The organism is Polaribacter sp., from assembly GCF_036480315.1.
Classification (GTDB): domain Bacteria; phylum Bacteroidota; class Bacteroidia; order Flavobacteriales; family Flavobacteriaceae; genus Polaribacter.
The window spans coordinates 1-57671 of sequence record NZ_JAZGGG010000033.1; the positions used below are offsets into that span (position 1 = coordinate 1).

Sequence of the window (57671 nt, forward strand, 5' to 3'; positions counted from 1 at the left end):
GTTGGCACAAATATGAAAAAACGAATTCTAACATCATTATTTTTAGCATTTTGTATTTTGGGATGTTCTCAAAATAACAAATCAATTTATCCGAATTTTATCGGACAAAATTTAGACGCAATTGAGAATAATTCAAATTGGAAAGTTTTACAAAAATCATCAGGAGACTTAAACAAAGACGGAATTAATGATTTCGCTCTAATCCTTGAATCAAAAGACAGTATTCTTGAAAAAAAATGTTCTGACTGTAAAGTGTTGAAAAACAAACCGAGAATTATAGTTGTTCTTCTAAATCAGAATAGTGGAGAAAAAGTAATTATACAAAACAATAAATTTATTGCACGTGGAGACGAAGGTGGAATGTTACCATATTTAGAACCTGAATTATCGATTAAAGATGGATTGTTGACAATTTATTATCAATATACTCGCTCTAATCAATCTTACACTTTTGGATACAAAAATGACAGAATGGAAATTAAAAGTGCTGAAAACAACGGAGTTCATTCTGCAAGCGGAAATTTTGAAAATGACAAATACGACTTTAAAAAAGGAATAATAACTTCCGAAAAAGGAAATATCTCTCAAGAAAAAGTAGAAACTGAAATTATAAAAATTGACATTAAACCAAAATCCCTTTCTGAATTTGGAGAAATGAGCGAATGGGAAATAGCGGAAAATAAATATTTATAAAAATACTTGTGCCAACAACGTATAAAAATAATGCGTAGTTTAGTGCTTAATCAAAGGCTAGTGCATTTTTGTTACATCTGATTTTCCTTCGAAAATCCTCGCACACAAAACCGCACTATTCTTATACAAACCGGTTGCTGTTGGGCAAATTCTGTTTGCTCCTAGTAGGTCATCTTCTGTTACATAAATAGTTGAAGATTGTGAGTTACCTTGTATTTCTTTAGTTAGCCAAGCTACATTTTCTGTGGTTAAAAAAATGTGTTCTTCATTTTGTTTAGGCGCAAAATAACTATCAAAAGGAGTTTCTCCTGTACAGATTCTATTTTTATTACCAATTACTTCATCTAAAACGTTATTTCCAGAATATGCTAACGCGCTTTTTGTTGGTATAAAACTGTGTGTTGGGTCTAATACATTTGTATTTAAATTATGCAATATAATTGTAAAGGGAAGAAGTTCTAAACCATCATCTGGTTCTTCAGATTGCTTGGCTAATAAACCTTGAGCATTAAAATAACTGCCTGACGCAATATCATAACTACCTTTTGAATTTGAGATTGATTTAAAACTAGTTCTAGTTGTGTACCAATCCCACCACAAAAAACCTCCTTTTATGCCTCCATCAAAAGTAAAATGTTCTTCATTACCGTTTTTTTCATTGTTACTATGATAAAAATCAGCCATTAACTCATCAAAAAATATATTTGTAACAAGAGTATGAACTGCCCCAATAACAGGGTTAGGATAGAATAATGGGCTTATATGAGTTAAATCATCATTTATATTCAAATATTTTCCTTTAGAAACATCATTTTAAGACTCCCATAATACTTCCATTTAGTAATGCTATTTTACGTAAGTTTTGTGGCATACCTAATGCATTTAACTCGTTTTGAAAACGGTTTCTAAAATTTGGTGCACCAACAGGTAAGTTTGTATCATTGGTATAATGGTTTACCAACATTTGTTTTGTTGCAGGTTTATTTAATTTTTTGTCTAAAAACTCTTTTGCAGATTCTACATCTTGTTCTTCCGCAAAATACTGTATCCCTTTTTGTACTCCAATAGGTATATTTGCTCCTTGATGTGGACTATCAAAACTAACCCATAATCTGGTTTCGTGATTCCATTTTGCATTGTTACCTGTTTCTGCCAACTTCTTCTCCATAAATGCCAAAGCATATCTAGAAATTAAACCTCCCATACTTGGGCCAATAACCACATTTTGCTCATTTCCTTGTTTGGTCTCATTTATATAACGTATTAAACTATTAAACTAATAAACGTAAATGCATTACGTTGTATATAATCGCTACCACCATCTATACCATTACTATCATTTACAGGATGGTTTACAATAATAACATCATAACCTTTTGTATTCAAAGAATCTATCAAACTAATATTATCATTATTATTATTATCATGGTCATAACTCATCAATTCTAAAATGCTTTTCTCTTTCTTATTATGACCAGGGTCGTTTGCCTCTATTTTTCTTGTGTCTTCGGGGTCAAATCCATCAATAATAATTATAGGTTTATCCAGTATATTGTTAGCATCATTATAATAAATGCGGTATTCATTTTTTCCTAAAATGGGTTGGTCTCCTGCTTCATATCCTGTAAAACCTAGATCACTATCTGCAAATATTGGTGTTATTGGAGATACCCCACTTCTTGCTTGGTAATTGGTAGGTACTTCTACATAAACTTTTGCGTGCGTAGTTTTTGTAGTATTGTCATTATAGGTAATAGTAAAGTGTAAATTTTTTGTACCAGAAGTAGTGTAACTAGTTGCAAAGTTACTTGTACTTATATTATAATTTTAGATAAGCGTAAAATTACTACCGTTTGTACTTAATTGTAATGTTTTAATTTGCTTACCAACCTTATATAATTGAAATAAATTGTCTGTCTTAAATACGATGCTATTACCAGTTACTTTTGATGCTAGTGGAGAAATAATTGTAGTTTGCTTTTTAAGAAATGGATTTTTGTTGGGTTTATTAGCAAATAAACCTGTATTAGGATTAAAATCTACAGTTGCATTTTGGGCAGTTGTTCCATAATTACCTTGATGAAATTCTGTATTAATAATACCAATGGATACTTCATTTTTTTGATAATTTTTATTTTGTATTTGTGTTTTTAATAGTTGGAGGGTTGCAAAGTTTTTAGTGTAAGATGCTCTGTACAATTCGCTCCAAGCTTGTTTAAAATGGGCATAAGAAGAGGTATCTATTCTGTTATCTTGATTAAAAACCTGTATACCTGCAACAGGCACAACTCTGTCTATTAAAATATTGGAAGTTATAGGTGTTTTGCTAATGTTTTGTAGTCTAAAATCTACTTCATCTGTAAAGTTTCCGTTGGTTAATTGTGCTTGTACTTTTAATGAAAGTATCATTAAAAGGATGCAGAAAGTAGTTTTTTTCATATTTTTGAAATGTTAAGTATTAATAAATTGATGTTTGTGATATTTAATGTTTTTTAGACGGTTATTTACTGTATTCAGATTAATATCAAATCTTCCCTCCGTAATTTCAATTATATCGTTTTGATCATCTTTGTTCTTTAATTTTACACTAAAAGTTCCTGAATAAATACCATTAGTAATATCTATACGAGAAAAAATTAAAGAACCTGAATTGTTAAAAGATCTATACTGACGATTACCTAAATCGATAAGAGAATATATATATGAGCATTCGATAAATTAGAGGTTTCGCTTCCATCACTTACACCAATAATATGATTTGTTTTATTATTTTTTAAAGTTGGTATATATATCTGGAGAATCTTTGTAGTTATTTGCCTTAATAAGCCACTTATCATCTCCATCATTATTAAAGAAATTATGACCTACTAAAACTTCCAATTCATTTCTATCTCCACCTGGAGTAAAAGTGGTAGAATTTTTAGGTACAAATATTCTACCATCTACAATCGCACCAAAAGTATTAGTACCAGTTTGTGTAATTGGTGGTAATTGCTCTTGTGGATCGTTGTTTTCGCAATTAAAAAAGGTTATTGCAAATAGTAATACTGTTGTTTTTAAAAATAAGTTTTTCATGATAAAAGGGTTTTTAAATTTGTGTTGTAAAAATATTTAATTTAATAGTTTTAACTGTCCAGAATTTCTTGGTTTCAGGAAATTCTGGACTCATTTTTTGCTTGTTTTTTAAAACGTCATTAAATTTTAATGACGTTTTTCTGAAGTTTACTTCTCTTTTTTTAAGATGTTATTTACTTATTGTAAAAGTTAAGATGGTTGACATAGCAATGTCTGTAGTTATTAAAGTAGTTGCTATAAAACCTCCAGTTTTTAATAAAGAAAACTTTCCCTGTTTTATTTTAATGATTTTTAAAAAAGGTATTTCAATTCTATCATTTAAATAATCAATAATAAGCCTGTCACTTTTAAATTCTATAACTTCTCCTTTAATTTTTCTAGAATCTTTTAATTCAATTTTTACTTTTTTAGGGGTTATAGTTTCATATTCTTTTATATCAAAAACTTTATAAGAATAACAACCTTGAAATAATATTAGAATTGATAAAATGTAGATTGTGTTTTTCATTTTTTAAATTTTTATTCTCCATTCGTTTCCATTTAAATCATCAAAACCTATAATTCCGTATTTTTCATCATAATAAATTATATGAACATCTTTATTATAATTATTACCAATAATAATTTGGTTGTTATCTGATTTTAAGATGATAACATTGTTGTAAATCTTACCCTTAATATTTAAGTTTGTTTTAATTCGAAGATCTATAATATCTATATATGAATCCTCTCCATTCCAGTAAGGAAAGTATTTTAAATAACCATTTAATTTTGAAGGAAACTCTTTGTAATAATCATCCTTTGCTTGGTCTGTATCTATTGGCCATCTGCTAAAACGGATATCAAAACAAAGGTGAATAGAATCTAAAGATTCAATTTCTATTTCTTTTTCATCATAATAGAAATAACTTGCTGCACCGCCGCCAAAGAAACCCATACCAACCGAATATCTTCTTTTTGCTTTTTTTGAATTTAAAATTAAAAATTTTCTCTTCTCATTCAATTGATTTACAAATACTAATGAGTCATTAATTTTGTAATCCAAAAGCTTATTTAAATCTGAGTCTTTAAAGTTGTAATATGCTATAGAGTTATTGTCGTCTCCAAAGAGATCTCCAAAATTATTACAACTAGACATAAAAATAATTATTGCTGTTAAGTAGATTGCTTTTTTCATAATTAAAACCTTTTACCAATTGTTATTCCTGCTCTTGGATATAATTGACGAACTTTATCAGTATTAATAAAACTCCTTGCTACACCAGTGTAAATTTCACCAATCCAGCCGCTTTTTGTCAGAAATTTTCCACCAATAGATAATCCAAGCCCAAAACCTAAACCACCTTCACTTTGGTTGTTAAAGAAACTGCCATCAATATATTTTTGCGAGAAAAGAGGTGTATTCGCTTCAATAAAAAAACCTGCTGCTGGTTTTTTACCAAAGAAAAATCGATAATAAGGAACAATGCTAAAGTTGTAATTAGTTGTTTGGTCTTTTGTAGTATTCTCAATTGAGAAACCAACGGATAATCCAATTGAAGTTTCATCATTTAATAATCTTTCATAAGAGAATTCTGGGTATTTGTCTATTGTAGAAGCAATATTTAGTTTAAATTCATTTTGTTTTAAACTTACTTTTTCTTCCTCTTGAGAGTTCATTAAAAAAGCACTCATTAACAGTAGTAGTAAAATACATTTTTTCATAATTAGGATGTTTTTTAATTTTCAACCAAATTAGAAATCAAGAATAAAACAAGAGTCCAGAATTTCCCGCAATAAGAAATTCTGGACACATTTGCAAAATTCTGGACACATTTCTAAACTCCAAGTTTAGATATTATAGTAAGTTCTGTGTTGCTTTAATGAAGTATTTTGATACTGTGTTGGTGTTAAACCTGTATGCTTCTTAAAAGTTGCATAAAAACTAGATTTAGAATTAAAACCAGATTCTAAACCAATAGAAGTTATTGTGTAATTTTTATATTCTTTGTGAATTAATAGTTCTTTAGAGAGTTCAATTCTAAATTCATTTATAAAATCGTTAAAATTTTTTCCTGAAAACAATTTAATAAGATTAGATAATTTGTTGGTACTAATATCCACTTCGTTTGCCAAAAGCTCTGCATTTAATTTTGGTTTTATAAAGAGCTTTTTCTCTTGAATTATCGATTTAATATTTTTAAAAAGTATTTTTTTATCGGCATCTTTTTCTTCTTCAGTATACTCTTTAACTTCAGCGATTTCTACAAAATTTAACTGCTCTCTTAAAGATTTTCGTTCTTTTAATAAACGCAATTGTAGAATTGCTTGGTAACCTAACCAATAAATTATTATAGTTGTTAGAATTCTTAATGGAAAATATGAATATATAATTTCTTTAAAATCTAATGCAATTGTAATTGCCAAAGCTGTTATCCAAAAAGCATAAGTAAAAAAACCGAATTTAAAGAAGGTGTAAATCCATTTTAAATTATCAAAAGATAATATTTTCCTGAATAATTTTTCTTTTTTTGATAGAATATGAAATGAATAACTAAAAATTAATATGGAAATTACCAAACTAAAAATCTCTTCGATTGAATTATACTTAGTGAATAAATGAGTTACATCTGTATTGTTATCAAAAGAATAAACAAAACTTATTCTAATTAGTATCATTAAAATAAACACTGGAAGTGCAATTTGTAGAATGTTTTTACTTTTTTCTTTAATGTCTAAATAATAAATTAAGAAAGTATAAAAGAAAGGTGTTATTAAAAAATGCCATGGAAAATGAACGTAATCTGTAAATAAATTAGAAGTAAAGAAGTCTTTAGAAAAAATCCAAGATTGAAAGTTATTCAAAGACATTACTAGTACTAATAAATTAATAAAAAAGATACTTTTATCCTTCTTTCCTTTTGAAAAAAGAATCACAAAGCAAAATAAGAAACCATGTAAGGAACTTATTAATAAGAAAAGGTTGAAGATTTCTTTAGCGTTCAATTTTTAGCTTTTAGGCTAATATACATTTTTTTTACAATTTTAATTTAAAGAAAAAGGTTCTTGTTTTTTTAAAGTTACTGTTTCAAAAAGAAAAGATTAAGTTTGGATTCCTGCCTTCGCAGGAATGACAATTAAATTATTGATTGATAAACGAAACAATATTTACAGCAACTAAAGCCGCAGTTTCTGTTCTTAATCTACTTTTACCTAAAGAAATTGGAGTAAATTTATTGGCTAATGCTTTTTTAATTTCTTCAACAGAAAAATCGCCTTCTGGACCAATTAAAAGGGTCGTTTTTTCAGAAGGATTTGCAACTTGCTGTAGTAAATTTTTCTCTTGCTCTTCGCAATGTGCAATACATATTGTACCTTCAAAATCTTGATTGATAAAATCATTAAATTTTACAGGAGCATTTAGTTTAGGAAGCGTAAACTTTAAAGACTGCTTCATTGCAGACAAAATAATTTTCTCAAAACGTTCTAACTTAACAACTCTACGTTCAGAGTTAGAGCAAATGATTGGCGTAATTTCATCGATACCAATTTCTGTTGCTTTTTCTAAAAACCATTCTATTCTGTCGTTGTTTTTTGTAGGTGCAATGGCAACGTGTAAATAATAATTCCAAGGTTTTTGTTTTTCTTGGCAATTAATAATTTTTGCGATGCATTTCTTGTCACTTGCAAAACTAATTTCAGCATCAAAAAGAAAACCTTTACCGTTAGTAATTTTTAAAATGTCATTTTCTTTCTTACGTAAAACACGCACAATATGTTTGCTCTCAATTTTGTCGAAAGTAATTTCTGTGGTTTCTGTAGAAATTTCTGAATTGTAAAATAGTTGCATTTTCTTAAATTAGTTTCAAAGTTTCAAAGTTTCAAAGTTTCAATTTTTTCTCGCAAAGTAGCAAAGACTCAAAGTTTTTCATTTTTGCTAACTGCTAAAGACTCTTTCTATACGTTCTTCTTTTTTTATGGGTTTCTGGATTAAAATTTTCCCACAATTTTTTAATTGCTTCATTGTCTTCTAATTCTGGAGTTCTAATACAGTTTTCAATACCTAATGGAGCAAAAGTTTTAGTGTATTGATCAAAAATAATAGCATGTACACCTTTATTTTGATAATCTGGATGTACGCCAATCAAGTAGAAAGTAACATCTTTAGAATGTTTTCTAGCTTTTAATAAATGAAACAATCCAAAAGGAAATAATTTTCCTTTTGACTTTTGTAAAGCTTCCGAAAAAGATGGCATTACAATTGCAAAAGCAACTACTTTGTTATGTTCATCAACCACAAATTTAATATACTCTGGGTTTATAAACGATATGTATTTTTTCTTAAAAAATGCAATTTGTGCATCAGAAATTGGAACGAAAGTAGAGAGTTTAGAATAGGCTGCGCTAAAAACTTCAAACATTTCATCTACGTAAGGCATAATGTCTTTTGTCTTTGTGAAATCTAATGCTTTTAACTTAAATCGTCTTTTTAAAATGTTGCTAATTCTATCAAAATAGACTCCATCAACATTTTTAAATTTGAATTTATTTTCTAAATATTCTTTCTCTTTTATAAAACCTAATTCTTCTAAATGCACTTTATAATACGGATGATTGTACCAAGTAATCATAGTACCAATATGATCGAAACCTTCAACTAAAACACCCGTTTTATCCAAATTATTGAAACCAACAGGACCTTCTATATATTCTAGGTTATTTTTTAGACCAATTTCTTTAATCTTATTTAATAAAATTTTAGAGACCTCAATATCATCAATAACATCAAACCAACCAAAACGCATTTTCTTAATTTGTTGTTTTTCAACTTCAAACCAATTGATAATTGCTGCAACTCTACCTACAATTTTTCCATTCCTAATTGCTACAAAAAATTGCGCATCTGCATTTTCAAAAACAGGGTTTTTCTTTGGATCGAAATTATCAACTTCATCCTTAATTATTGGTGGAACCCAATATTTGTTGTTTTTATATAATGAAAAAGGAAATGTAACAAATTGTTTCATTCCTTTTTTGGAAGTTATTTCTTGGAGCGTTATCATAAAACAAAAATAAGGATTCTAATTGTTATCCTTTTTTTTCTTTGAAGATTTTTCTTCTTTTTTTAGTTCTTCGTCAAGTTCTTTAATTTCTCGTTCTAATTTTTCTATTTCAGTTTCTTTCTTTTTTTCTTTTGCCTTTTTCTTTCTAAACAAACCCAAAAAGCCACCTTTTTTCTTTTTAGTTTTCGATTTTCTACTTCTTTTCGGTCTCGTTTTAGTTCCTTTATCTTTTTTCTTAAAGATGCTAAACAACCTATTAAAAAAGCTGCCTTGTTTTTTATTGTATCTAGTTATTGGTGTGTTTTTTAGTTCTTTACCACTCTCATTTAAATCTATATAAGAATCTTCATGTTTATTAATTCTGTAAGAAACACCTAAACCTGCATAGAAACCTTGTGCTTTTCCTTCAAAAAGCATTCTACCAGAAGTATTTATTTGTAAGTCTTTGCTAAACAAATATGCCAATCCTAAACCTAAATTACTATTGTTTTGGTATTTTTGAAAAACACCTTGGTTTTCAAAAAAAGCAGACCATCTGTCTCCAAAGTTCTGTGTCGCAGTAATTATAAACGAAAATTCTGAAAAATCTGTCCCAATTTTATCGTAATAGAAATTAGTAATTACGTTTAAATCGTTGGTTAAATTATTTTGAAGTAAAACACCAACTTTAGGTGAAATGTTACCTGTTTTATGAATATCATTTACAAAATCAGTATTCATTCCAACATAAACAGCTACAGAAGGAATGAATCTTTTTTTATCAAAAGCATTTCTTCTTTTCCAGCTTCTAACTTCTTTAGTTTTATCTGTATATTCTTGCTGAAAAATTAAATATTTAGCGCCAATTGTTAATTGACTTAAACCAGATGTAAAATAGTGTGAGGTAAATATGTTTTTAAAGGCAACTTTATCCCTTTGGTAAGTTAGTTGTGCATTAAATTCTAACTTTTCAAGAAAAAAACTTGTTCTAAAAGAAATATCTGCACCAAAAGATTGTGGTATCGTAAAAGTAGGTTCTATGCTGGTATTTCTATAGAAAAAATTACTTTCAAATTGATAAACCCCTGAACCAACACTATAAGGACTTTCAGAAAAACCAGGTTTATTAGAATTTATAACCTCTGTGTATTGACTATAAATAGAAGAAAAACCAAAGATAAATAAGAATGTAAAAAATTTTAATTGTTGGTTTTTCATTTATGATACTACTTTTTTATTTTTAATTCAACTTATAACACAAACATAGTGTAAAAATGCTATTTTTTTAAAAGCATTTCATACTTTTTTAAGTTTGTAAAAGTTTTGTAGTTTGTTAACGTTACAATTGTCTTCAAATTGTTATTTTTGATTGATTTTTTTAAAGATAGATTATAAATGGGTTTATTAAAAACGATATTTTTTTTATTATTATTTTATTACGGATTTAAGTTTCTTGCAAGATTGTTTGCTCCTTTTTTAATTAAAAAAGCAGCAGAAACTATGCAGAAAAAAGCAGAACAACAGTTTGGTGGAAGGCAAAATAAGCAACAGGCACCTAATGTTAAAGAAGGGGAAACTATTATTGATAAAACTCCAAAAAAGGATCAACAAGGCAAGAACTCTGTTGGCGAATATGTAGATTTTGAAGAAGTAGATTAATTATGAAGTTGAAAAAATATTTGCCTTATCTAGTTGCTGTTCTAATTTTTGCATTAGCTTCTATTATATATTTTCATCCTGTATTAAATGGAGAAAAATTAAATCAGTCAGACATCACTCAATTTAAAGGAATGGTGAAAGATATTAATGACTTTAGAGCAGATAATAATACAGAACCGTATTGGACTGGTGCTTCTTTTAGCGGAATGCCGTCGTATCAAATAAGTGCTTATTATCCGAATGACTTTGTAAGAACTATAGATAGAACACTGCGGTTTTTACCAAGACCAGCGGATTATACATTCTTATACTTTTTAAGTTTTTTCGTGTTAATGATGGCTTTAAAGGTGGATTGGAGATTGGCTATTTTAGGCTCATTAGCCTTTGGTTTTTCAACCTATTTAATCATAATTTTTGGAGCAGGACACAATGCAAAAGCGCATGCAATTGCATATATGCCTCTAGTTTTGGCTGGTGTTTTATGGGTTTTTCAAAAAAGATATGTACTAGGTTTTATTGTTACAGGTTTTGCCATGGCTTTAGAATTATATACAAATCACCCACAAATGACTTATTATTTAGGTTTCTGTTTGTTGATTTTAGGAATTGTAGAATTTGTAAATGCATTTAAAGAAAAAAGTTTGCCAATTTTTATAAAGCAATCTTCTATAATAATCGTAGCTGTCTTATTGGGTATTGGTGCAAATGCGCCACGTTTAATGGCAATGAAAGAATACGCAGACGCAAGTACAAGAGGTCAGTCTGAATTAACAATAAACCCAAATGGAAGTAAAAAAGAAGCTACAAAAGGGTTAGATAAAAGTTACATAACACAATATAGTTATGCAAAATTAGAAACTTTTAATTTGTTCATTCCACGTTTTATGGGCGGAGGAACTGTAGAGAAATTAGATAAAAATTCTAATTTCTATCAATTAATTGAAGACAGAGCAGGAAAAAAAGTTGCAGATGATTATTCTAGTCAAGTGTTAACGTATTGGGGAGATCAACCGATTGTAGAAGCACCAGCTTATATTGGCGCCGTAATTTTCTTTCTCTTTTTCTTGGGAATGTTTTTGGTAAAAGGAAGATTAAAACTATGGTTAGTTGCAGCAACTGTTTTTTCAATTTTAATGAGTTGGGGAAGAAATTTTGATGTTTTAACTAACTTTTTTATTGATTATGTTCCGCTATATAACAAATTTAGAGCCGTTTCATCTATACAAGTAATTGCTGAATTGTGTGTGCCTTTATTAAGTGTTTTGGCTTTAAAAGAATTCTTTTCTTCAAAAATAACTATTGAAGAAAAACAAAATGCTTTAAAAAAAGCGGTGTATGTTTTTGGTGGATTAATAATAGCTGGTTTTTTATTAGCACACGGGTTTTCAACTTTTGAAGGTTTAAGAGATCAACAACAATACAAGCAATTACCAGGATTAATAGATGCTGTAATCGCTGATAGAAAAGGAATGTTATTAACAGACTCTTTACGCTCTATAGTTTTGCTAACACTTTCTGCAGGTTTGTTGTGGTTTTTATTAAAGGAAAAAGTGAAACAAGTTCCAGTAATTTTAGGATTGACTGTTTTAATACTTTTTGACTTAATTTCTGTGGATAAAAAGTATGTAAATGAAGATGATTTTAAAGCTGCAAGAAAAATTGAAAATCCATTTGTTAAATCTGAAGCAGATAAACTAATCTTACAAGATAAAAATCATTTTAGAGTTGGTAACTTTACTGTAGACCTTATGAATGATGGAAGTACTTCTTATTTTCATAATTCAATTGGTGGGTATCATGCAGCAAAAATGATGCGTTATAATGAGCTTTTTGAGTATCAAATAGCAAAGAATAACATGCAAGTTTTAAACATGTTAAATACTAAATACTTTATTGTACCAGATGATAAAGGAAATCTGCAAGCACAACAAAATAAAGATGCAAATGGTAATGCTTGGTTTGTAGATAAAGTAAAAGAAGTAGCAACCGTTAATCAAGAAATGCAAGCTTTAGATTCTTTAAACACTAAAAAAGAAGTTGTTATAAATTATAAGGAGTTATATGAAGTTTTTAATTCTGATTATTCAGTAAATTATGAAAAAGATTCAACAGCAACTATAGAATTATTAAACTACGATGTTACTTCGTTAACATATCAATCAAAAACAGTTAAAGAACAATTTGCAGTATTTTCTGAAATCTACTACAAAAACGGTTGGAATGCATATGTTGATGGAAAGTTAACACCACATTATAGAGTAAATTACGTCTTACGCGGAATGGTTATTCCTGCAGGAAAACACACTATAGAATTTAAATTTGAACCAAAAGTAATTCAGCAAGGAAAAATAATTTCTTTAACTTCTTACGGATTACTAATTTTTATTACTCTTGGATGGTGTTTCTATGAAGAGAAAAAGAAGAAAAAAAACAACTAAAAATGTATACAATTATTCCTACTAAAAGATACCAGCATACATTAGCTTTTCTTCAAAAAGTGTTACCAAGTCCTGCAACCATTTTAGATTTAGGTATTAGAAATCCGTTTACTGAAATTATGGAACAAAATGGGTATACAGTTATAAATACAGAAGGCGAAGATTTAGATTTGCTGCCAGAAATTGTAAAAAAATACAAAGTTGATGCCGTTACAGCATTTGAAATTTTTGAGCATTTATTAGCTCCGTTGAATGTTTTAAGAGAAATTGAAACCACTAAATTGATAGCAACAATTCCTTTAGATTTATGGTTTGCAAAAGCGTATAGGAGTAAAACAGATAAATGGGATAGACATTATCACGAGTTTGAAGATTGGCAATTTGATTGGCTGTTAGAGAAGTCTGGTTGGAATATCCAAGAAAAAGAAAAATGGACAAGCCCAATTAAAAAAATAGGCTTTAGACCAATTTTAAGAAATTTTACTCCAAGATATTACGCAGTTTATGCAACAAGATAAACCAATTAAACAAAATATTTTAATGATATTGGATGGGTTTTATCCTGCCGATATTCGAGTAAGAAAAGAAGCCGAATCTTTAGCAGAAAAACATACTGTATTTATTTTGTGTTGTAGAAAAAATAAAGAAATTGAAGAAGAAACAATTAATAAGGTTTCCGTTTTAAGGAGGATACAATACAAGAGTTTTACTGAAAAAGGATTGATAGACATAAGAATTGCTATTAATTTTATACATCCAAAATTTCATAAAATTCTTCCTAAAATAATAGAAAGGAACAACATTTCTGTTATTCATGTACATGATTTACCATTAGCAAAAACTGGGTATTTAGCTGCAAAAAGATATAACTTAAAAGCTGTTTTAGATTTACATGAAAACTATGCTGCGGCTTTGTTAACTTGGTTTTCTTGGCGTAAAAACCTCATTGTTCGATTGAAAAATAAAATATTTTTCAATTATAATAGATGGCAAAATTATGAAAATAAAATCATAAAAAAATATGATAAAATCATTGCGGTTGTAGATGAGATGAAAGAAAGAATTATTTTTGATAATGAGATTGATGATAAAAAAATAATAGTTGTAACAAATACCGAAAAGAAAGAATTTGCAGCTAATTTTAGTCTTGAACAGGATGGGGTTTTCAAAGAATACAAAGATAAATTTATAATTTCTTACGTTGGTGGTTTTGGTCCTCACAGAGGTTTACAAACTGCAATTGAAGCAATGGTTCTCATTTCAAAAGAAATTTCAAATGCACTTTTAGCATTAATTGGTCCAGCAAATAAAGATGTAAAAGACTATTTAGAAAACTTAATTGACAAATTTAATGTTAGAGAAAATGTTGTTGTTTATGGAAGTCAACCTTTTGAAAACGTAGTTAGAATTATGCAAAGTTCTTCTGTAAATATTATTCCACATATTTCTAATTTACATACAGAAAGTACTATTCCTCATAAATTGTTTCAAATATTACTGGCTAATAAACCACTGTTAGTTTCAGATTGTGCGCCTTTAAAACGAGTTGTAGAAACAAATGATATTGGGTTTGTTTTTAAAGCTGGAGATGCAAATAGTTTTGCTGAAGAAGTTTTTAGAATACATTCTAATTATTCTGTTGCAGTAACTAAAGCTGATAACGGTTACAAATTAGCTTATAATGAAAACTTAAATTGGGAGTTTACAGCAAAAAAACTCTTACATTTATATGATAACTTATCATCTTGAAAATTTTAATAATTACATATTATTGGCCGCCTGCTGGTGGATCTGGCGTACAACGTTGGTTGAAGTTTGTAAAATATTTACAAAATTTTGATATTGAACCTATTGTTTTTACTGTTGATAACGCAAATTATCCGAAGGAAGACAAAACGTTGTTAAAAGAAATTCCTGAAAACATTACTGTTTTAAAACAACCAATTTGGGAACCTACAGATTTACTTTTCTGGAAAAAGAAAAATCAAAGAAATAAAGGAGTATCTAATGTTACCAATAGTGGTTTGTTGTCTTTTATCCGAGGAAATCTTTTTATTCCTGACCCTAAGATATTTTGGGTAAAACCTTCTGTAAAATTTCTTCAAAAATATATTTCAGAAAATAATATTGAAGTTATTATTTCTTCTGGACCACCACACAGCATGCATTTAATTGCTGAAAAACTAAAACAAAAGAATAACATAAAATGGATTGCAGATTTTAGAGATCCTTGGAGTAACTTATACTATAATGAAGACTTTAAACTACAAGACTTTGCGAAGAATAAAAACAAAAAACTAGAAACTACTGTCTTAAAAAATGCAGATTGTGTTTTAACAGTCAGTAATTCTCTAAAAGAGGAGTTTTCTAAAATATCTAAAAATGTAAAAGTAATTACAAACGGTTTTGATGATGAAGTTCTAAAATTATCATTTATAGATTTAAATACTAAATTTACAATTTCTTATATTGGTTTGTTGCCAAAACAGAGTAATCCTAAAATTTTATTTAAAGTTTTAGATAAATTGTGTGATGAGAATTCAGTATTTAAAAATGATTTACAATTGAATTTTATTGGTGATATTTCTAATGAAGTAAAACAAGAGATTAAATCAAATAATCTTACGGAAAACACTAATTTTGTAGGATATGTTTCTCATGAAAAGGCAATTGAATATCAGCAAAAAGCACAAGTTTTATTGTTGTTAATTCCTGATGTGAAAAATAATAAAGGCATTTTAACAGGGAAATTGTTTGAGTATCTAACATCAAAACGCCCTATTTTAGCAATTGGACCAGAAGATGGAGATTTATCAGAAATTTTAGAAAACACAAATGCGGGTGTAGTTGTTGAATTTGATAATGAAGAAAAAACATTGTTAGAAATATTAAAATTATACAATCAATATAAAAAGGGAAACCTTAAAGTAAGTTCTAAAAATATTGAACAATATCATAGAAAAGAATTAACGAAACAATTAGCGTTAATCATAAAAAATTTATAACTAAATGGGAATTGTTTTAAAACAATCTTTTAGAAATACAATTATTATTTATTCCGCATTTTTAGTTGGCGGTATAAATACAATTGTTTTTTATCCAAGAATATTAGAATCAGAATTTTATGGAATGGTTACATTTCTGTTATCGGCTTCTAATTTAGTGATGCCTTTAACCGCTTTTGGGATTCAATATACAATTGTTAAGTTTTTTTCTTCCTATGAAACAAAAGAAGAAAAAGATAAATTTTTATCATCTGTAATATTTTTGCCACTCCTTATTGCCATACCATTAGGTTTTATGTGGAATTATGCGCATGATTGGATTATGAGTAAGGTAACAGTAGAGAATCAAATCATTGAAGATTATACTTTTTCAATTTATTTAATTGCAATTGCATGTGCGTATTTTGAACTTTTTTATTCTTGGACAAAGGTTCAATTTCAAACAGTTTTTGGAAATATTTTAAAAGAATTATGGAATAGAGTCGTAGTTTTTTTACTTTTAATAGCAGTTTCTTTAGATTTTATAACGAAATCAGATTTTATCTTATACTTAACAATAGCTTATATAATTAGAGCTTTTGTAATGATGTTTTATGCATTTTACATGTATTTACCAAAATTTCATTTTAAACTGCCAGAAAATTATAAAGAAATTCTGCAATACTCTTTGTACATTATTTTAGCAGGTTCTGCAGGTGCAATTTTGTTAGATATAGATAAAATTATGATTCCTGGAAAAGATACTATAGAGAAAGCAGCTTATTATTCCGTTGCAGTTTTTATTGGCTCATTTATTGAAGCTCCTAGTAGAGCAATGACACAGATTTTACAACCACTTACATCAAAATCTTTAAACGAATTTAACACTAAAGAAGTAGAAAATCTATATAAGAAAAGTTCTATAAATCTACTTTTAGTTGGAGGTTTGTTTTTCTTACTTGTAAATTGTGGAGTTAGTGAATTGTTTAAATTGATGCCAGAAAAAGGATATGCTGGTGGTGAGTGGGTTGTTTTAATGATTTCTTTTGCTAAATTATATACTATGTTTTTAGGAAGTAATGGAGCCATTATTAATAACTCTACATTTTATAAAGTTACTTTACCGATTGCACTAGGGATGTCTGTCTTTGTGTATTTATTAAATAAATTATTTTATTTTAATTTAGAATTCGGTACTGATGGATTAGCTTTAGCAACCTTATTAACAATTTTAATTTTTAATACATTTAAATTGTGGTTTGTGTACAAGAAATTTTCAATCACTCCATTTACCCCAAAATCTTTTAAAATGGGAATGATAATACTTTTTATGTTTGTAGCTTTTTATTTTTGGGATTTTAATCTACCAGAATTAGAGATAATGGAGTTTTCAATAACACCTATTATTAATATTCTATTAAAAAGTATTATTATAACATTGGTATATGTTTTTGTAGTATTAAAGCTGAAGGTTTCTAACGAAATTGATTCTCTCTTAAAAAGGTTTTACAAATAACAATCAATATAATCTGCAACCATATGCAGTAATAGAGCTATTGAAAGAACTCTAGTTTTCTTAATAAACAAACCTAAAAAATAGAAACTAATTGCTATATATGAATGAAGTGGGTGAAAGTTAATACTACACCTAGTTTTATCGAAGATTGGATTTGCCAAAAGGTGATCTAAATCCACCAACATTGAGCAAATAAAAATGAAATAGACGAGTTTCCATTTTTCTCTAAAAAACAAGATTGCTAAAACTAACGGAACAAGAAAGTGCAATCCATAATGTGTGAAAAACTTAACGCTCATAAAAAAAATAAAAGGCTTATTTAAAAAATAAATAAGCCTTTGTGTAAATTGTTATTATAACAATAAATTGGGGGAAATATTGACTGCAAATTTACCTCTTTATTGCCTACTTTATCTAAACATATGTTAATTTATTTTTTTATCTTGAATATAGTTTTTTTCGAATTCTACTTAATTGAACTGGTGTAATATTTAAATAAGATGCTATATGATATTGCGGAATTAAGTTTTCTATATCTGGTATTTTTTTTTTAATTTTCAAATATCTTTCTGTAGCATTTAAAGTAGTTAAATCAGTTACTCTATCCAGTAGTTTTCCATAAGAAACTTCCATTATTTCAATATAAAATAAAGAAATGTCTTGCCGTTCTTTTACAGCATCTAAAAATGCATTATAATTTGTTTTTAAAAAAAAACAATCAGTTAAACAATGATATTTTATATTTACAATTTGTTGATTTACAAATGTTGGTAATGAAACTATTGGCTCTGGTGGGGTAAATAATGTTCTTATATAGTTTTTTCCTTTTTTGTCAGTTAAAAAGGAACATGAAATCCCTTTGTTTAGGAAAAAAAAATTACTTTCATTCTGATTATTCCCAGCAATATTATCTCCTTTAGAATATTTTTGTACTTTAAAAATATTTTCAAGTTTTTCAATAGAAGGTACAGATAACTGATTAAATTGAGAGAAAAACTGTTTTGTACTCAACATATTGATTTGAAATATTTCTTTAAATTTAGTGAAAATTTATTTATAAATAACTTATTGCATTTGGTCCTTCCATAAAAAGTAAGTCTAGAATGGATAAATTAGGTATAAAACCATGCTCAATATCAAACATTTGAATATATTTTTCAACTAATTCTTTTGGTTGATTTTTTACATCTGGTAAGTGTCTAAAGTCATTACACTCTGTACTTACATTATATTCAGTGGTTTTTTTAAAATCTGAATTTATTTGTAATGCATCTGTAATAAAAAGAAAAGTATCAATATTTACATCTTGAAGATATTTGTATTTTTTCTCAAAGATACGAGCAATGTCATGCTCGAAAAATTCATAAAAAGGAGAGGTTCTGTAAGCTGTTTTTAAGGATTTAAAATGATGATCTTGCCAATGAGAATTATTATCTACTAGTGAATCTTTTGTTTTTTTTCTACTTTCCTTAAGCAGATGTTTAACAGGTATATTTAATAACTGTTTTCCATTTGAATTATAAATATAACATCTATTTCTATAACTTTGTTTTTGAAAATTGTCTTCCATTTCAAAAATAACTTCGTCAGATTTTACAATCTCTGAATATTGAGAAATAGGAGAGAAGTAAGTGGGAATAAATAATGACATTTAGCTTATTTTTTTTCAACTTTTTTCTTCTTTCCTTTGTAAAAACTATAACCAAAATAAAGAGCAATTATTACTAAAACAATATATCTGTAAGAAACTGGCTCTCCATCTCCATGCACCGTTGTAAACATTCTGTCCCAACGAATTGATTTTATTTTTTCGCCAAAACTAGCAGCATTAGCATCCCAACTAAACCAAACCATAACAGGTTTTCCTAAAACATGGTCAAAAGGTACATATCCCCAATAACGGGCGTCTAAAGAGTTGTGTCTGTTGTCTCCCATTAACCAATAATAATCTTGCTTAAAAGTATAAGAATCTGTCTTTTCTCCATTGATAAATATGTTATCTCCAACAACTTGCAAATCATTATTTTCATAATTCTTGATTATTTGCTTGTAATATGGCAAAGATTCAGCATCAATTTTAACGGTAATTCCTGCTTTTGGAATATAAATAGGACCAAAATTATCTTGACTCCATTGGTTACTATCTATATGAGGAAAAATAGTATTGTCTGCTCCGTGATTTACTTTTTTAACAGAAACCGTAAGCGGGCTTTTCTTTAATCTAGTAACCTCTTCTTCTGTTAAGTTTATATTTATTTTATTAGCAACCTTAGTCATATTCAAACGATTTGCTAAACTTTGTGACACACCACCTGCAAGTTCTGTATATAAAGAGTCTGAACCTATTTTAGATAAGTTGGCACTTTCTTTAAATGCTTTTTGAACCCTTTCATCATTCCAAAATTCGTTTGATATTTTATAAACTCCTGTTCTTTCATTTTTCAATAAAAATTTAGGGTATGTATTCTGATTGATATCAGATTTAGCTTCATACGTATAATAAAACTGTAATTTTGCTCTGTACGGTAATTCATTCTTTTTACCGTTTATATATACATAACCATTTTTTAATTCTAAAGAATCACCAGCAATAGCAACACAACGTTTTACATAATTTGTTTTTTTATCTACAGGTTTGTATGTGAATTTCCCTGAAGTATCACCCCACATAGTTGCCAAAGAATCTGTTGGCCAATTGAAACAAACAATATCGTTATTTTTTATTTTCTGAAGACCAGGAAGTCTTGTGTATGGTAATTGCGGTTTCTTTAAATAAGATGCTGTTCCTGTAAATGGTAAAGAATCGTGCACCATTGGTGCAGCAATTACTGTTGAAGGAACTCTTGCTCCATAATGAAATTTACTTACAAATAAATAATCTCCAACTAATAAAGATTTTTCTAAAGATGAAGTTGGTATGGTAAATGGCTGCATAAAGTACGTGTGTACTAAAGTAGCTGCAATAATTGCAAATGTAATTGAGCTTACCCATTCGCCTAATTCAGATTGAGGTTTTAACTTTCTATCACTATTATATTTTGCATCGGTTGCGTAGTTGATGTAAAAAATATAAAAACCTAAAGTTACAAGCACCAAAAATGAATCTACTTTTTTTCTAAATCCAAAACTTCTAATTGTTTCAATCCAAATTACAGGAAACATTAAAAGGTTTACAATAGGTATGAATAATAAAATTGCCCACCATTTAGGACGTTTTATAATACCCATTAATACGTTTGCGTTATAGATAGGAATTGCAGCTTCCCAAGCTTTTCTACCTGCTTTTACGTATAATTTCCAAGTTCCTAAAAAGTGAATTAATTGAATTACAAGAAAAAAGATAAACCATTCAGTAAATGTCATAATTTTATAATTTTATGTTTAGTTGATACTTTCTAAACTTATGTTTTAATTAGTGATTTTTATCGGTATTTGTTACAGTTTTTAACGGATGTTTAACACATTCTTCATGTTAAAAACTCCTGTTTTACCAAGAATCCATTCAGCAGCAACAACGGCACCTAATGCAAATCCTTTTCTACTATGTGCTGTATGTTTAATTTCTATAGAATCTACTTCAGAATCATACCAAACAGTATGTGTACCAGGAACATCAGGAATTCTTTTTGCTACAATTGGTATATTTTCTTCGGATGAGTTTTCATTTAAAGTCCAATTTTCTTTAGAAGTATTATTAATAATTCCTTCTGCTAAAGTAATTGCTGTACCGCTTGGTGCATCTAATTTTTTTATGTGATGTATTTCTTCCATAGAAATATTATAATCATCTAAAGTATGCATCATTTTAGCGAGTTGATTATTCAGCTCAAAAAAGATGTTTACGCCCAAACTGTAATTTGAAGCATAAATAAATGCTCCTTTTTTCTCTTCGCAAAGCGCAACTGCATCTTTATATTTATCTAACCAACCAGTAGTTCCAGAAATAACAGGAACATTGTTATTAATACAGTTAGAAATATTATTAAAAGCAGAATTAGGAACGCTAAAATCGATAGCCACATCTGCTAATGTAATGTCAATAGTATCATTAACATCTTTTTTAATTACAATTTCATGACCTCTAGAAATTGCAATTTTTTCAATTTCCTGTCCCATTCTTCCGTAACCAAGTAGTGCAATTTTCATTTTAAAAAGTATAATTTATTGTTAATCCAACAGATGGTGTTTCTATTCTTATTGGATTCATTATTAAAGCAGGTTTAAACGATAAGTTATCATCTGTATTAAACTGAAGTAAATGTGCGTTAACGCTAGCTTCTACAATTTGTAAAACATATAAAATTACTCCAGATAAAAGAGACATGTCTCTATTGCTTTTTAATTGTTTTTGTGCACTTTCTAATGTTTCTAAAGAAACTATTTCTACGCCATCAACAGTAAACTCATCAACGAAACCATTCTTTCTTAATTTATAAGCGGTTCTGTAACGCTTATAACTACTATTATTTATTTGATAGTAATAAGTTGGTACAGCTAATGCAGCCCAAACGATTGGAGCTTTCCAATATTTTTTATTGTAAACTTGGCCCATTCCCGGGAAAACTGCGGAATAAAAAGCAGCTTTAGATGGTGCTAAAGCATCATAAATACCGCCTTTTTCAATTTTAATTTTTCCTTTTATTTTTATACCTTTTACGTTTACAGAGTCTTTTTGTGCAAATAGATTTGTTGCAATAAATGCAAGTAATAAAACGAATATGTATTTTTTTAAAAACACTTATTTTAACAAGTTTTTTATGCGGTTAAAGTCTTCTTCAGAATGAAAAGGAATCGATATTTTCCCTTTTCCGTTGCTACTGACAGAAACATCTATTTTGTGACCAAAGTATTCGCTAATGTCTTTTACACTGTTTTTAATGTAACTTGGTACTGCTTTCTTTTTAGGTTTAGCAATTACACCAGATTTTAAACTTTTTACTAAATCTTCTGTTTGTCTTACAGATAGTTTTTCACGTAAAATTTTCTCGTAAATAGCCAATTGATCTTCTGTGTTTTCAACATTAATCATAGCACGTCCATGTCCCATAGAAATAAAACCATCTCTCATACCTGTTTGTAAAATTGGGTCTAACTTTAACAAACGTAAATAGTTTGTTACCGTAGATCTTTTTTTACCAACTCTTGTACTTAACTCCTCTTGTGTTAATTGAATTTCGTCAATTAAACGTTGGTATGAAAGTGCAACTTCAATAGGATCTAAATTTTTACGTTGTATGTTTTCAACCAAAGCCATTTCTAGCATTTCTTGATCGTTGGCAAGTCTTATGTATGCAGGAACTGTTGTGTTTCCTATTAATTTTGATGCTCTAAAACGACGCTCACCAGAAACCAATTGAAACTTATCTCCTTCTAGTTTTCTTACTGTAATAGGTTGAATTACACCTAATTCTCTAATAGAACTTGCTAATTCTCTTAATGCTTCCTCATCAAAATAAGTTCTTGGTTGATATGGGTTTACATCAATCAAGTTTAAATCTAATTCTATAATACTACCAACAACTTTGTCTGCGTTTTTATCTGTTGCAGAATTAATATTGGGTGTGTCTTTTAACAAAGCAGATAATCCTCTTCCCAAAGCTTGTTTCTTGGTTGCTTTTGCCATTTTACGAATTCTTTTTTAATAATTCTTGCGCTAAATTTAAATAATTTATAGCGCCTTTACTGGTTGCATCATATGCAATAATACTTTCACCATAACTAGGTGCTTCACCTAAACGTGTATTTCTCCTTATAATTGTATCAAAAACCATACTAGAGAAATGCTTTCTAACTTCATCTACAACTTGGTTAGACAACCTTAAACGAGAATCAAACATAGTCAATAATAAACCTTCAATTTCTAGTTCTGCATTATGTATGTTTTGTACGCTTTTAATGGTATTTAATAATTTACCTAAACCTTCTAATGCAAAATATTCACATTGAATGGGGATGATTACAGAGTCTGCAGCAACCAAAGAGTTTAATGTGATTAAACCCAACGATGGTGCACAATCTATAATGATATAATCATAGTCATCTTTTATGTCAACTAATGATTTTTTTAACATATACTCTCTATCCTCCTTGTCTACCAATTCAATTTCAATTGCAACTAAATCTATATGAGCAGGGATAATATCTACATTTGGTGAATCTGTTTTAACAATCGCATCGTTTGCAGAAAGTGTGTGTTCTAAAACATGATATGTTCCACCTTCAACAGTATCAACATCTATTCCTAAACCAGAAGAAGAATTTGCTTGTGGATCTGCATCAATCAATAAAACTTTCTTTTCTAAAACGCCTAAAGAAGCGGCTAAATTTATGCTGGTAGTTGTTTTACCAACGCCACCTTTTTGATTTGCGATTGCAATTATTTTTCCCATTAAAAAAATTATTTTTCTAAATGTAAAATTACATTTTTTTATGATTTTAAGAAGTGAAAGATGTTAACAAAAGAATAAAGTTTTAAAACAATGATATTTAGTGTTTTAGGATTGGTTTTTGATTATTTTTTCACAAAATGAAGCATAAAAAAACCGAAGAAAATCTTCGGTTTTAAACTTTTACAAATTGATTACTTTTTAGGAACATTCTTTAAAATGGCTAATAAAAATTTCCAAAATTTTTGAGTTGAAGTTATACTTGCTCTTTCGTCTGGCGAATGTGCTCCTCTAATTGTTGGTCCAAAAGAAACCATATCCATATCTGGATAATTCTGACCAAGAATTCCACATTCTAAACCTGCATGACAAGCGGCAACTTCTGGGTTTTCTTTAAAAATATCCGTATAAATGTTGGTAACTATTTTTAAAATTTCTGAATTTACATTTGGTAGCCAACCTGGATATTCACCAGAAAAATCAACATCAAAACCAGACAATTCAAAAGCAGATCTTATAGAGTTTGCCAAATCACTTTTATTTGTTTCCGAAGAAGAACGTGTTAAACAACCAATTTTAATTTCACCTTCTTTAACAATAACTCTTGCAATATTATTAGAAGTTTCTACCAAACCGTCTACATCTGGACTCATTCTATACACACCATTTAAAGCGGTATAAATAGATTTTGTTAAACCTTCTTGTACACCTAAATTCATTACAGATTTTGGTGAAGCAATTTCAGTTATTTCAACAGTTAAGTTTTTTTCTAATGTTGAAAACTCTTGTTTTATATTGTTAATAAGTAGGTTGGTTTCAAAAAGGAAAGCATCTTTAGAAATTGTGTCTACACTAACAATAGAAAAGCTTTCACGTGGAATTGCATTTCGTAAACTACCTCCATTTATTTCAGAAACTCGCAATCCAAAATTTGCAAAACCGTCAAATAAAATACGGTTCATTATTTTGTTTGCATTTCCCAAACCTTTAATAATATCCATTCCAGAATGACCACCATTTAAACCAGTAACAGAAATTTTAAAAGCTGTCGTGTTTTCCGGTGTTTCTTCTTCAGAATAAGATCTTGTAGCGGTAACATCTACACCGCCGGCACAACCCATTCCTATTTCATCATCTTCTTCTGTATCTAAATTTAAAAGAATTTCTCCTTCAAGAACTCCACCTTCTAAGCCCATTGCACCCGTCATACCAGTTTCTTCATCAATGGTAAAAAGAGCTTCTATAGCAGGATGTGCAATTTCTGATGAAGATAAAACAGCCATAATTGCGGCAACGCCTAAACCATTGTCTGCTCCTAAAGTGGTTCCTTTTGCTTTTACCCAATCGCCATCAATAAACATCTTAATGCCTTCTTTGTCAAAATCGAAAATGGTATCAGAATTTTTTTGATGCACCATATCTAAATGACCTTGCATTACAATCATTTTTTTGTTCTCCATACCAGAAGTAGCAGGTTTTCTAATGATTACATTACCAACTTTATCAATTTCAGTTTTAAGATTTAATTTTTTACCAAAATCGACCATAAATTGGATAACACGTTCTTCTTTTTTTGATGGACGTGGTACTGCATTTAAGTCTGCAAACATATTCCAAACTAATTTTGGTTCTATATTTCTAATATCTGAATTCATATTTTCTATATTTTATGATGTAAATTTAAGAGATTTCAATGACACTATCTGTAAGATTCTTCCTAACTTTTGCTAAATTTTTCATATAGCAATCGTCTGCTCTAAAACCAACTGGTAATACTAAAGTTGAAGTTAGGTTATGTGCTGTTAAGTTTAAAACTTCATCGTATTTTTCTGAATTAAATCCTTCCATAGGACAAGAGTCAATTTTTTCTAATGCGCAAACTGTTAGTAGATTACCTAAAGCTAAATAAGTTTGGTTTCTATTCCAAATAAATAATTCTTCTTGTGTTTTTTTAGAAATTTCTTCCGTTAAAAAACCTTTAAACGGATTTATAGTTTCGTCAGGAGTTTTTCTGATTTTTTGTACCAAATTAAAGTAATTATTAACTTCTTCAATTTTGTAAACTTTAGGAATACAAAGCACTAAAAGATGAGAGGCTTCTGATACCTGTGGTTGATTAAAAGAATGCGCAACCAGTTTTTTTTGAATGGCTTTATTTTTTATTACTACTAATTTTATAGGTTGTAAACCATACGAAGTAGCAGTTAAATTAAAAGCTTCTTTTAAAACTTGTATTTGATTTTCTGAAAGTTCTTTATTTGTATCGAATTTTTTAACAGCGTAACGCCATTTTAAATCATCTATAATATTCATTATTTTTTTTGAAATTTTGAAGTACAAAAATACATCAATAATTTAGGAAGAAAAATAAGAGAATGATTATATAAATTGATGGTTCAATCAATTTATAATTTGTGTTTATCTATAATCTTTAAGAATGTATCAGGCTCTGGTCTAACACGGTAATTATCTGTTAAATCTGCAAAGATTATTGTGTTATTTTCATCAGTAATAATTACGGTTGGCATAATTACATCAGAGTCATATCCTAAAGCTTGAAAACCTGTTGGCAACCCATTTTTATGATAAATTTTTAAACGTTTTGCTACTTTATTATTAACATCAACCAAAAAATGAAATGGAATTTTATGTTTATTTGCTATATTTTCCGTGAATTTATGAGGTTGAGAGCTGATTAAAATCATATCTACATTTCTTTTTTCGAGCTCTTTATATTGATTGACAACTTCTTTTATTTGAGCCATACAAAGCGGACACCAATTACCTCTGTAAAATAAAAATATTTTATAATCTCCATTTAAAGTAGCTGTTTCAATTTGCTCTTTTTTACTGTTTTCTAGAGTGAAATTTGGAAGTACTTTTCCTACTTCTAAACTATTTTTTTCTCTCTTTTTAAATGAGGAATACCATTTTAAATACGCTAACCAACCTAAAGCTAAAGAAGTGTTTATTAATAAAACATTTCTATTAAAATCAAACAAACTTAACAATGCACTTATTAAAATTATAAATGAATAGGGTGCCAAGTTTTTAGTAGTTCTAGCAACTGGTTTTATAAATAGCATTGCGAAAAATAAAACAATTGTAAGAGAAGAAATAAGGATACTTATATCGTCTAAATTAAAGTTAGTATTTATAATTGTTTTAACAAAAATGACAATTGCAAAAACAGGAAAGCCACTTATAAATAATGATTTAAATATATTTTTCATAAATTGATAGTCGATAAAGAGAAAGCCAAATTACGAGATTTATTATTTGCTATGAAAGAAGAATTTCTACATTATGTATGGAAATACAATTTATTTACATTCAATACTTTAAAAACAACTTCAAATGAGGATTTATTAATTATTAAGTCTGGTTTGCATAATCATAATTCTGGACCAGATTTTTTGAATGCACACATTAAAATTGACAATCAGCTTTGGATTGGGAATGTAGAAATTCATACTAATTCTTCTGATTGGTATGTGCATAATCATGAAGTTGATGAAAATTACGACGCTGTAATTTTACATGTTGTTTGGGAAGATGATGCTACTATTTTTATGAAGAATAATAAGGCATTACCAACATTGGTTTTAAAAAATATTGTTAACAAAAATGCTTTAAAAAATTACAGAGATTTATTTTCTACGCACAAACGTTGGATTCCTTGTGAGCATGATATTCAACTAATTGATGATTTTACTTTTTCTAATTGGAAAGAACGTTTGTATTTTGAAAGATTGGAAAGAAAATCTAATGAAATAAACATGCTTTTAAAAACTGAAAACAATGATTTTGAAGCTGTTTTATTTCAATTATTAGCAAAGAATTTTGGGTTAAAAGTAAATGGGGATTCCTTTTTAAGATTGGCAAAAGCTATTGGTTTTTCAGTGGTTAGAAAAGTTGGTTTTGACGAAGTTAAATTAACGGCATTGTTTTTTGGGCAAGCTGGTTTTTTGGAAGAAGATATTGAAGACGAATATCATCAACAATTAAAGATTGAATACAATTATTTAAAACATAAATTTAATTTGCAATCAATTTCTAAAAACCAATTTTCATTTTTTAGAATGCGACCAAATAATTTTCCAACAATAAGAATTGCACAGTTGGTTTCTTTGTTTTGTTTACATCAAAATTTATTTTCTAAATTAATGGAAACAAAAACTTTAAAAGGTTTTTATGAGTTGTTTGTGGTTGAAGTGAATCCGTTTTGGAAAAGACATTATACTTTTGAAAAAGAATCTAAATCATCACCTAAAAAACTGACAAAATCATTTGTAGATTTGTTGTTAATCAATACTGTTTTTCCATTGAAATTTTTATATCAAAAAAGTAGAAGTGAAGTGGATGAAAGTGAGTATTTAGACTTATTAGTAAAAATAAAACCAGAGAAAAATAACATTATTTTAAAGTTTTCAACATTAAAAATTAGTGTAAAAAATGCTTTTGAAACCCAAGCTTTATTAGAACTTAAAAACAACTATTGCACACCCAAACGTTGTTTAGAATGCGCAATAGGAAAAAAGGTTTTAAATAAAAATCAACTATTTTTTAGGATCTAAAATGTTATTTACCAAAACGAAACAATCTTTGTAATGATATTTTGTAATTCTATTTACAGCTCTTTTGCTTGCAGTGTTTAATTGATATTTTAAGGATTCTAATTCGCCTCTTACAATAGATGAAATATCTGAATTTTTTGCCAATTTATCATTCATTAAATGCTGCATTTTTTCAATAAATAATTTTTGAAGATTTCTTCTTTGTAAATCTACATTTCTAGTTGCGTTAGTTTCAGAGAAAACTCCTCTTCTTAAATCTCTAACCATATCAGAAGCTGCATAAAAATCAGTTTGAATTACTTCTGCTTCAATCATTCTGTATAAAGTTCGGTAATTTAATATGGTTCCTAGTATTCTACTTTGATAACGTCTTAATTTATCTGTATAACCAGTTTCATCAATTTTATTCAATATATTTTTATCTAACAACCAATCTTGAGTATTAAATGCATTTTTTTGCAACCAGTTTAAAGATTTTTTTTGCTTTTCTTTGGTAACCGGAATATAGATGTCCCCTGTTTGCACTGGTTTTTTATTAAACTCATAAACGCCACCAATATTACCCGCAACATGACCAACGTATCTTCCCCAAACACTTAATAATTCTCCATATAATTCATTTAGATCTTCATAATTATTTGTTTGATTAGAGGTCCAATTTGGTAAATTTTTTGCAACAACTTTTAAATTTTTTATACCATAAGTACTCGACTTTACTTGGTCATTTCCTATACCTTCTGTTTGAGAAGAAGGATCAAAACGTTGCGCGCCAAATCTATAAATAGGATTATCTGCTTTTTCAGTAATCCATTTGTCTAACGTTTTAACTTCATCTTCTGGTTTATTTGTATTTGGAATTTTACGATACCCCCAATTGATAGAATAGTGGTCATAAGGACCTAATTGTCTAATAAAACGAATGTTTTTATCTCCAGGTTGTGCTACATAATTATATCTAGCATAATCCATTATTGTTGCGGCGATTCCGTTTTTTTGTGTAAAGTCACCATCACGTAAAGATTCTGTATCGTAAGCAAAACTTGCTGCCATATTATGCGGTAAACCTAATGCATGTCCAACTTCGTGAGCAATTACCATACGCATCATATCTCCAATTTCTTCATCTGGTGTATCTAAAGTTCTAGCTGATGGATTTGCTGCACCAGTTTCTAATAAATATCTATTTCTATAAGATCGTAAATGGTTGTGATACCAAATAATATCGCTTTCTAAAATCTCTCCAGAACGTGGGTCAGAAACACTTGGTCCCATTGCGTTTCTTGTTGTACTTGCTACATATCTTATAGACGAATAGCGTATATCCTCCATACTAAATTCTGGGTCTTCTTCTTTCGTGGGCGGCATTTTTGCCATAATTGCGTTTTTAAAACCTGCAGTTTCAAAAACTTTTTGCCAGTCATTTACACCTTGTTTTATGTATTTTCTTAATTTTTTTGGAGTTGCAGGATCTAAATAGTAGATGATAGGTTTAATTGGTTCTACCAATTCACCTCGATTGTATGCAGCTTCATCTTTTGGTTCTAAACGCCAACGTCTAATATATCTTTTGTCGTCTGCTTTTAACGCCTCTGAATTATAATCTACATTTCCAATAGAAAAATATCCAACTCTTTTGTCGTAAGTTCTTGACATCATTGGTTTTTCTGGTAACAAAATCATAGATTGGTTAATACGTATTGTAATGGTATTTGTACTTCTATTGCTTGGCGGTGCATCTGCATCGAAAGTAAAATCTTGTACAACTTCTATATTTTTAGGGTAACTTTTTATACTGTTTATAAAACTTCTAGAAGCATCTAACCTCTTTACTTTATATCTTTTTCTGAAGAAAGATGGCAAACCTGTAATGGCTTTTACATCTGTAGAGAATAGTTTAGTAACATCAATTAAAACTCCTGTTGAATCTATATTTGGTGATTTAATATCAAAAGCATAAATAATTGGTTCTAGATTATTTGCTTTTACAGATTTGTAAATTGGTAAAGAATCATTTGCTATGGCATTATAAGATTTTACTTTTAATAAAATTTTCTTTTTATACTGCTCCCAAACAACTACTTGAGTATTTATTTTTGAACCAGCATTTACGTAACCGCCACCTAAATCTGCTGGAATATCTTTAATTCTTGTAACCAATAACATTTCTTTTCCGAAGAAAGATTTAGGTATTTCGTACATAAATTTGTCATCTGTTTCATGTACTTTAAAAATTCCATCATCAGTTTTTGTTTTTGAAGTAACAAAATCTGTATATTTTGGAGTTTTACTTTTTTTAGATTTAGAAGTTTCTGTACTTTTTTTGTCTTTCGATTTTCTTCTTTGAGCTTTTACAGAATTGGGGATTGTAAAAGCTAAAATTAAAGAAAAGATGAGTAGTTTTTTCATAAGTTGGTTTTTGAAAATAATAGTTTACTAAAATATTAAAATAGAATGAAGGAGGTTCTTATAGTTGTGTTAAAAATAAAAGCTCAAAAAATTTAATTTTTGAGCTTTTATAAAGTAATGCAAGAGTAATTGTTAATACAAGCTCTTAAATTTTGTAGGATTAGATTCATGCATAATTTCATAAATTTTTTCAAAAATATCTTCGGCTGAAGGTTTAGAGAAATAATCGCCATCTGTACCATAAGCTGGTCTGTGAGCTTTTGCCGCAAGTGTAGACGGTTTACTGTCTAAATGCTGATAACCATCTTGTTTCTCTAAAATTTCTTGTAAAAGATAAGCAGATGCTCCTCCAGGAACATCTTCATCTATTACTAAAAGTTTATTTGTTTTAGCTAAACTTTTTACACAATCATTATTTATATCAAAAGGTAATAAACTTTGTGCATCTATAATTTCTATATCAATACCTACTTGTTGTAAATCTAGAGCAACTTCTTCTACAATACGCAAAGTAGAGCCATAAGAAACTATGGTAATATCTGTACCTTCTTTTACAGTTTCTACAAAACCAATTGGTGTTTTAAATTCACCTAAATTTAAAGGTAATTCCTCTTTTAAACGATAACCATTTAAACATTCTATTACAATTGCTGGTTCATCACCATCTAATAATGTATTGTAAAAACCTGCAGCTTTTGTCATATTTCTAGGAACTAAAACATGAATTCCACGTACATTATTTATGATCCCGCCCATTGGCGAACCTGCATGCCAAATTCCTTCTAATCTATGTCCACGAGTTCTAACAATTAATGGGGCTTTTTGTTTACCAAAAGTTCTGTAATGAAGTGTTGCCAAATCATCACTCATAATTTGAAGCGCATACAATAAGTAATCTAAATATTGTATTTCTGCAATTGGTCTTAAACCACGCATTGCTAAACCAATTCCTTGTCCTATAATTGTTGCTTCTCTAATTCCTGTATCTGCAATTCTAATGTCTCCATATTTTTCTTGAAGACCTTCTAAACCTTGATTTACATCACCAATAAAACCCGCATCTTCTCCAAAAATCACAACTTCAGGGTGTTTATTTAATATGGCATCAAAATTATCTCTCATAATTATTCTAGCATCTACTAGATTTTTTTCTTGAGAGAATTCTGGTTCTTTGTGTGGAACATTTAATGCACTAAAGCTATTTTCGCTTAATAAATGTGAAGAGTATTTTAGTGCTGCGTCATTTATTGTAGATTTTATAAAGTTTTGTAGTTCTATTTTTTCTGCAAAATGTTCATCTTTCAAATAACGTAAAACTTTTCTTGTAGCGATTAGAATATCTTTTCTAATTGGTTCTGCAATTTTTTCTAAATCATTTTTATATTTTGTAATAAATGCACCATTTTGACTCTTTACTGCTACTCTTTCTAGTAATTTTGCAGCTATAGATAATTCTGCTTTTAATTCGTTATTGTAAGCATTCCATGCATTTCTTTTTGCAGAAGTTACAATTTTTTTGGCATCTTTTTCTAAAAGAATAATCTCTTCTTCAGAATCAACAAAACGTAAAACTTCTCCGTTTTCAGTTTCTAATTCAAAATCTAAAATCCATTTACGCATTTGGGTAATACAATCGTGTTCTTTTTCCCAAAGCAACCTGTCTTTATCTTTATATCTTTCATGAGAACCAGAAGTTGAATGCCCTTGAGGTTGTGTTAATTCTTTTACGTGAATTAAAACCGGAACGTGTTCTTCTCTAGCTATTTTTGACGCTTTGCCATATATATCAATCAGTTGTACATAATCCCAACCGTTAACTACAAAAATTTCATATCCATTAGCATCGTTGTCCCTTTGAAATCCTTTTAAAATTTCTGAAATACTTTCTTTTGTTGTTTGGTGTCTTGCGTGTACAGAAATTCCGTATTCGTCATCCCAAACGTTCATTATCATTGGTACTTGTAAAACACCAGCAGCATTTATGGTTTCAAAAAATAAACCTTCACTTGTACTTGCGTTTCCTATGGTTCCCCAAGCAACTTCATTTCCTTTATTAGAAAAATTTGTTTTGTGTTTAACGCTTTTTTCATTTCTATATATTTTTGAAGCTTGTGCTAAACCTAATAAACGAGGCATTTGACCAGCAGTTGGTGAAATGTCTGCACTAGAATTATATTGTTCTGTAAGGTTTTTCCAGCTACCGTCTTCATTTAAACTATGCGTAGCAAAATGTCCACCCATTTGTCTACCTGCAGACATAGGTTCTACCTCAATATCTGTATGTGCATATAGGCCGGCAAAAAATTGTTGCGGAGTAAGCTTACCAATAGCCATCATAAAGGTTTGGTCTCTGTAATAACCAGATCTAAAGTCACCTTTTTTAAATGCTTTTGCCATTGCTAGTTGCGGTACTTCTTTACCATCACCAAAAATACCAAACTTTGCTTTACCAGTTAATACTTCTCTTCTACCTAATAAACTACATTCTCTACTAATTTTAGCAATTTTGTAGTCTGCTAAAACTTCAGCTTTAAAATCTTCGAATGAAAGTTCTTTTGTAGAATTTTGAGTAGGTGTTTTTTGCAACATTTATCTTAATTTAGGCTTTAGCAAAGATAGTTTTTTTAGTTGATATTTAAAAATATTTTAATTCATTAAGAATTTATCAATAAACAACTCTATTTAGTTGTTTTTTTTGTGAATATTATAAAAAGAACATTCGTTTTTAAAAATCTTACTAATAGATAATTTAATTATAGAAAACCACGTTTAAAAAAGTTGTAAATCGAATTAAAATCTGTAGTAATTGTAAACCTTATTTTTTCTGGGTAGGCTCTTTGGGAAGTTTCCCAACCATTATTAGAGTAAAAAGGAAAATATACTTCAAATATATTATTCACAAAATTTAAACGAACTCCATTTTCGTATCCAAAATAAAGTTGCTCATTTCTGTTTTTTAAAAAAGCAACACCGTTATAAGCTTCTACCCAACGCCAGATGCCAATACTAGAATTAAATGAAAACATGTATTGATTTGCAAATCTTGTTGGTAATACAGATTTAAAACCGCCTTCTGTAATAATAAATTGTTGACTAAAAAAACCAGTTGCTTCAGATCTACCGAAATAATTTAGTTGAAATAAATAATCGTTTGCTCTATCTAGACCAAAACTAAAATAATCCCCTTTTGATTTATTACTAAAGAATGCGCCCGCAAAAAATCTAAAATCTAATTGAGTATCTGCAGTCGTTAATGTTCTATAGCGAAGATCTATAGCAGCTTTAGAGAAGTTTTTTGCAAATTCTGTGCTAAAACTATATCTTAATTCTTTAATAATGTCAGGTTTACTATAATTGTAGCTTAAGCTAAAAACACTGTAATTGTCTTGTGGTGTTTTCACTGCTAGAGGTGAAACTTCTTTATTGATATGTACAATCTTAGCACTAATAGATTCTGTACTAGTTTCCCTTAAAGATTTTCTTTTAAAAACAACATTTACAAAAGGAATAAATGATTTGTAAGATAAGTTAGCTGCATAGTCATAAGTGCTTCCTGCAACTCCATATGTAATTTTATAAATTTTAGTTTTCTCAAAGAATTGATTGTAAAAAATAGCAAAACTACCAATAACAGTATTACTTTTTACAGCATAAGATGGAGCAACTTTAAATTCTAAATTTCTTTTTATTAAAGGTTTATTATGAAGTTTTAGTCCAAAAATTAATCCGTTGTAAAAATTATAACTTAAATTAGGTTGATAAAATAGTTGATTGTAGTTTGGTTCTGCTACATCTTTAAAAAAAGTAAATTTTAAAGGTTTGTTAAATATTTTTTTTTGCAGGCTTTTAGAATTGTCTAAAGTATTGAGTTCAGGATAAAGATTTTCATAGTTTAAAACTAGCTTGTCAAAATTTCCTTTTTTTATTTTTATAGATTTGGTAGAATCAACATTGATGATCCATTTTTTCAATTTAATTTCTTCATCTTTTATTGCATAAAGAGCAACAGGTGCGGTAATGTTTCTCTTATTTTTTATAGTAACTTCTAAACTGTCTTTGTCATTAACTATTTTATCAATTGTATAATCTATTTTTTTATTTGAACTTATAAAATCACCAAAAAACCAATCTAAATCTTTTGTTGTTTTAGAAGTAAGTAATTCGTTAAATTTTTTACTAGATGTTATTTTTAATTGATTTTTTTGATAAAAGTCTTTAATAGTTTCATTAAGTATGCTACCTCCAACAAAGTTTTTTAAATACCTAAGGCCTAAACCTGCTTTGTATTTACTTGCTATTTTTCTATTAAAATTAGAAAGAGAGTCAGCAGAAGTTGTTAATGCTTGGTCTAAAAATTTACTAGCAGAAAATCGATAAATGAAAGGATATTTATCATTAAATTCTAATTTAGAAATATTGAATTTTTTTAAAAACCATGAATCAGAAACTTTTCCTAAAAGCTTCATTTCTGGGTAAAATGTTTCTACATACTCTATAAGTAGATAGTTTTGTATTCCGTCTAAAAGCCAATAGTCTTTACGCTTGTTTAGGAGAATTGTGTTTTCTATATATTTTTTTGTTAATGCCTTAAACATGCTAATGTCCCATTTAAAAACATCAGAAAAAGGGCTTAAAAAATCAGGCAATTGATTTAAGCCATAAATAGGGTTTTTACGCTGTGTAGCTTTGTCTATATAGATGTTTATATGAGGGTATTTTCCTAAATATTTCTGAATAAATAGGAGTTCTCTATTTAGAATATCGGTAGATAATTTAGTGTCTATTTCTCGAGAAAATATATCTGTATGAACATTTATTGATTTTGTTTTAAACGTTTTTAACTGTGTTTGTTTATGGATGCCAAGAACAATATCTGTTTTATTTTTACCAACTAAAAAATAATTATTTACCAGTTCTTTTTTAGTATAATATTGGTATAAGTTACTTTCTAAAACATATTCTTTTGGAACATTAATTTCAATATTAAAATCGGTTCCTTTTTCATATAAATCATCTACATTTAGATTACTCATTAACTGCCAGCCATTGTTATAAATTGCAGGTGTTAAATACCAATACCGTAAGTTGTAGCCCTTTTTTATTTTTCCATAGCCAGTAAATCTTGCAGCTGGAATTTTGACAGTATAAGTTGTAGTTATTTTTACACTGTCTTTTGGTTTTAATGGTGTTTTTAAAAAGACTTCTAAAATATCTGCTTGATTTTCTAGCTCTTTAAAAACTACATTATCAAAATCAACAGAAAGGTTTTTAATTTCTGAAAAGCCTAAATCTTCTTTTTTAGCAAAATATAAATCTTTATTAAAATCTTCAATAAATCTTTTAGATAAAGGTGTTTTTCTATCTTTAAAACTATTAGCCCAATTGTGTAAAAAAATACTTTTAAAAATACTATCAGAAGTATTATGAAAAATAATTTCTTGTTGAACTAATAGTTCGTCTTTTTCTACATTAAAAGTAGACTTTATATTGATAGAATTCTGCTGTGCATAACTGAATATACTGAAGAATAATACTAAAATTGATATGTAATGTTTATTCTTCAATAGTGTTTTAATGCTGTAGTTTTATTGTAAAATTGTAACTCTTTAATTAAAGAAGTGTTTTTAAAAGTTAGGTTTTAATTGATATTTAGAATAAAATTTATTTAAATGTTCAATAGCTTCATCTGCGGTATCTACAACTCTAAATAAATTAAGGTCTTTTTCGCTAATATTTCCTTCTTCTAAAAGTGTATTTTTAATCCAATCTAGTAAACCGCCCCAGAATTTAGTGCCAACTAAAATTATTGGAAAACGACCTATTTTATTAGTTTGAATTAATGTAATTGCTTCAAAAAGTTCATCCATTGTACCAAAACCACCAGGCATTACTACAAAACCTTGTGAGTATTTTACAAACATTACTTTTCTAACAAAAAAGTAATCGAAATCTAAACTTTTTCCTTGATCAATCCACGGGTTGTCATGTTGTTCAAAAGGCAATTCTATGTTTAAACCAACAGAAGTTCCTTTTCCTCTATTTGCACCTTTATTACCAGCTTCCATTATTCCTGGTCCACCACCAGTTATTACACCAAAACCATTTTGTGTTAATTTAAAAGCAACTTCTTCTGCTAATTTATAATAAGGGTGGTCTGGTTTTGTTCTTGCAGACCCAAAAATAGAAACGCAGGGTCCAATTTTACTTAATTTTTCATATCCTTCAACAAACTCTGCCATTATTTTAAAAATAGCCCAAGAATCATTCGTCTTTATTTCGTTCCAAGTTTTTGTTTGTAATTTTTCTTTTATTTTTCTATCGTCATTTGTCATTTTAGGTATATTTTAGGCAACAAATATAAAGTGTAAAAACGTAGTATTAAAAATTAAATAGAATTAAGATTATATATTATTGGAAGAGTCTTCATATACCTTAAATAAATCAGAGAGGTTTAATTCTAAAATATTAGATATTTGAATAAGACGATATACATCAAGTTTTGTTTTTCCTTTCTCAAGCTTAAAGTAAGAATTCTGGCTGATGTTTAAACTATCTGCCATTTCATATTGAGAAATATCTTTTATTAAACGCTTTGTTCTTATGTCTTTTAATATCAATGATATTTGAATTAATATTGGGTTTTCCATTTTCTAACTTTTTTTTACAAAAGTATTGTTATTAATTTAAAATAAAAATAGCAATTTCATTTAACTGAAAATAGGGAGCGTACTCACTGTTTTCAGTTAAACGAAAAAAGAGTAAGTAATAGCTTTAGAATATTGTAGTGTTTCTCTAATGTTTATAGATTGCAGAATAATTGCAATTATAGTCATATAATTATGAGTGACTTTAAAGAAATCATAACATTTATTAATAAAAACTGTTTATATTTGAAAAGAATCTTATATAGTTATTCTTCAAATTTAAATTGTTTAAAAATTTATTCAAAATGAAAAAATTATTATTCGTATTAGCTTTTGTAGGAGGTACAATGTTTTCAACTGTAGAGGCTAAAGAAAGTAAAACCTTAAAAGAATCAAAATTAGAAATAGTTTCTGAAAGCGACTTTTTTTGTAGAGTAGTTGTAAGAACTACAAGGTCAATTTCAATTAATTCCGATGGGAGTTCTACAGAAACTACAGTTACTACTAGAACATTTTATCCTTGTTCTAATTAATTATTAGCAGGTGTTTTTTAACACTTGCATTTTTTAAATTTAAAATAAAATAAGTTATGAGAAATATATTATTACTATTTTTTTTGTTTTTTTATAGTTTCACTAATTCACAAGTGGTTAAATCACTTATTGTTTCTTATGAAGAAATATATGTTTCTGGTAACAATATAGGTAATGTTTATACTAATTCTAAACTATTTCATAATATAGATCAATCTGTCTATTCTGTTGGGAGTAAAGAGGTAGCGAGTAAAATTAATGAAGCAGGAATTAGTCAGACAATTACAAAAAAAACAGTGCCAGTTCAATTATATTTTAAAGATTACACGGAAAATAAAATTATTAAACAATTTGGAAAGAATAACACTATTTCACTATTGTATAATCTAAATGATTTTAAATGGGTGTTATTGCAAGAAGAAAAAACTATTGCAGGGCTGCTTTGTAAAAAAGCAATTTCTAAAACTAAAGGAGGAGACATTATTGCTTGGTATACTGAAGAGTTAGGGGTAAAAGGAGGACCAAGAAAGTATGATGGATTACCAGGTTTGATTGTTTATTTGAAAAATAAATATTTTATTTACAATGCAACAAAAATTGAAAAAAACATCAAAAAAAATGATTTACCTTTAAAAGATAAAAATACAAGAATTGTAACTGAAGATGAATTAAAAAAAGGTATTACAACAGTTAAAACCACTACTAGTCAAAGCCACTAATTTTAATGCAAATTAAATTAATTTTCCTTATCTTTTTTTTTTCCTTATCTTCTTTTTCACAAATTACTGGAAAAGTAACTACAAAAAAAGGAGAGATTATATCTAATGCTTTTGTTCAATTAATTGAAGTAGAAACTGATTTTACTCAAGAATACACATCTACAGATGAAAATGGAATTTTTTCTTTACCTTTTTCAGTAAGTCAGAAAAAATTTTATTTAAAAATTACTTTATTGGGTTATAAACCTAAAAAAGTAATTTTAAATAAAAATAATATTTCAAATATTATAATTTCTTTAATAGAGGACCATAATACTTTAGGTGAGATCATTATTATAACTAGTTATAAAGAATTTGAGGTAAACAAAGATTCAATAAATTATAATCTTTCTAAAGTGAGGGACAGTACAGAAACTAATTTAAAAGATTTAATAGAGAAATTACCTGGTTTAACAATAGATGATAATAAAAAAGTCAGTTTTCAAGGAAATGTAATTGATAAAGTTTTAATTGATGGCGAAGATTTTTTTGGTAAGAAACACGAAATGTCTACAGGAAATTTACCAGCTGAAGCTGTGCAAGGTATTCAAATAATTAAAAATTTTAAAGAGTTTGATGATATTGGCAACCAAAAAACAGGAAAAATTGTTTTAAATATTACTTTAAATAAAAATTATAAAAATAAAATTGTTGGTAATATTGAAGTAAATTCTGGTGTAGATAAGAAAAATCAGCTGCATACAAATGTTTTTAAGTTTCTAAAAAAAGGGAATTTCGCATTAATTACAGAAGCTAATAACATTGGTGAGTCTGCCATAAATATGTTAGATTACATAGAAATGCAAGGTGGTATTGGTAATTTTACTAATAATTTTAATGATGGTGGATCTGGTGTGTATGAAATAGATCACGCTAAAATACCGCGTTATGTTTTTGTAAACAAAAATGTAGATAGTAGAAGCACAGTATTTAACTCATTAAATTTCTCTAATAAGTTTTCAGAAAAATTAAAAGTAAATGGTTATCTAACTTTAGATTTTACTAAAATAGAAGAATTAAAAAACTCATCTAAAACCTTCATAAGTTCAAATTATGAAACCTTACAAGAGAATAAGTCTAATGCCGCTGACAGTTACTTGGGTAATTCTTTTGTAAATATAGTTTACAAAAAAAATGAGAATCAGGTATTAAAATACAACCTTAAAATAAATCCTTTAAGAAATAAAGAATTATTTAATATAAAAGGTGATTTAAATTTAGATAATAGAATAAAAGATAATGACTTTTCGATAGGACAAAGCCTAATGTATAAAAATCAATTATCATCCAAATTTTTATTACAATCCTTTTTCAGTTATGATTATAAGAATCAAGAAAGAGTTTTTATTTTGAATTCAGATACTCCGTTCTTAAATTTAAAATTTTATAATGATTTTACACTAACACAGAATACAAATGTAAAGCAAAATACAATAAATATAAATTCAAAGTTATTGTATAATTATTCCGACTATACAAAATTAACAACTTCATTTTCTTTTATAAAAAACACTGAAAATTTTAATAATAACACAAAAAGGCAATCAGAATTTTTATTTAACGTACTTAAAGAACAAAATAGCTTTTCATATTTTAATAAAATTAATTTAAAATTAAGTAAAACTTTTTCATTTAATGGATCTTTAAATTATATTCATAATTCTTTAGAAGTTAATAAAAGTGATAAAAAATATAATTGGTTTTTACCAAATATTTCTTTTGGTTTTGAGTTTTTAGATAATAAAAACTTGTCCGTATCTTATTTAAAAACCATGAAAAATATTGCTATTTTTCAGATGAATGATAATTTTAGAATTTTAAATTATCAAACAAAAATTAATAAAAATAGAGACATTTTTACACCAATTGAAAAAGAGTCTATCAATCTTAATTATAGTAGTATTAATTCATCTAAAAATAGTATGTTTTCATTTGGTGTTAGTCTTTTTGACACAAAAAATGAAATTGGATACAATTCTATTGTTAATAATAATTTTATTGAACAGAATTATGTTCGTATTCCTAAAAAGGGTTTTGATGTTTCTTTAAATCATTCTAAAACACTAAAAACTTTACCTTTCAAATGGAATGCTAAAATATTCTACAAAAACTCGCGTTCTTTTTCATTTTTTGAAGAAATTAAGAATAAAAACACAAATTATAGTTATGGAGTAGATTTAAGATTTAATTCAACTTTTAAAGCGCTTCCATTTCAAACAAAATTAAATTTTTATTTTGATGAAACTAAAACAAAAAATGACTTTTCTGTTTTAAATTACACATTAAAAAGAATAAATATTTATCCCAAAATTTATGGTAAAATAAATAATTTTATTTGGAATTTTGGAGGCTTATACCAAAATGTATCATCAACAAATGTATCACAAAATACTTATGCTGTAAACTTCTCAACTCAATGGAATTTTAATAAAGAAATTCAATTGTTTTTCAAAGGAACTAATATTTTAAATTTAAAAAACAACAAGTTTATTTCTCAACAAAATACGGATGCTTTTTTGCAACTTTCAACTTTTGAAAGATTAGAAGGAAATATTTTAATAGGTATGCGTTTTAATTTCTAAACTAATTCTTTTTTAAGAAATTTTGCTGTATAACTCGTTTTATGTTTGGCAATTTCCTCTGGAGTCCCTGTACACAAAATTTTTCCACCTTTTTTTCCACCTTCCATACCAACATCAATAATGTAATCTGCTAGTTTTACAACATCTAAATTGTGTTCAATAATTAAAACAGTATTTCCTTTGTCTGCTAATTTATTTAATACATTCATTAAGACTCTTATGTCTTCAAAATGAAGTCCAGTGGTTGGTTCGTCTAAAATATAAAAAGTATTTCCGGTATCTCTTTTAGATAGCTCTGCAGCCAATTTAATACGTTGTGCTTCACCACCAGAAAGTGTTGTAGATTGTTGACCAAGTGTAATGTAGCCCAAACCAACATCTTTTATTGTTTTTAATTTTCTGTAGATTTTAGGAATGTTTTCAAAGAAACCAGTTGCATCTTCAATAGTCATATTTAAAATATCAGAAATTGATTTTCCTTTATATCTAATTTCTAAAGTTTCTCTGTTGAATCTTTTTCCTTGGCAAGTTTCACATTCTACTTGTACGTCTGGTAAAAAGTTCATTTCTATAACACGAACTCCACCACCTTGGCAAGTTTCACATCTTCCACCTTTTACATTAAAAGAAAACCTCCCTGGTTTATAACCTCTAATTACTGCTTCTGCAGTTTTTGCAAATAAGCTTCTAATTTCATCAAATGTTTTGGTATAAGTAGCTGGGTTAGAACGTGGAGTTCTACCAATTGGAGATTGATCGATATCAATTACTTTATCTACATGTTCTAAACCTTCAATTTTTTTATAAGGCATTGGCTTTTTAACACCTCTATAAATATGAGCATTTAAAATAGGATATAAAGTTTCGTTAATTAAAGTAGATTTTCCACTTCCAGAAACTCCAGTAACACAAATCATTTTTCCTAAAGGAAATTCTACAGAAACGTTTTTTAAATTGTTCCCAGATGCTCCTTTTAGTTTAATAAATTTACCATTTCCTTCTCTTCGAGTTTTTGGTATTGCAATTTCTTTTCTACCTGTTAAATAATCGGCAGTTAAAGTTTTTTGCTTTTTTAATTCTTCAAAAGTTCCTGCAGAAACTATTTCTCCTCCATGTTTTCCAGCACCAGGACCAATATCGAACACAAAATCTGCATGTTCCATCATATCTTTATCGTGTTCAACTACTAAAACAGAGTTTCCAATATCTCGTAATTTTACTAAAGAATCAATCAATTTTTGATTATCTCGTTGGTGTAAACCAATACTTGGTTCATCTAAAATATACAAAACACCAACTAGCTGCGAACCAATTTGTGTTGCTAAACGAATTCTTTGTGCTTCTCCACCAGAAAGTGATTTTGAAGTTCTATCTAGAGCTAAATAGTCTAAACCAACATCTAATAAAAACTGAATTCGGGTTCTAATTTCTTTTAGAATTTCTTGAGCAATAGTAAGTTGTCTTTCTGATAAATGTTTTTCAACGTTTTTAAACCATTTTGCAAGTTCAGTAATATCCATTTGTGCTAAATCACTAATATTTTTATTAGTAATTTTAAAGTGAAGTGCTTCTTTTTTTAATCTTTTTCCGCTACAAGAAGAACAAGAAACTTCATCCATAAAAGCTTTTGCCCAGCGTTTTATAGATGTGCTTTCTGCGTTTTTATATTGATTTTCAATGAAAGCAATAATTCCTTCAAAATCAATTTTATAATTTCTTGTTACACCAACTGTTTTAGATTCAATGTCAAAAGACTCGTTTCCTCCGTTTAAAATAATATCTAAAGCTTCTTTTGGAATACTTTTTATAGGGTCTGTTAATTTGAACTTGTAACGTTCTGCAATATTTTCTAATTGTTTAAAAATCCAACTACTTTTTTGCTCTCCTAATGGAATAATTCCTCCGTTTTGAATAGAAATTGTATTATCTGGAATTACTTTTTTTAAGTTGATTTCATTTGTAATTCCTAAACCATTACAACTATCGCATGCACCTTTTGGTGAATTAAATGAAAATGTATTTGGTTCTGGATTTGGATATGCAATTCCGGATGTTGGACACATTAATTCTCTACTAAAATAACGCGGTTCATTGGTTTCAATATCAATAACCATCATAATGTTATTACCAGAATATAATGCGGTTTTTATGGTTTCTTCTAATCTTTTTTCTGATGATTTATTAATTGCTAAACGATCAATTACAACCTCAATATCATGAGTTTTGTATCGGTCTAGCTTCATTCCTTTTACAATTTCTTTAATTTCTCCATCAATTCTAACGCGTACAAAGCCTTGTTTAGAAATTTGTTCAAAAAGTTCTCGATAATGTCCTTTTCTAGATTTTACTAAAGGTGCTAAAACGGCTATTTTTTTATCTTGAAAATCGGTAAGAATTAATTTTTTTATTTGTTCATCAGAATAACTTACCATTTTTCCCCCTGTATTGTAAGAGTAAGCATCGGCAGCTCTTGCGAATAAAAGACGTAAAAAATCGTAGATTTCTGTAATTGTGCCAACAGTAGAACGTGGACTTTTATTAGTGGTTTTTTGCTCAATAGAAATTACAGGAGACAATCCATCAATTTTATCTACATCAGGTCTTTCTAATCCGCCTAAAAACTGTCTTGCATACGCAGAAAAAGTCTCTATATAACGTCTTTGTCCCTCTGCGTAAATGGTGTCAAAAGCTAAAGATGATTTTCCACTTCCGCTTAAACCAGTAATTACAACTAGCTTTTCGCGTGGAATTTTTACATCAATATTTTTTAAATTATGAACCCTTGCTCCGTAAACTTCTAAGTATTCTTGGTCTTTCAAATGAGAAAATTTTTTGCAAAAAAGAGCAAAGTTACAGAATACTATTTTAATTTAAGAATGAATATAAAATGCATTTAGTTAAAAGGTTGATAGAAATATGTTTTTGATAAAAACTGTACTTTAAAAAGTATAGAAAATACATCATAAAATACTATCTTGCAGTATACTTTTAAATTGAAAATGATAAACAGTATTAGATATTTTTTTGAAAGAAACGGGTTTCATGTTTCTTCAAGATTTGCAGATAGATTAGGAATGAGAGCAACAAATGTTCGTTTGTTTTTTATTTATATATCTTTTGTAACAGTTGGTTTATCTTTTGGTTTTTATTTAACGATGGCATTTTTATTAAAATTAAAAGATATGATTTACACAAAAAGAAGCTCGGTTTTTGATTTATAAAAAATGAATATATTAAAGTCTAAATTATACAAAACATTATTTCTTCTCTTTACAATTATTGCAATTGGGGTTTCTGGTTATATGATGCTGTCTGGGGACACTTTTGTAAACGCTTTGTATATGACGGTAATTACGATAACCACAGTTGGTTTTGGTGAAGTTCATCCATTAAGTTCTGAAGAAAAAATATTTACAATTTTCTTAATTTTAACGAGTATTTCTATATTTGGTTATACCGTTTCGTCTTTTACAGAATATATTATTAGTGGACAATTATTTAAACAACTTAAACTTAAAAGGGTGCAAAAAACAATCGAAAAACTAGAAGGTCATACAATTGTTTGCGGTTATGGTAGAAACGGAAAGCAGGCAATTGTTAAGCTTAACAACTATCAAAAAGAATATGTTGTCATTGAAAAGAATAAAGATCTAATTGAAGAGTTAGATCTTAATGAAATTTTAAATGTTGAAGGAGATAGTACAACAGATGAGGTTTTAATTAAAGCAGGTATAAAAAAGGCTAGAAATCTAATTACAGCTTTGCCGTCGGATGCAGATAATTTGTTTGTTGTTTTAAGTGCAAGACAATTAAATAAAAAGTGTACAATTATTAGTAGAGCATCTAAACAGAGTTCTTATAGTAAGTTAAAAATTGCTGGCGCAGATAATGTAATTATGCCAGATAAGTTAGGTGGAAATCATATGGCTTCTTTAGTGGTAACCCCAGACGTTATTGAATTTGTAGACAGATTAACGATAGAAGGTGAAACCACAGCTAATTTAGAAGAAATAGCTGTAAACGAGTTGCCTATAATGTATTTAAATAAAACAATTTTAGATTTAGACCTTCGAAAAAAAACGGGTTGTACTGTTATAGGCTTTAGAAATCCAGATAAAGATTATGTAATAAACCCAGACGCTTCAATAAAGTTGGTTGCTGATACTCATTTAATTGTATTAGGAAGACCAGAACAAATTATAAAATTAAGAGAATTATTTTAAGAATGATAAAAATTGTTGTTACAGGTAGCAATGGGTTGTTAGGTCAATCGCTGCTAAACTTACTATTAAATGAAAGTTATAAATACCAAGTTTTTGGTTTTTCAAGAGGAAAGAATAGAAGTGGAAGAGAGGGTTTCGAATATATTTCTATTGATATTACAGATGAAAAATTGTTGAAAGAAAAAATAAAAGGAATTCAACCAAATTTTATTATCAATACAGCAGCAATGACGCAAGTAGATGATTGTGAAACAAACAAAAAAGATTGTGATATTTTAAATGTTGAAGTTGTAAAATGGCTAACTGAAGTTTCTGAAGAAATAAACAGTCATTTAATTCATATTTCTACAGATTTTATTTTTGATGGTAAAAAGGAAAAAGGTTATTATAAGGAAACTGATGTTCCAAGTCCATTAAGTTATTATGGATTGTCTAAAATGAAATCAGAAGACGTTTTAACCAATTCAAAAATTAACTATACTATTTTAAGAACTATTTTAGTATATGGTTTGGTGTATGATATGAGTAGGAATAATATTGTACTCTGGGTTAAGAAAATGTTAGAAAATAAAAAAGAGATTACAATTGTAGATGATCAATATAGAGCGCCGACTTATGTAAAAGATTTGGCATTGGCATGTAAAATAGTGATGGATAAAAAAGCAACAGGAGTTTTTAATATCTCTTCTAGTAAGTTATTAAGTGTGTATGAAATTGCGCAACAAATTGCAGATAGTTTTAAACTAGACAAAAGCCTTATAAAACCTATATCAACATCAACTTTAAATCAAACTGCACCAAGACCAGCAAAAACTGGTTTCGATTTGTCAAAGACAAATAAAGAGTTAGAATTTTACCCTAAAACTTTCAAAGAAGATTTAGAGAGATTCAAAGAAACTTTATGATAAAAACACTTTTAACGCGTAAAAGTTGTTAAAAGAGCATTTTTTTATGATATTGCGAGTTACTATTAAAAAATTAATCAAATTATATTATGAATAAAAAATTTCTTTCATTGCTGTTTTTAGCAATGCCATTTCTAACGTTTGCACAAGAAAAAGGATTAGATGAAAAAATTAATGATGCTTTTATGCCTGTTGCAGTATGGTGGGAAGGATTTGTGTTAACATCAGTGCCTATTGCAGGTCATGATATTCCATTTGTAGTGTTGTTGTTAGTTATTGGAGCTACTTTTTTTACTATTTATTTTAAATTCCCAGGGATTACTAAATTTGGTTTAGCAATAAATACTGTAAGAGGTAAATATGATGATATAGAAGGACATGGAGTAGATGTTAATGCAGAAGTTAACATTGTAGATGGAGATATTGTAGATACAATTAGAGATGAAAGTCAAGAAGGTGAAGTTTCTCATTTTCAAGCATTGGCAACAGCTGTTTCTGGAACTGTTGGTTTAGGGAATATTGCAGGTGTTGCAGTAGCAATTGCTTTAGGTGGTCCAGGAGCAACTTTTTGGATGATTGTTTGTGGTGTAATAGGTATGTCTACAAAATTTGTAGAATGTACATTAGGTGTAAAATATAGGGATGTAGATGCAAACGGTACTGTTTATGGTGGGCCAATGTATTATTTATCTAAAGGATTAAAAGAAAATGGTTATGCACGTGTTGGTAAGGTATTGGGTGTAATGTTTGCAGTATTATGTGTTGGAGCTTCTTTTGGAGGTGGTAACGCATTTCAATCTAACCAAGCAGCAGTACAATTAAAAACATTATTTAATATAGATGGTGGAGCTTCAGGTTTAATTATTGGGTTTATTTTAGCTATTTTAGTAGGTATTGTAATTATTGGAGGGATTAAACGTATTGCCAAAATTACAGAAAAAATTGTTCCTTTTATGGCAGGAATATATGTTTTAGCTTGTTTGATAATTATTTTTGCAAACTATAATTATATAGGTGATGCTTTTGGATTAATCTTTAATGGAGCATTCTCACCTATGGCAGGTTTAGGTGGTTTAGTTGGTGTTTTAATTGTTGGTTTTCAAAGAGCAGCTTTCTCTAATGAGGCAGGTGCTGGTTCTGCAGCAATTGCGCATTCAGCAGTAAAAACTAAATTCCCGGCTTCTGAAGGGATTGTAGCTTTATTAGAACCTTTTATTGATACTGTTGTAATTTGTACAATGACTGCTTTGGTTATTATCTTTTTTAATATTGATGGTTCAGACATGCAAAGTGTATTTAAATATGGGGGAGACGGATTTAGTAATGTTGTATTAAATTCAGACGGAAGCTCAATTGGAGGTGTTGATTTAACATCTTTGGCTTTTGATTCTGTAATTCCAGGTTTCTCTTATATTTTAACAATAGCAATTGTTCTATTTGCTTTTAGCTCAATGATTTCTTGGTCATACTATGGTTTGCAGTCTTGGAAATATCTTTTCGGAAAAGGAAAAACTGCAGATATGGCATATAAAATTTTATTTCTTCTATTTGTTATAATTGGAGCCGCTGCAACTTTAGATGCAGTAATTAAGTTCTCTGATGCAATGATTTTAGCATTAGTGTTCCCTAATATGATTGGTTTATTGCTTTTATTTCCAAAGGTAAGAGACGAAATGAAAAAATATATTACAGCAATTAGAAGTTAATGTAAGGCAAATTATAATGAACATATTTAAATCCCATTTCTGGTATAACAAAAGCCAAAGAAATGGGATTTTCTTTTTAGTAATAATTATTATAATATTACAAAGCCTTATCGTTTTCGATGTTTTTTCTTCGGATGAAACGATAGAAACAAATACTACAGAGTTATTAGCTTTTCATCAGCAAATAGATAGTTTGCAAAAAGTTGAATTAGAAAACAGAAAACCAAAGATTTATCCATTCAACCCTAATTATATTACAGATTATAAAGGAGAACAATTAGGAATGTCTTTATCTGAAATTGATAGACTGTTAACTTTTCGAAAAACGAATAAGTTTGTGAATTCTAAAAGAGAATTTCAGAAAGTAACCAAGGTTTCAGATAGTTTATTGAATAAAATTTCTCCTTATTTTAAGTTCCCAGGTTGGGTTGTAAAACGAAACAGGCAATTAGAAAAGCAAAACTCAAAAAGGAATGTCAATTCTAGTGGAGTCGAAAAAAATCTTCCAAAAGAAAAAATAAGAACTAAAGATATAAACCAAGCAACCATTTTAGATTTACAATCTATTAATGGAATTGGAGATAAATTATCAGAAAGAATTATAAAATACAGAACAAAACTACAAGGTTTTTCTTTAGATGATCAGTTGTATGAAGTTTGGGGTTTAGAGAAGCCGGTTGCAGATAAAATCTTATCAAATTTTAAAATTTTAGGGAAACCAACCATTAAAAAGGTAAACATTAATACTATTGAATTTAAACAGTTATTAAAGAATCCTTACATAAATTACAGCTTATGTGTTAAAATATTCAATTATAGAGATGAAGTTGCAGAACTTCAAGATATATCCGAATTAAAAAATATCAAGGATTTTCCTTTGGATAAATATGATAGAATAATCTTATATTTGGTGGCAGAATAAACAAATAACAAACACATTTATTAGCTTATGAACAGTATGTATTTTACTGAAGAACACGAAGCATTTCGCTCAAGTTTTAAAGCTTTTTTACAGAAAGAAGTAGCTCCGCATATAGAAAAGTGGGAAAAAACAGGAACTATAGAACGTTTCATTTGGAAAAAATTCGGTGAAATGGGTTATTTCGGACTTTGCACACCAGAAGAATATGGAGGTTTAGATTTAGATCTTTTTTATACAGTGATCTTTTTAGAAGAATTACAGAAAATAAATTCTGGCGGATTCGCAGCTGCAATGTGGGCACATGAGTTCCTTGCAATGACGCATTTGAATAAAGAAGCAAATGAAACAACAAAACAAAAATATTTAGTTCCAAGTGTAGAAGGAGATAAAATTGGTTGTTTGTGTATCACAGAACCATATTGTGGTTCTGATGTAGCAGGAATGAAGTCTACAGCAATTAAAAAAGGTGACAAATATATTTTAAATGGATCTAAAACATTTATTACAAACGGAATTTATTCAGATTATTTAATCGTTGCCGCAAAAACAGATCCTACAGATAAATATAAAGGAATCAGCATTTTTGTAGTAGATAGAACTGCAAAAGGAGTTTCTGCAACCAAATTAGATAAATTAGGTTGGCGCGCTTCAGATACGGGAGAAATAGCTTTTGACAATGTAGAAATACCAGCAGAAAATTTAATGGGCGAAGAAGGAAAAGGTTTTCCTTATATAATGCAACATTTTGCATTAGAGCGTTTAATTATGGGAATCAATGCGCATGCAAGAGCAGAATATGCTGTAGAATATGCAGTTGGTTACATGCAAGAACGTGTTGCTTTTGGTAAATCTTTAGATAGGTTTCAAGTGTTAAGACACAAAATTGCAGAAATGGCGAGTAGAGTAGATATGTGTAAAGAGTATAATTACTCAATTGCAAAGCGATTAAACGATGGGCAATATGTTGTTAAAGAAGCAAGTATGTCTAAGTTATTGTCAACAAAAATGGCAGACGAAGTAATTTACGATGCACTTCAAATGCTAGGTGGTTATGGTTATATGGAAGATTACCCCATGGCACGTTTGTTACGTGATAGTAGGTTAGGGCCAATTGGTGGTGGAACTTCAGAAATTTTAAAAGAGATTATCGCAAAAATGGTAATCGATAATAAAGAATATAAACCGGCAACATAATTTTTGGGCGTTACCTAAAGGTCGGGCTTTACATTATATCTTTTTACGAAAAGTAAAAAGGATGTCATTTCAATCCCTAACGCAAATTACTTGTTTTAAAATATATTGTAAATACTAATTGTCAATTCATAATTTGTAATTATCTTTGCAGTCCAAAAAATAAATCAATAGTTTTAAGAACTATACAAAATATAAAGATACTATGAAGGGAGGTGCCAACTTATGTTAATTATACCTATTAAAGAAGGAGAGAATATAGATAGAGCTTTAAAGCGTTACAAAAGAAAATTTGATCGTACTAAAACGATGAAAAACTTGCGTGCTAGAAAGAACTTCACAAAACCTTCTGTAGCAAACAGAGCTCAAAGAATTAAAGCTTCTTACGTTCAGAGATTAAGAACACAAGAAGAAGTAGGTTAGAAATAACTAATTCTTTAAGAATATAAAACTCGTAACCGATTTTGGTGTTACGAGTTTTTTTATGCGTTAAATTTTGTAATTTTACAAACCACAACTAATTAGAAGATTTTGATTAATTCATTTTTAGAATATTTATTATTAGAAAAAAAGTATTCTATACACACAATAACTGCATATAAAAACGATTTAATCTCATTTAGAGATTTTATTGAAACAGAATTTAATCAAGGAAATTTATTAGAAGTTCATTATCCACAAGTTAGAAGTTGGATTGTTTCTTTGGTGGATTTAAAAATATCCAATAGAACAATTAATAGAAAAGTAAGTTCTTTAAAGTCGTTTTATAAGTTTCTTCAAAAAACAAAACAAGTAGAAAGTAATCCATTAGCAAAACATAGAGCATTAAAAGTTGCTAAAAAAGTACAAGTTCCTTTTACTTCAAAAGAGATCAATGCTGTAATTAACAATGTAGGTTTAGAGAACGATTTTGTCTCCGTTAGAAACAAATTAATAGTAGAATTATTTTATTCAACAGGTGTAAGAAGAGCAGAGCTCATAAATATTAAAGAACACAACATCAGTTATTTAGATAGAACAATAAAGGTTTTAGGAAAAAGAAATAAAGAGCGCTTTGTTCCTTTATTAGAATCTGTTTTAGAAACACTATATAGTTATATAGATTTAAAAAAGGAATACAATAAAGGTTTAGAAGAGTTATTTATTACAGAAAAAGGAAATAAAATTTACGAAACTCTTGTTTACAGAATTATTAATTCTTACTTTAGTAAAGTCTCATCAAAGGTTAAAAAGAGTCCACATATTTTAAGGCATTCTTTTGCTACACACTTATTAAATGAAGGCGCAGATTTAAATTCAGTTAAAGAACTGTTAGGGCATTCTTCTTTAGCTTCAACCCAAGTTTATACACATAATAGTCTTGGCGCGATAAAAAAAGTATATAACCAGGCTCACCCTAGGAGCAATAAAAAAGTATGATTTATGAAAGTATTCACACAGTCAGTAAATTTTAATGCAGATAGCGAACTAATTGAATTTGTAGAAAAGAAGGTAGAATCTTTAGCAAAGTATCATGATAAGATTGTAGATGCAGAAGTTTTTTTAAAAGTTCAGAATAAAAGTGATAAAGAAAATAAAATAACAGAGCTTAAAATAAATATTCCTGGAAGTGAGTTGATTGTAAAAAGAGAAACAAAAACCTTCGAAGAAGGTATTAATGCAGCTGTAGACAACTTAAAGAGACAGTTAAAAAAGTCTAAAGAAAAGCATCGCAATTCTTTGATTTCATAAAAGTGAAAAAAAAGTAAAAAAATAATTACAAAAAGTTTTTAAATATAAAAAAACTTTATACATTTGCAATCCGTTAGAAATAGCGGGTTGTTTTTTTGCAACAAAAGCCGATGTAGCTCAGCTGGCTAGAGCAGCTGATTTGTAATCAGCAGGTCGTGGGTTCGAGTCCCTCCATCGGCTCAAAAGCAAAAAGATATAAGTTCATGAAAATAGTAAATTAAAGGGGAGATACTCAAGCGGCCAACGAGGACGGACTGTAACTCCGTTGACTACGTCTTCGCAGGTTCGAATCCTGCTCTCCCCACAAATTTACATATTGCGAAAGTAGCTCAGTTGGTAGAGCGTCAGCCTTCCAAGCTGAATGTCGCCGGTTCGAACCCGGTCTTTCGCTCAAAATATCAACAAAAGCCGGTGTAGCTCAGTTGGTAGAGCGCATCCTTGGTAGGGATGAGGTCGTGAGTTCAAATCTCATCGCTGGCTCAATTTAATACGTATTACTAGACACTAAATATATTTAAACTAAGAATTAAAATTAATAATTATGGCAAAAGGAACTTTTGACCGTTCGAAACCACACTTAAACATTGGTACTATCGGACACGTAGATCACGGTAAGACTACATTAACTGCGGCTATTACTAAAGTATTGGCTGATGCAGGATTTTCTGCAGCTTTATCTTTTGATCAGATTGATAATGCACCAGAAGAAAAAGAAAGAGGTATTACAATTAACACTTCACATGTAGAGTATCAAACAGCAAATCGTCATTACGCTCACGTAGACTGTCCAGGTCACGCGGATTACGTAAAGAATATGGTTACTGGTGCTGCTCAAATGGATGGTGCTATTTTAGTGGTTGCTGCGACAGATGGTCCAATGCCACAAACTAGAGAGCATATCTTATTAGGACGTCAGGTTGGTATTCCTCGTATGGTTGTATTCATGAATAAAGTGGATATGGTTGATGATGAAGAATTACTTGAGTTAGTTGATATGGAGATTAGAGAATTATTATCTTTCTATGAGTATGATGGAGATAATGGTCCTGTAATTGCTGGTTCAGCTTTAGGAGCTCTTAACGGAGAACAAAAATGGGTTGATTCTGTATTGGAATTAATGGCAGCTGTAGATACTTGGATCGAAGAGCCTTTAAGAGAGGTTGAGAAAGATTTCTTAATGCCAGTTGAAGATGTATTTTCAATTACTGGTCGTGGAACTGTAGCTACAGGTCGTATCGAAACGGGTATTGCTAATACAGGTGATGTTGTTGATATTATTGGTATGGGAGCTGAAAAAATGACTTCTACTGTTACTGGTATTGAAATGTTCCGTCAAATCTTAGATAGAGGTGAAGCAGGAGATAATGCTGGTATCTTATTAAGAGGTATAGCAAAAGAAGATATTAAGAGAGGTATGGTAATCTGTAAGCCAGGTTCTGTAACACCACACGCTAAATTCAAAGCAGAAGTATATGTTTTGAAAAAGGAAGAAGGTGGTCGTCATACTCCATTTCATAACAACTATCGTCCACAGTTCTATGTAAGAACTACAGATGTAACAGGTACAATTAACTTACCTGATGGAGTTGAAATGGTTATGCCAGGAGATAACTTAACAATTACTGTAGACTTAATTCAGCCAATCGCATTAAATGTTGGTTTACGTTTTGCAATCCGTGAGGGTGGTAGAACAGTTGGAGCTGGTCAGGTAACTGAATTAATAGATTAATTTTTTTATTAATTTATTAGAATAAATTTAAAAGGTATCACGTTGTAAAGCGTGATGCCTTTATCAATGAATAAGAAACGGGCGTAGTTCAGCGGTAGAGCACTGGTCTCCAAAACCAGCTGTCGGGAGTTCGAATCTCTCCGCCCGTGCAATAAAATAAAAAAAAGTAAATGAACTTTATACAATATATCAAAGATTCTTTTGAAGAGTTAAATAACCACATGACGTGGATTTCAAAAGAAGATGCTCAAAAAACAACTGTAACTGTAGCTGTGTTTACTATTTTGTTTGCATTGGCAGTAGCTGGTATAGACTATGTGTTTCAGACAGGTTTAGATAATTTTTTTTTAATATTTAAATCTAATTAATAATGGCAGCTGATTCAGTAATGAAATGGTATGTTGTTAGAGCCATTGGTGGACAAGAGAATAAAGTGAAAGCTTATATAGAAACTGAAATTTCTAGAGTAGGTCTTTCAGATTATGTAAGTCAAGTTATTGTACCTACAGAAAAAGTTATTCAAATTCGTAACGGTAAAAAAGTAAACAGAGAAAGAGCGTTTTTTCCAGGTTATATTATGGTTGAGGCAAATCTTTCAGGAGAAGTTCCTCACGTTATAAAAGCAATTACTGGAGTGATAGGTTTTTTAGGAGAAACAAAAGGTGGTGAGCCTGTTCCTATGAGAAAATCTGAAGTGAATAGAATGTTAGGTAAAGTTGATGAGCTTTCAGTTCAAGATGAAAATATTGCAATTCCTTTTAATATAGGAGAAACAGTAAAAGTTGTTGATGGTCCTTTTAATGGATTTGATGGAGTAATCGAAAAAGTAAACGAAGAAAAGCGTAAACTTGAAGTAATGGTTAAAATCTTTGGAAGAAAAACACCATTAGAATTAAGTTATATGCAAGTAGATAAGATATAATTGTTACACAAATATTATATATAACGATTTGTTTTTAAGCTTCCAAAATTAAAACAAATCATTAAACATTTTAAAATGGCAAAAGAAGTTAGTAAAGTAGTTAAGTTACAAGTAAGGGGAGGCGCAGCGAATCCATCGCCGCCGGTTGGACCCGCTTTAGGAGCTGCTGGTGTTAACATTATGGAGTTCTGTAAACAGTTTAATGCAAGAACGCAAGACAAACAAGGTAAAGTTTTACCTGTTGTTATTACTGTTTTCAAAGATAAATCATTTGATTTTCTTGTAAAGACTCCACCTGCAGCAGTTCAGTTACTAGAAGCGGCCAAAATTAAAAAAGGTTCAGGAGAACCAAACAGAAAGAAAGTAGCATCAGTTACTTGGGATCAAATTAAAGTAATTGCGGAAGACAAAATGGTAGATTTAAATGCCTTTGAAATTTCTTCAGCAATGCGTATGATTGCAGGTACAGCACGTTCTATGGGATTAACAGTAAAAGGTAATGCACCAGCATAAACTTTATAAAAAGTAGTAAAATGGCAAAATTAACAAAAAAGCAAAAAGAAGCTTACGCAAAGGTAGATAGCTCTAAATCTTATGATTTATCAGCTGCATCAGCGCTAGTTAAAGACATTACTAATGTAAAGTTTGATGCATCAGTAGATTTAGCGATACGTTTAGGAGTAGATCCTCGTAAAGCTAATCAAATGGTTCGTGGTGTAGTAACATTACCTCACGGAACCGGTAAAGATGTAAAAGTTTTAGCATTAGTAACTCCAGATAAAGAAGCAGAAGCTACAGCAGCTGGTGCAGATTATGTTGGATTAGATGAGTACCTTCAGAAAATTAAAGGAGGTTGGACAGATGTAGATGTAATTATTACTATGCCAAGTGTAATGGGTAAATTAGGTCCTTTAGGTAGAGTTTTAGGTCCTAGAGGTTTAATGCCAAACCCAAAGACTGGTACAGTAACAATGGACGTTGCAAAAGCTATTACAGATGTAAAAGCTGGTAAAATTGACTTTAAAGTTGATAAAACTGGTATCGTTCATGCTGCAATTGGAAAAGTATCTTTTGATGCTAAAAAAATTGAAGAAAATGCAAACGAATTAATACAAACAATTCTTAAACTGAAACCTACAACTGCAAAAGGAACGTATGTAAAAAGCGTTTTTATGTCTAGTACTATGAGTCCTAGTATTGCTGTTGAAGTAAAAACTGTTTAATACGTTAAAACTTATAATTATGACTAGAGAAGAGAAATCACAAGTAATACAAGATTTAACAGCAGTATTAGCAGACACTAACACTTTATATTTAGCAGATATTTCTGGATTAGATGCACAAACAACATCTAATTTACGTAGAGCTTGTTTTAAAGCAGGTGTTCAGTTATCCGTTGTTAAAAATACATTACTTGCAAAAGCAATGGAAGCTTCAGATAAAGATTTTGGAGACTTACCAACAGTATTAAAAGGTAATACATCAATGATGATTGCTGAAGCAGCTAATGCGCCAGCAAAATTAATCAAAGATTTCAGAAAGAAAGGTGATAGACCATTATTAAAAGGTGCATTTGCTGAAGAATCTGTATATATTGGTGATGATCAATTAGATGCTTTAGTAGACATTAAGTCTAGAGAAGAATTAATTGGAGAAATCATTGGATTATTACAATCACCAGCTAAAAATGTTATTTCAGCATTACAATCAGGTGGTCAAACACTTTCAGGTATTATTAAAACATTATCTGAAAAATAATTACGCGCACAAATAAACACTATAATAAACAAAATTTTTAAAAACAATTAAAATGGCAGAATTAAAAGATTTCGCAGAGCAATTAGTTAACTTAACAGTAAAAGAAGTTAATGAATTAGCTACTATTTTAAAAGATGAGTACGGTATTGAGCCAGCAGCAGCAGCAGTTGCAGTAGCAGGTCCAGCAGCAGCAGGTGAAGAAGCAGAAGCACAAACTGAATTTGATGTTATTTTAACAGCAGCAGGTGGTTCTAAATTAGCAGTTGTAAAATTAGTTAAAGAATTAACTGGTTTAGGATTGAAAGAAGCAAAAGGTATCGTTGATAGCGCTCCTGCAGCAGTAAAAGAAGGTGTAACTAAAGATGAGGCTGAAGGTCTTAAAAAATCTTTAGAAGAAGCTGGAGCTGAGGTAGAGCTTAAGTAAGCTTTTACTCCCGATTTCGAGTATTCGAAACGGGAAAACAAATTTAGGTTTAGGTACTAAAAACTAATGTTTTTAGTCCTAAACCATTTTGTGTATATATTCGTTTTTTATTTTTATTCAGATTTTAATCAAAAAAATATTCTCTTTTGGCAACGAAAAACACTACTGAAAGAATCAACTTCGCTACTTCTCAAATGATAAAGGAGTATCCAGACTTTTTGGATATTCAGGTAAAATCTTTTCAAGATTTTTTCCAACTTCAAACAAAGGCAGAAGAAAGAGGTGAAGAAGGTTTGTACAAAACCTTCATGGATAACTTTCCAATTACAGATACAAGAAATCAGTTTGTATTAGAATTTTTAGACTACTTTGTAGATCCACCAAGATATTCTATTCAAGAATGTATTGAAAGAGGTCTTACACATAGTGTGCCTTTAAAAGCACGTCTAAAATTGTATTGTACAGATCCAGAACATGAAGATTTCGAAACTATTGTTCAAGATGTATATCTTGGTACAATTCCATATATGACTAACTCTGGTACCTTTGTAATAAATGGTGCAGAGCGTGTGGTCGTTTCTCAATTACACAGATCACCAGGTGTATTCTTTGGGCAATCTTTCCATGCAAACGGTACAAAATTATACTCTGCAAGAGTAATTCCTTTTAAAGGGTCTTGGATAGAGTTTGCTACCGATATCAATCAAGTAATGTATGCTTATATTGACAGAAAGAAAAAATTACCAGTAACAACATTATTCAGAGCCATTGGTTTTGAAAGAGATAAAGATATTTTAGAAATTTTTGACCTTGCAGAAGAAGTAAAAGTTTCTAAAGCTGGATTAAAGAAAGTATTAGGACGTAAATTGGCTGCTAGAGTTTTAAAAA

At 29.0% G+C, this 57671-nt stretch carries 57 protein-coding genes and 5 tRNA genes (1 of these 62 running past the window's edge); 33 read left to right on the forward strand and 29 right to left on the reverse strand.

Going from position 1 to position 57671, the window contains the following annotated elements:
- Window positions 1–693, forward strand: a 693-nt coding sequence (locus V3V28_RS06030; RefSeq protein WP_331364123.1) for a hypothetical protein, incomplete at its 5' end; no start/stop codon positions are given.
- Between the two features lie 57 nt (window positions 694–750).
- On the opposite strand, the gene V3V28_RS06035 is transcribed toward V3V28_RS06030, so the two are convergent.
- From V3V28_RS06035 to V3V28_RS06090, 12 genes are all read right to left on the reverse strand, one after another.
- The gene (locus tag V3V28_RS06035; protein ID WP_331364124.1) at window positions 751–1482 is read right to left on the reverse strand and encodes a hypothetical protein; all 732 of its coding nucleotides are present in this window, start codon (window positions 1480–1482) and stop codon (window positions 751–753) included.
- A gap of 19 nt (window positions 1483–1501) precedes the next feature.
- Window positions 1502–1957: an alpha/beta hydrolase gene (locus tag V3V28_RS06040; RefSeq protein WP_331364266.1), complete on the reverse strand. Its 456-nt coding sequence runs from the start codon at window positions 1955–1957 to the stop codon at window positions 1502–1504.
- Window positions 1957–2133, reverse strand: a complete 177-nt coding sequence (locus V3V28_RS06045; RefSeq protein ID WP_331364125.1) for a hypothetical protein — start codon at window positions 2131–2133, stop codon at window positions 1957–1959. Before V3V28_RS06045 ends, V3V28_RS06040 begins: the two co-directional genes overlap by 1 nt.
- A 387-nt stretch (window positions 2134–2520) precedes the next feature.
- On the reverse strand, window positions 2521–3132 hold the full coding sequence (locus V3V28_RS06050; RefSeq protein WP_331364126.1) for a hypothetical protein: 612 nt from the start codon (window positions 3130–3132) through the stop codon (window positions 2521–2523).
- Between the two features lie 327 nt (window positions 3133–3459).
- Complete coding sequence (locus V3V28_RS06055) at window positions 3460–3768, reverse strand: hypothetical protein (RefSeq protein ID WP_331364127.1); 309 nt, start codon at window positions 3766–3768, stop codon at window positions 3460–3462.
- Between the two features lie 169 nt (window positions 3769–3937).
- Window positions 3938–4276 carry a hypothetical protein gene (locus tag V3V28_RS06060; protein ID WP_331364128.1) on the reverse strand — a complete coding sequence of 113 codons (339 nt, stop codon included), beginning with the start codon at window positions 4274–4276 and terminating at the stop codon, window positions 3938–3940.
- Between the two features lie 3 nt (window positions 4277–4279).
- Window positions 4280–4945: a hypothetical protein gene (locus V3V28_RS06065; protein ID WP_331364129.1), complete on the reverse strand. Its 666-nt coding sequence runs from the start codon at window positions 4943–4945 to the stop codon at window positions 4280–4282.
- A 2-nt stretch (window positions 4946–4947) separates the two neighbouring features.
- Window positions 4948–5472 (reverse strand): DUF3575 domain-containing protein, encoded by a 525-nt coding sequence (locus V3V28_RS06070; RefSeq protein WP_331364130.1) that lies wholly within the window; start codon window positions 5470–5472, stop codon window positions 4948–4950.
- A gap of 126 nt (window positions 5473–5598) precedes the next feature.
- Window positions 5599–6618 (reverse strand): AraC family transcriptional regulator, encoded by a 1020-nt coding sequence (locus tag V3V28_RS06075; RefSeq protein WP_331364131.1) that lies wholly within the window; start codon window positions 6616–6618, stop codon window positions 5599–5601.
- A 271-nt stretch (window positions 6619–6889) separates the two neighbouring features.
- Window positions 6890–7597 (reverse strand): 16S rRNA (uracil(1498)-N(3))-methyltransferase, encoded by a 708-nt coding sequence (locus tag V3V28_RS06080; protein WP_331364132.1) that lies wholly within the window; start codon window positions 7595–7597, stop codon window positions 6890–6892.
- Window positions 7598–7691: 94 nt separating this feature from the next.
- Window positions 7692–8810: a GTP cyclohydrolase gene (locus V3V28_RS06085; protein ID WP_331364133.1), complete on the reverse strand. Its 1119-nt coding sequence runs from the start codon at window positions 8808–8810 to the stop codon at window positions 7692–7694.
- 18 nt (window positions 8811–8828) lie between these two features.
- Window positions 8829–10007, reverse strand: coding sequence for a transporter (locus tag V3V28_RS06090; protein ID WP_331364134.1), 1179 nt, complete (start codon window positions 10005–10007; stop codon window positions 8829–8831).
- Between the two features lie 177 nt (window positions 10008–10184).
- On the opposite strand from V3V28_RS06090, the gene V3V28_RS06095 reads away from it, so the two are divergent.
- Genes V3V28_RS06095 through V3V28_RS06120 form a run of 6 tightly spaced genes read left to right on the forward strand, consistent with a single transcriptional unit; the run spans window position 10185 to window position 17386 of the window.
- A complete protein-coding gene (locus V3V28_RS06095; RefSeq protein ID WP_331364135.1) occupies window positions 10185–10448 on the forward strand; it encodes a DUF4834 family protein in 264 nt (87 codons plus the stop codon).
- A gap of 2 nt (window positions 10449–10450) precedes the next feature.
- Window positions 10451–12886: a YfhO family protein gene (locus V3V28_RS06100; protein WP_331364136.1), complete on the forward strand. Its 2436-nt coding sequence runs from the start codon at window positions 10451–10453 to the stop codon at window positions 12884–12886.
- Between the two features lie 2 nt (window positions 12887–12888).
- On the forward strand, window positions 12889–13404 hold the full coding sequence (locus V3V28_RS06105; RefSeq protein ID WP_331364137.1) for a methyltransferase: 516 nt from the start codon (window positions 12889–12891) through the stop codon (window positions 13402–13404).
- Window positions 13391–14635 carry a glycosyltransferase gene (locus V3V28_RS06110; protein WP_331364138.1) on the forward strand — a complete coding sequence of 415 codons (1245 nt, stop codon included), beginning with the start codon at window positions 13391–13393 and terminating at the stop codon, window positions 14633–14635. The genes V3V28_RS06105 and V3V28_RS06110 overlap by 14 nt, the downstream gene beginning before the upstream one ends.
- Entirely contained in the window at window positions 14632–15891 is a 1260-nt protein-coding gene (locus V3V28_RS06115) for a glycosyltransferase family 4 protein (RefSeq protein WP_331364139.1), read from the forward strand. The genes V3V28_RS06110 and V3V28_RS06115 overlap by 4 nt, the downstream gene beginning before the upstream one ends.
- A 4-nt stretch (window positions 15892–15895) precedes the next feature.
- Window positions 15896–17386, forward strand: a complete 1491-nt coding sequence (locus tag V3V28_RS06120; RefSeq protein ID WP_331364140.1) for a lipopolysaccharide biosynthesis protein — start codon at window positions 15896–15898, stop codon at window positions 17384–17386.
- Here the strand turns inward: V3V28_RS06120 and V3V28_RS06125 are convergent.
- The 11 genes from V3V28_RS06125 to V3V28_RS06175 all read right to left on the reverse strand — a co-directional run bounded on the left by V3V28_RS06125 (window position 17377) and on the right by V3V28_RS06175 (window position 27005).
- On the reverse strand, window positions 17377–17685 hold the full coding sequence (locus tag V3V28_RS06125; protein ID WP_331364141.1) for a DUF6122 family protein: 309 nt from the start codon (window positions 17683–17685) through the stop codon (window positions 17377–17379). The genes V3V28_RS06120 and V3V28_RS06125 overlap by 10 nt on opposite strands.
- A gap of 139 nt (window positions 17686–17824) precedes the next feature.
- The gene (locus tag V3V28_RS06130; RefSeq protein ID WP_331364142.1) at window positions 17825–18397 is read right to left on the reverse strand and encodes a Crp/Fnr family transcriptional regulator; all 573 of its coding nucleotides are present in this window, start codon (window positions 18395–18397) and stop codon (window positions 17825–17827) included.
- Window positions 18398–18440: 43 nt separating this feature from the next.
- Window positions 18441–19037, reverse strand: a complete 597-nt coding sequence (locus V3V28_RS06135; protein ID WP_331364143.1) for a WbqC family protein — start codon at window positions 19035–19037, stop codon at window positions 18441–18443.
- A gap of 5 nt (window positions 19038–19042) precedes the next feature.
- Window positions 19043–20749 carry a signal peptidase I gene (gene lepB / locus V3V28_RS06140; protein WP_331364144.1) on the reverse strand — a complete coding sequence of 569 codons (1707 nt, stop codon included), beginning with the start codon at window positions 20747–20749 and terminating at the stop codon, window positions 19043–19045.
- An 81-nt stretch (window positions 20750–20830) separates the two neighbouring features.
- Window positions 20831–21532: a 4-hydroxy-tetrahydrodipicolinate reductase gene (gene dapB, locus V3V28_RS06145; protein WP_331364145.1), complete on the reverse strand. Its 702-nt coding sequence runs from the start codon at window positions 21530–21532 to the stop codon at window positions 20831–20833.
- Window position 21533: 1 nt separating this feature from the next.
- Window positions 21534–22124 (reverse strand): DUF5683 domain-containing protein, encoded by a 591-nt coding sequence (locus V3V28_RS06150; RefSeq protein WP_331364146.1) that lies wholly within the window; start codon window positions 22122–22124, stop codon window positions 21534–21536.
- Window positions 22125–23009, reverse strand: coding sequence for a ParB/RepB/Spo0J family partition protein (locus tag V3V28_RS06155; protein WP_331364147.1), 885 nt, complete (start codon window positions 23007–23009; stop codon window positions 22125–22127).
- 1 nt (window position 23010) lies between these two features.
- The gene (locus tag V3V28_RS06160) at window positions 23011–23775 is read right to left on the reverse strand and encodes a ParA family protein (protein ID WP_331364148.1); all 765 of its coding nucleotides are present in this window, start codon (window positions 23773–23775) and stop codon (window positions 23011–23013) included.
- Window positions 23776–23966: 191 nt separating this feature from the next.
- A complete protein-coding gene (locus V3V28_RS06165) occupies window positions 23967–25427 on the reverse strand; it encodes an aminoacyl-histidine dipeptidase (RefSeq protein ID WP_331364149.1) in 1461 nt (486 codons plus the stop codon).
- Window positions 25428–25452: 25 nt separating this feature from the next.
- Complete coding sequence (locus V3V28_RS06170) at window positions 25453–26085, reverse strand: NAD(P)H-dependent oxidoreductase (RefSeq protein WP_331364150.1); 633 nt, start codon at window positions 26083–26085, stop codon at window positions 25453–25455.
- Window positions 26086–26177: 92 nt separating this feature from the next.
- Window positions 26178–27005 (reverse strand): peroxiredoxin family protein, encoded by an 828-nt coding sequence (locus V3V28_RS06175; RefSeq protein WP_331364151.1) that lies wholly within the window; start codon window positions 27003–27005, stop codon window positions 26178–26180.
- Between the two features lie 3 nt (window positions 27006–27008).
- On the opposite strand from V3V28_RS06175, the gene V3V28_RS06180 reads away from it, so the two are divergent.
- Window positions 27009–28349: a DUF2851 family protein gene (locus tag V3V28_RS06180; RefSeq protein ID WP_331364152.1), complete on the forward strand. Its 1341-nt coding sequence runs from the start codon at window positions 27009–27011 to the stop codon at window positions 28347–28349.
- On the opposite strand, the gene V3V28_RS06185 is transcribed toward V3V28_RS06180, so the two are convergent.
- The 5 genes from V3V28_RS06185 to V3V28_RS06205 all read right to left on the reverse strand — a co-directional run bounded on the left by V3V28_RS06185 (window position 28332) and on the right by V3V28_RS06205 (window position 37402).
- Window positions 28332–30755: a zinc-dependent metalloprotease gene (locus V3V28_RS06185; RefSeq protein WP_331364153.1), complete on the reverse strand. Its 2424-nt coding sequence runs from the start codon at window positions 30753–30755 to the stop codon at window positions 28332–28334. The two genes, V3V28_RS06180 and V3V28_RS06185, sit on opposite strands and share 18 nt — an antisense overlap.
- A 132-nt stretch (window positions 30756–30887) precedes the next feature.
- Complete coding sequence (locus tag V3V28_RS06190) at window positions 30888–33344, reverse strand: alpha-ketoacid dehydrogenase subunit alpha/beta (RefSeq protein ID WP_331364154.1); 2457 nt, start codon at window positions 33342–33344, stop codon at window positions 30888–30890.
- Between the two features lie 164 nt (window positions 33345–33508).
- Window positions 33509–36319 (reverse strand): aminopeptidase, encoded by a 2811-nt coding sequence (locus tag V3V28_RS06195; protein ID WP_331364155.1) that lies wholly within the window; start codon window positions 36317–36319, stop codon window positions 33509–33511.
- A 60-nt stretch (window positions 36320–36379) separates the two neighbouring features.
- Window positions 36380–37087, reverse strand: a complete 708-nt coding sequence (locus V3V28_RS06200) for a TIGR00730 family Rossman fold protein (protein WP_331364156.1) — start codon at window positions 37085–37087, stop codon at window positions 36380–36382.
- Between the two features lie 69 nt (window positions 37088–37156).
- Window positions 37157–37402, reverse strand: coding sequence for a helix-turn-helix domain-containing protein (locus V3V28_RS06205; protein ID WP_331364157.1), 246 nt, complete (start codon window positions 37400–37402; stop codon window positions 37157–37159).
- 302 nt (window positions 37403–37704) lie between these two features.
- Between V3V28_RS06205 and V3V28_RS06210 the strand changes: the two genes are divergently transcribed.
- Genes V3V28_RS06210 through V3V28_RS06220 form a run of 3 tightly spaced genes read left to right on the forward strand, consistent with a single transcriptional unit; the run spans window position 37705 to window position 41272 of the window.
- Complete coding sequence (locus tag V3V28_RS06210; protein WP_331364158.1) at window positions 37705–37932, forward strand: hypothetical protein; 228 nt, start codon at window positions 37705–37707, stop codon at window positions 37930–37932.
- Between the two features lie 56 nt (window positions 37933–37988).
- Window positions 37989–38651, forward strand: coding sequence for a GLPGLI family protein (locus V3V28_RS06215; RefSeq protein WP_331364159.1), 663 nt, complete (start codon window positions 37989–37991; stop codon window positions 38649–38651).
- Between the two features lie 5 nt (window positions 38652–38656).
- The gene (locus tag V3V28_RS06220; RefSeq protein ID WP_331364160.1) at window positions 38657–41272 is read left to right on the forward strand and encodes a TonB-dependent receptor; all 2616 of its coding nucleotides are present in this window, start codon (window positions 38657–38659) and stop codon (window positions 41270–41272) included.
- Here V3V28_RS06220 and uvrA read toward each other — a convergent pair.
- Window positions 41269–44091, reverse strand: coding sequence for an excinuclease ABC subunit UvrA (uvrA, locus tag V3V28_RS06225; protein WP_331364161.1), 2823 nt, complete (start codon window positions 44089–44091; stop codon window positions 41269–41271). The two genes, V3V28_RS06220 and uvrA, sit on opposite strands and share 4 nt — an antisense overlap.
- A gap of 180 nt (window positions 44092–44271) precedes the next feature.
- Here uvrA and V3V28_RS06230 point away from each other — a divergent pair, with 180 nt between their 5' ends.
- The 22 genes from V3V28_RS06230 to rpoB form a co-directional block, all read left to right on the forward strand.
- Window positions 44272–44493: a PspC domain-containing protein gene (locus V3V28_RS06230; protein WP_331364162.1), complete on the forward strand. Its 222-nt coding sequence runs from the start codon at window positions 44272–44274 to the stop codon at window positions 44491–44493.
- Between the two features lie 3 nt (window positions 44494–44496).
- Window positions 44497–45495, forward strand: a complete 999-nt coding sequence (locus tag V3V28_RS06235) for a potassium channel family protein (RefSeq protein WP_331364163.1) — start codon at window positions 44497–44499, stop codon at window positions 45493–45495.
- A 2-nt stretch (window positions 45496–45497) separates the two neighbouring features.
- Window positions 45498–46400 carry an SDR family oxidoreductase gene (locus tag V3V28_RS06240; RefSeq protein ID WP_331364164.1) on the forward strand — a complete coding sequence of 301 codons (903 nt, stop codon included), beginning with the start codon at window positions 45498–45500 and terminating at the stop codon, window positions 46398–46400.
- An 89-nt stretch (window positions 46401–46489) separates the two neighbouring features.
- Entirely contained in the window at window positions 46490–48106 is a 1617-nt protein-coding gene (locus V3V28_RS06245; RefSeq protein WP_331364165.1) for an alanine/glycine:cation symporter family protein, read from the forward strand.
- Window positions 48107–48122: 16 nt separating this feature from the next.
- Complete coding sequence (locus tag V3V28_RS06250) at window positions 48123–49028, forward strand: helix-hairpin-helix domain-containing protein (protein WP_331364166.1); 906 nt, start codon at window positions 48123–48125, stop codon at window positions 49026–49028.
- Window positions 49029–49055: 27 nt separating this feature from the next.
- Window positions 49056–50222 carry an acyl-CoA dehydrogenase family protein gene (locus tag V3V28_RS06255; RefSeq protein ID WP_331364167.1) on the forward strand — a complete coding sequence of 389 codons (1167 nt, stop codon included), beginning with the start codon at window positions 49056–49058 and terminating at the stop codon, window positions 50220–50222.
- 222 nt (window positions 50223–50444) lie between these two features.
- Window positions 50445–50642 carry a 30S ribosomal protein S21 gene (gene rpsU / locus V3V28_RS06260; protein ID WP_036822200.1) on the forward strand — a complete coding sequence of 66 codons (198 nt, stop codon included), beginning with the start codon at window positions 50445–50447 and terminating at the stop codon, window positions 50640–50642.
- 105 nt (window positions 50643–50747) lie between these two features.
- On the forward strand, window positions 50748–51638 hold the full coding sequence (locus V3V28_RS06265; RefSeq protein WP_331364267.1) for a tyrosine-type recombinase/integrase: 891 nt from the start codon (window positions 50748–50750) through the stop codon (window positions 51636–51638).
- Between the two features lie 3 nt (window positions 51639–51641).
- Window positions 51642–51950: a ribosome hibernation-promoting factor, HPF/YfiA family gene (gene hpf / locus V3V28_RS06270; RefSeq protein ID WP_331364168.1), complete on the forward strand. Its 309-nt coding sequence runs from the start codon at window positions 51642–51644 to the stop codon at window positions 51948–51950.
- 106 nt (window positions 51951–52056) lie between these two features.
- Window positions 52057–52130, forward strand: a tRNA-Thr gene (locus tag V3V28_RS06275).
- Between the two features lie 42 nt (window positions 52131–52172).
- Window positions 52173–52254, forward strand: a tRNA-Tyr gene (locus V3V28_RS06280).
- Window positions 52255–52268: 14 nt separating this feature from the next.
- Window positions 52269–52341 (forward strand) — tRNA-Gly (locus V3V28_RS06285).
- A 16-nt stretch (window positions 52342–52357) separates the two neighbouring features.
- Window positions 52358–52430 (forward strand) — tRNA-Thr (locus tag V3V28_RS06290).
- Window positions 52431–52491: 61 nt separating this feature from the next.
- Window positions 52492–53679 carry an elongation factor Tu gene (gene tuf, locus V3V28_RS06295; RefSeq protein WP_331364169.1) on the forward strand — a complete coding sequence of 396 codons (1188 nt, stop codon included), beginning with the start codon at window positions 52492–52494 and terminating at the stop codon, window positions 53677–53679.
- A 77-nt stretch (window positions 53680–53756) separates the two neighbouring features.
- Window positions 53757–53828 (forward strand) — tRNA-Trp (locus V3V28_RS06300).
- Between the two features lie 21 nt (window positions 53829–53849).
- Window positions 53850–54047, forward strand: coding sequence for a preprotein translocase subunit SecE (secE, locus tag V3V28_RS06305; RefSeq protein ID WP_331364170.1), 198 nt, complete (start codon window positions 53850–53852; stop codon window positions 54045–54047).
- Window positions 54048–54049: 2 nt separating this feature from the next.
- Window positions 54050–54601, forward strand: a complete 552-nt coding sequence (nusG, locus tag V3V28_RS06310; protein ID WP_331364171.1) for a transcription termination/antitermination protein NusG — start codon at window positions 54050–54052, stop codon at window positions 54599–54601.
- Between the two features lie 75 nt (window positions 54602–54676).
- Entirely contained in the window at window positions 54677–55114 is a 438-nt protein-coding gene (gene rplK, locus V3V28_RS06315; RefSeq protein ID WP_187482843.1) for a 50S ribosomal protein L11, read from the forward strand.
- Window positions 55115–55134: 20 nt separating this feature from the next.
- Window positions 55135–55824 carry a 50S ribosomal protein L1 gene (gene rplA, locus V3V28_RS06320; protein WP_331364172.1) on the forward strand — a complete coding sequence of 230 codons (690 nt, stop codon included), beginning with the start codon at window positions 55135–55137 and terminating at the stop codon, window positions 55822–55824.
- A 19-nt stretch (window positions 55825–55843) separates the two neighbouring features.
- Window positions 55844–56359: a 50S ribosomal protein L10 gene (gene rplJ / locus V3V28_RS06325; RefSeq protein ID WP_331364173.1), complete on the forward strand. Its 516-nt coding sequence runs from the start codon at window positions 55844–55846 to the stop codon at window positions 56357–56359.
- Window positions 56360–56411: 52 nt separating this feature from the next.
- On the forward strand, window positions 56412–56783 hold the full coding sequence (gene rplL / locus V3V28_RS06330; protein WP_331364174.1) for a 50S ribosomal protein L7/L12: 372 nt from the start codon (window positions 56412–56414) through the stop codon (window positions 56781–56783).
- Window positions 56784–56929: 146 nt separating this feature from the next.
- On the forward strand, window positions 56930–57671 hold the start of the coding sequence (rpoB, locus tag V3V28_RS06335; RefSeq protein WP_331364175.1) for a DNA-directed RNA polymerase subunit beta. It continues 3068 nt past the right edge of the window; the window shows 742 of its 3810 coding nt (coding positions 1–742); its start codon is at window positions 56930–56932; its stop codon lies off the right edge, out of view.

Bases quoted from the DNA above. Each gene is read 5' to 3' on its own strand.
- V3V28_RS06045 (WP_331364125.1), bottom strand. From the start codon at position 2,133: ATGAGTTATGACCATGATAATAATAATAATGATAATATTAGTTTGATA.
- V3V28_RS06050 (WP_331364126.1), bottom strand. From the start codon at position 3,132: ATGAAAAAAACTACTTTCTGCATCCTTTTAATGATACTTTCATTAAAA.
- V3V28_RS06055 (WP_331364127.1), bottom strand. From the start codon at position 3,768: ATGAAAAACTTATTTTTAAAAACAACAGTATTACTATTTGCAATAACC.
- V3V28_RS06060 (WP_331364128.1), bottom strand. From the start codon at position 4,276: ATGAAAAACACAATCTACATTTTATCAATTCTAATATTATTTCAAGGT.
- V3V28_RS06065 (WP_331364129.1), bottom strand. From the start codon at position 4,945: ATGAAAAAAGCAATCTACTTAACAGCAATAATTATTTTTATGTCTAGT.
- V3V28_RS06070 (WP_331364130.1), bottom strand. From the start codon at position 5,472: ATGAAAAAATGTATTTTACTACTACTGTTAATGAGTGCTTTTTTAATG.
- V3V28_RS06075 (WP_331364131.1), bottom strand. From the start codon at position 6,618: ATGTCTTTGAATAACTTTCAATCTTGGATTTTTTCTAAAGACTTCTTT.
- V3V28_RS06080 (WP_331364132.1), bottom strand. From the start codon at position 7,597: ATGCAACTATTTTACAATTCAGAAATTTCTACAGAAACCACAGAAATT.
- V3V28_RS06085 (WP_331364133.1), bottom strand. From the start codon at position 8,810: ATGATAACGCTCCAAGAAATAACTTCCAAAAAAGGAATGAAACAATTT.
- V3V28_RS06090 (WP_331364134.1), bottom strand. From the start codon at position 10,007: ATGAAAAACCAACAATTAAAATTTTTTACATTCTTATTTATCTTTGGT.
- V3V28_RS06095 (WP_331364135.1), top strand. From the start codon at position 10,185: ATGGGTTTATTAAAAACGATATTTTTTTTATTATTATTTTATTACGGA.
- V3V28_RS06100 (WP_331364136.1), top strand. From the start codon at position 10,451: ATGAAGTTGAAAAAATATTTGCCTTATCTAGTTGCTGTTCTAATTTTT.
- V3V28_RS06105 (WP_331364137.1), top strand. From the start codon at position 12,889: ATGTATACAATTATTCCTACTAAAAGATACCAGCATACATTAGCTTTT.
- V3V28_RS06110 (WP_331364138.1), top strand. From the start codon at position 13,391: ATGCAACAAGATAAACCAATTAAACAAAATATTTTAATGATATTGGAT.
- V3V28_RS06120 (WP_331364140.1), top strand. From the start codon at position 15,896: ATGGGAATTGTTTTAAAACAATCTTTTAGAAATACAATTATTATTTAT.
- V3V28_RS06125 (WP_331364141.1), bottom strand. From the start codon at position 17,685: ATGAGCGTTAAGTTTTTCACACATTATGGATTGCACTTTCTTGTTCCG.
- V3V28_RS06135 (WP_331364143.1), bottom strand. From the start codon at position 19,037: ATGTCATTATTTATTCCCACTTACTTCTCTCCTATTTCTCAATATTCA.
- lepB (WP_331364144.1), bottom strand. From the start codon at position 20,749: ATGACATTTACTGAATGGTTTATCTTTTTTCTTGTAATTCAATTAATT.
- dapB (WP_331364145.1), bottom strand. From the start codon at position 21,532: ATGAAAATTGCACTACTTGGTTACGGAAGAATGGGACAGGAAATTGAA.
- V3V28_RS06155 (WP_331364147.1), bottom strand. From the start codon at position 23,009: ATGGCAAAAGCAACCAAGAAACAAGCTTTGGGAAGAGGATTATCTGCT.
- V3V28_RS06160 (WP_331364148.1), bottom strand. From the start codon at position 23,775: ATGGGAAAAATAATTGCAATCGCAAATCAAAAAGGTGGCGTTGGTAAA.
- V3V28_RS06165 (WP_331364149.1), bottom strand. From the start codon at position 25,427: ATGAATTCAGATATTAGAAATATAGAACCAAAATTAGTTTGGAATATG.
- V3V28_RS06170 (WP_331364150.1), bottom strand. From the start codon at position 26,085: ATGAATATTATAGATGATTTAAAATGGCGTTACGCTGTTAAAAAATTC.
- V3V28_RS06175 (WP_331364151.1), bottom strand. From the start codon at position 27,005: ATGAAAAATATATTTAAATCATTATTTATAAGTGGCTTTCCTGTTTTT.
- V3V28_RS06185 (WP_331364153.1), bottom strand. From the start codon at position 30,755: ATGAAAAAACTACTCATCTTTTCTTTAATTTTAGCTTTTACAATCCCC.
- V3V28_RS06190 (WP_331364154.1), bottom strand. From the start codon at position 33,344: ATGTTGCAAAAAACACCTACTCAAAATTCTACAAAAGAACTTTCATTC.
- V3V28_RS06200 (WP_331364156.1), bottom strand. From the start codon at position 37,087: ATGACAAATGACGATAGAAAAATAAAAGAAAAATTACAAACAAAAACT.
- V3V28_RS06205 (WP_331364157.1), bottom strand. From the start codon at position 37,402: ATGGAAAACCCAATATTAATTCAAATATCATTGATATTAAAAGACATA.
- V3V28_RS06210 (WP_331364158.1), top strand. From the start codon at position 37,705: ATGAAAAAATTATTATTCGTATTAGCTTTTGTAGGAGGTACAATGTTT.
- V3V28_RS06215 (WP_331364159.1), top strand. From the start codon at position 37,989: ATGAGAAATATATTATTACTATTTTTTTTGTTTTTTTATAGTTTCACT.
- V3V28_RS06220 (WP_331364160.1), top strand. From the start codon at position 38,657: ATGCAAATTAAATTAATTTTCCTTATCTTTTTTTTTTCCTTATCTTCT.
- V3V28_RS06230 (WP_331364162.1), top strand. From the start codon at position 44,272: ATGATAAACAGTATTAGATATTTTTTTGAAAGAAACGGGTTTCATGTT.
- V3V28_RS06235 (WP_331364163.1), top strand. From the start codon at position 44,497: ATGAATATATTAAAGTCTAAATTATACAAAACATTATTTCTTCTCTTT.
- V3V28_RS06240 (WP_331364164.1), top strand. From the start codon at position 45,498: ATGATAAAAATTGTTGTTACAGGTAGCAATGGGTTGTTAGGTCAATCG.
- V3V28_RS06245 (WP_331364165.1), top strand. From the start codon at position 46,490: ATGAATAAAAAATTTCTTTCATTGCTGTTTTTAGCAATGCCATTTCTA.
- V3V28_RS06250 (WP_331364166.1), top strand. From the start codon at position 48,123: ATGAACATATTTAAATCCCATTTCTGGTATAACAAAAGCCAAAGAAAT.
- V3V28_RS06255 (WP_331364167.1), top strand. From the start codon at position 49,056: ATGAACAGTATGTATTTTACTGAAGAACACGAAGCATTTCGCTCAAGT.
- rpsU (WP_036822200.1), top strand. From the start codon at position 50,445: ATGTTAATTATACCTATTAAAGAAGGAGAGAATATAGATAGAGCTTTA.
- hpf (WP_331364168.1), top strand. From the start codon at position 51,642: ATGAAAGTATTCACACAGTCAGTAAATTTTAATGCAGATAGCGAACTA.
- tuf (WP_331364169.1), top strand. From the start codon at position 52,492: ATGGCAAAAGGAACTTTTGACCGTTCGAAACCACACTTAAACATTGGT.
- secE (WP_331364170.1), top strand. From the start codon at position 53,850: ATGAACTTTATACAATATATCAAAGATTCTTTTGAAGAGTTAAATAAC.
- nusG (WP_331364171.1), top strand. From the start codon at position 54,050: ATGGCAGCTGATTCAGTAATGAAATGGTATGTTGTTAGAGCCATTGGT.
- rplK (WP_187482843.1), top strand. From the start codon at position 54,677: ATGGCAAAAGAAGTTAGTAAAGTAGTTAAGTTACAAGTAAGGGGAGGC.
- rplA (WP_331364172.1), top strand. From the start codon at position 55,135: ATGGCAAAATTAACAAAAAAGCAAAAAGAAGCTTACGCAAAGGTAGAT.
- rplJ (WP_331364173.1), top strand. From the start codon at position 55,844: ATGACTAGAGAAGAGAAATCACAAGTAATACAAGATTTAACAGCAGTA.
- rplL (WP_331364174.1), top strand. From the start codon at position 56,412: ATGGCAGAATTAAAAGATTTCGCAGAGCAATTAGTTAACTTAACAGTA.